At 60.8% G+C, this 57,671-nt stretch carries 46 protein-coding genes (1 of these 46 cut by a window edge); 37 read left to right on the forward strand and 9 right to left on the reverse strand.

Annotated features, from left to right (window positions below; genetic code table 11):
- Nucleotides 1-42 precede the first annotated feature (42 nt).
- Nucleotides 43-1,149, reverse strand: coding sequence for a DNA polymerase III subunit beta (gene dnaN, locus LVD12_RS12920; protein WP_237068142.1), 1,107 nt, complete (start codon nt 1,147-1,149; stop codon nt 43-45).
- A 53-nt stretch (nt 1,150-1,202) separates the two neighbouring features.
- Nucleotides 1,203-2,711: a chromosomal replication initiator protein DnaA gene (dnaA, locus tag LVD12_RS12925; RefSeq protein ID WP_237068143.1), complete on the reverse strand. Its 1,509-nt coding sequence runs from the start codon at nt 2,709-2,711 to the stop codon at nt 1,203-1,205.
- A 549-nt stretch (nt 2,712-3,260) separates the two neighbouring features.
- On the opposite strand from dnaA, the gene rpmH reads away from it, so the two are divergent.
- The 23 genes from rpmH (at nt 3,261) to LVD12_RS13040 (ending at nt 30,029) form a co-directional block, all read left to right on the forward strand.
- Complete coding sequence (gene rpmH / locus LVD12_RS12930; RefSeq protein ID WP_067084833.1) at nt 3,261-3,395, forward strand: 50S ribosomal protein L34; 135 nt, start codon at nt 3,261-3,263, stop codon at nt 3,393-3,395.
- Between the two features lie 32 nt (nt 3,396-3,427).
- A complete protein-coding gene (gene rnpA, locus LVD12_RS12935; protein WP_237068144.1) occupies nt 3,428-3,865 on the forward strand; it encodes a ribonuclease P protein component in 438 nt (145 codons plus the stop codon).
- Entirely contained in the window at nt 3,862-4,128 is a 267-nt protein-coding gene (gene yidD, locus LVD12_RS12940) for a membrane protein insertion efficiency factor YidD (protein WP_237068145.1), read from the forward strand. The genes rnpA and yidD overlap by 4 nt, the downstream gene beginning before the upstream one ends.
- Nucleotides 4,129-4,132: 4 nt before the next feature.
- Nucleotides 4,133-5,791 (forward strand): membrane protein insertase YidC, encoded by a 1,659-nt coding sequence (gene yidC, locus LVD12_RS12945; protein ID WP_237068146.1) that lies wholly within the window; start codon nt 4,133-4,135, stop codon nt 5,789-5,791.
- Nucleotides 5,792-5,866: 75 nt separating this feature from the next.
- Entirely contained in the window at nt 5,867-7,255 is a 1,389-nt protein-coding gene (gene mnmE, locus LVD12_RS12950) for a tRNA uridine-5-carboxymethylaminomethyl(34) synthesis GTPase MnmE (protein WP_237068147.1), read from the forward strand.
- Nucleotides 7,256-7,947: 692 nt separating this feature from the next.
- A complete protein-coding gene (gene mnmG / locus LVD12_RS12955; protein ID WP_237068148.1) occupies nt 7,948-9,837 on the forward strand; it encodes a tRNA uridine-5-carboxymethylaminomethyl(34) synthesis enzyme MnmG in 1,890 nt (629 codons plus the stop codon).
- Between the two features lie 21 nt (nt 9,838-9,858).
- Nucleotides 9,859-10,512, forward strand: a complete 654-nt coding sequence (gene rsmG, locus LVD12_RS12960; RefSeq protein ID WP_237068202.1) for a 16S rRNA (guanine(527)-N(7))-methyltransferase RsmG — start codon at nt 9,859-9,861, stop codon at nt 10,510-10,512.
- A 137-nt stretch (nt 10,513-10,649) separates the two neighbouring features.
- The gene (locus LVD12_RS12965; protein ID WP_237068149.1) at nt 10,650-11,456 is read left to right on the forward strand and encodes a ParA family protein; all 807 of its coding nucleotides are present in this window, start codon (nt 10,650-10,652) and stop codon (nt 11,454-11,456) included.
- Between the two features lie 14 nt (nt 11,457-11,470).
- Complete coding sequence (locus tag LVD12_RS12970) at nt 11,471-12,364, forward strand: ParB/RepB/Spo0J family partition protein (RefSeq protein ID WP_237068150.1); 894 nt, start codon at nt 11,471-11,473, stop codon at nt 12,362-12,364.
- A 210-nt stretch (nt 12,365-12,574) separates the two neighbouring features.
- Nucleotides 12,575-12,937, forward strand: a complete 363-nt coding sequence (locus tag LVD12_RS12975; protein ID WP_237068151.1) for an ATP synthase subunit I — start codon at nt 12,575-12,577, stop codon at nt 12,935-12,937.
- A 44-nt stretch (nt 12,938-12,981) separates the two neighbouring features.
- Entirely contained in the window at nt 12,982-13,908 is a 927-nt protein-coding gene (gene atpB, locus LVD12_RS12980; RefSeq protein ID WP_237068152.1) for a F0F1 ATP synthase subunit A, read from the forward strand.
- A 63-nt stretch (nt 13,909-13,971) separates the two neighbouring features.
- Nucleotides 13,972-14,220, forward strand: a complete 249-nt coding sequence (gene atpE, locus LVD12_RS12985; protein ID WP_067084854.1) for a F0F1 ATP synthase subunit C — start codon at nt 13,972-13,974, stop codon at nt 14,218-14,220.
- Between the two features lie 72 nt (nt 14,221-14,292).
- Nucleotides 14,293-14,763: a F0F1 ATP synthase subunit B gene (locus LVD12_RS12990; protein WP_237068153.1), complete on the forward strand. Its 471-nt coding sequence runs from the start codon at nt 14,293-14,295 to the stop codon at nt 14,761-14,763.
- Between the two features lie 12 nt (nt 14,764-14,775).
- Nucleotides 14,776-15,312, forward strand: coding sequence for a F0F1 ATP synthase subunit delta (locus LVD12_RS12995; RefSeq protein ID WP_237068154.1), 537 nt, complete (start codon nt 14,776-14,778; stop codon nt 15,310-15,312).
- A 38-nt stretch (nt 15,313-15,350) separates the two neighbouring features.
- Entirely contained in the window at nt 15,351-16,895 is a 1,545-nt protein-coding gene (gene atpA / locus LVD12_RS13000) for a F0F1 ATP synthase subunit alpha (protein WP_237068155.1), read from the forward strand.
- A 70-nt stretch (nt 16,896-16,965) separates the two neighbouring features.
- On the forward strand, nt 16,966-17,826 hold the full coding sequence (atpG, locus tag LVD12_RS13005) for a F0F1 ATP synthase subunit gamma (protein WP_237068156.1): 861 nt from the start codon (nt 16,966-16,968) through the stop codon (nt 17,824-17,826).
- A 34-nt stretch (nt 17,827-17,860) separates the two neighbouring features.
- On the forward strand, nt 17,861-19,261 hold the full coding sequence (gene atpD, locus LVD12_RS13010) for a F0F1 ATP synthase subunit beta (protein ID WP_237068157.1): 1,401 nt from the start codon (nt 17,861-17,863) through the stop codon (nt 19,259-19,261).
- Nucleotides 19,262-19,337: 76 nt separating this feature from the next.
- Nucleotides 19,338-19,757, forward strand: coding sequence for a F0F1 ATP synthase subunit epsilon (locus LVD12_RS13015; protein WP_237068158.1), 420 nt, complete (start codon nt 19,338-19,340; stop codon nt 19,755-19,757).
- Nucleotides 19,758-20,060: 303 nt separating this feature from the next.
- The gene (locus LVD12_RS13020) at nt 20,061-23,324 is read left to right on the forward strand and encodes a TonB-dependent receptor domain-containing protein (RefSeq protein ID WP_237068159.1); all 3,264 of its coding nucleotides are present in this window, start codon (nt 20,061-20,063) and stop codon (nt 23,322-23,324) included.
- A gap of 97 nt (nt 23,325-23,421) precedes the next feature.
- The gene (locus LVD12_RS13025) at nt 23,422-25,365 is read left to right on the forward strand and encodes an alpha/beta hydrolase family protein (protein ID WP_237068160.1); all 1,944 of its coding nucleotides are present in this window, start codon (nt 23,422-23,424) and stop codon (nt 25,363-25,365) included.
- A gap of 596 nt (nt 25,366-25,961) precedes the next feature.
- Nucleotides 25,962-26,564 (forward strand): hypothetical protein, encoded by a 603-nt coding sequence (locus LVD12_RS13030; protein WP_237068161.1) that lies wholly within the window; start codon nt 25,962-25,964, stop codon nt 26,562-26,564.
- Nucleotides 26,561-29,008: a M10 family metallopeptidase domain-containing protein gene (locus tag LVD12_RS13035; RefSeq protein ID WP_237068162.1), complete on the forward strand. Its 2,448-nt coding sequence runs from the start codon at nt 26,561-26,563 to the stop codon at nt 29,006-29,008. Before LVD12_RS13030 ends, LVD12_RS13035 begins: the two co-directional genes overlap by 4 nt.
- A 223-nt stretch (nt 29,009-29,231) precedes the next feature.
- Entirely contained in the window at nt 29,232-30,029 is a 798-nt protein-coding gene (locus LVD12_RS13040) for a formate/nitrite transporter family protein (protein ID WP_237068163.1), read from the forward strand.
- Between the two features lie 230 nt (nt 30,030-30,259).
- On the opposite strand, the gene LVD12_RS13045 is transcribed toward LVD12_RS13040, so the two are convergent.
- On the reverse strand, nt 30,260-33,622 hold the full coding sequence (locus LVD12_RS13045; RefSeq protein WP_237068164.1) for an amidohydrolase family protein: 3,363 nt from the start codon (nt 33,620-33,622) through the stop codon (nt 30,260-30,262).
- Nucleotides 33,623-33,851: 229 nt separating this feature from the next.
- Between LVD12_RS13045 and glmU the strand changes: the two genes are divergently transcribed.
- From glmU to LVD12_RS13085, 8 genes are all read left to right on the forward strand, one after another.
- Nucleotides 33,852-35,213, forward strand: coding sequence for a bifunctional UDP-N-acetylglucosamine diphosphorylase/glucosamine-1-phosphate N-acetyltransferase GlmU (glmU, locus tag LVD12_RS13050; RefSeq protein WP_237068165.1), 1,362 nt, complete (start codon nt 33,852-33,854; stop codon nt 35,211-35,213).
- A 365-nt stretch (nt 35,214-35,578) separates the two neighbouring features.
- Nucleotides 35,579-36,691, forward strand: coding sequence for a pyruvate dehydrogenase (acetyl-transferring) E1 component subunit alpha (pdhA, locus tag LVD12_RS13055; RefSeq protein ID WP_237068166.1), 1,113 nt, complete (start codon nt 35,579-35,581; stop codon nt 36,689-36,691).
- Nucleotides 36,691-37,686, forward strand: coding sequence for an alpha-ketoacid dehydrogenase subunit beta (locus LVD12_RS13060; RefSeq protein WP_237068167.1), 996 nt, complete (start codon nt 36,691-36,693; stop codon nt 37,684-37,686). Before pdhA ends, LVD12_RS13060 begins: the two co-directional genes overlap by 1 nt.
- Entirely contained in the window at nt 37,683-38,867 is a 1,185-nt protein-coding gene (locus LVD12_RS13065) for a dihydrolipoamide acetyltransferase family protein (protein WP_237068168.1), read from the forward strand. The genes LVD12_RS13060 and LVD12_RS13065 overlap by 4 nt, the downstream gene beginning before the upstream one ends.
- A gap of 72 nt (nt 38,868-38,939) precedes the next feature.
- Nucleotides 38,940-39,710: a DeoR/GlpR family DNA-binding transcription regulator gene (locus LVD12_RS13070; protein ID WP_237068169.1), complete on the forward strand. Its 771-nt coding sequence runs from the start codon at nt 38,940-38,942 to the stop codon at nt 39,708-39,710.
- An 81-nt stretch (nt 39,711-39,791) separates the two neighbouring features.
- Nucleotides 39,792-41,621 carry a glutamine--fructose-6-phosphate transaminase (isomerizing) gene (gene glmS, locus LVD12_RS13075; protein ID WP_237068170.1) on the forward strand — a complete coding sequence of 610 codons (1,830 nt, stop codon included), beginning with the start codon at nt 39,792-39,794 and terminating at the stop codon, nt 41,619-41,621.
- Nucleotides 41,622-41,717: 96 nt separating this feature from the next.
- Nucleotides 41,718-42,581 carry an alpha/beta hydrolase gene (locus LVD12_RS13080; RefSeq protein WP_237068171.1) on the forward strand — a complete coding sequence of 288 codons (864 nt, stop codon included), beginning with the start codon at nt 41,718-41,720 and terminating at the stop codon, nt 42,579-42,581.
- Between the two features lie 302 nt (nt 42,582-42,883).
- Complete coding sequence (locus LVD12_RS13085) at nt 42,884-43,648, forward strand: class II aldolase/adducin family protein (protein ID WP_439651346.1); 765 nt, start codon at nt 42,884-42,886, stop codon at nt 43,646-43,648.
- A gap of 23 nt (nt 43,649-43,671) precedes the next feature.
- On the opposite strand, the gene LVD12_RS13090 is transcribed toward LVD12_RS13085, so the two are convergent.
- From LVD12_RS13090 to LVD12_RS13100, 3 genes are all read right to left on the reverse strand, one after another.
- Nucleotides 43,672-45,531 (reverse strand): monovalent cation:proton antiporter-2 (CPA2) family protein, encoded by a 1,860-nt coding sequence (locus tag LVD12_RS13090; RefSeq protein ID WP_237068172.1) that lies wholly within the window; start codon nt 45,529-45,531, stop codon nt 43,672-43,674.
- A 39-nt stretch (nt 45,532-45,570) separates the two neighbouring features.
- Nucleotides 45,571-46,866 (reverse strand): cation:proton antiporter, encoded by a 1,296-nt coding sequence (locus LVD12_RS13095; protein ID WP_237068173.1) that lies wholly within the window; start codon nt 46,864-46,866, stop codon nt 45,571-45,573.
- Between the two features lie 113 nt (nt 46,867-46,979).
- Nucleotides 46,980-47,849, reverse strand: a complete 870-nt coding sequence (locus tag LVD12_RS13100) for a pirin family protein (protein WP_237068174.1) — start codon at nt 47,847-47,849, stop codon at nt 46,980-46,982.
- Nucleotides 47,850-48,000: 151 nt separating this feature from the next.
- On the opposite strand from LVD12_RS13100, the gene LVD12_RS13105 reads away from it, so the two are divergent.
- The 4 genes from LVD12_RS13105 (at nt 48,001) to gstA (ending at nt 51,147) form a co-directional block, all read left to right on the forward strand.
- The gene (locus tag LVD12_RS13105) at nt 48,001-48,888 is read left to right on the forward strand and encodes a LysR family transcriptional regulator (RefSeq protein ID WP_255771910.1); all 888 of its coding nucleotides are present in this window, start codon (nt 48,001-48,003) and stop codon (nt 48,886-48,888) included.
- Between the two features lie 108 nt (nt 48,889-48,996).
- Nucleotides 48,997-49,395, forward strand: a complete 399-nt coding sequence (locus LVD12_RS13110) for a DoxX family protein (protein ID WP_237068176.1) — start codon at nt 48,997-48,999, stop codon at nt 49,393-49,395.
- A 67-nt stretch (nt 49,396-49,462) separates the two neighbouring features.
- A complete protein-coding gene (locus LVD12_RS13115; RefSeq protein ID WP_237068177.1) occupies nt 49,463-50,434 on the forward strand; it encodes a glutathione S-transferase family protein in 972 nt (323 codons plus the stop codon).
- 107 nt (nt 50,435-50,541) lie between these two features.
- Nucleotides 50,542-51,147, forward strand: a complete 606-nt coding sequence (gene gstA, locus LVD12_RS13120; protein WP_237068178.1) for a glutathione transferase GstA — start codon at nt 50,542-50,544, stop codon at nt 51,145-51,147.
- Between the two features lie 4 nt (nt 51,148-51,151).
- On the opposite strand, the gene LVD12_RS13125 is transcribed toward gstA, so the two are convergent.
- Both LVD12_RS13125 and hexR read right to left on the reverse strand, forming a co-directional pair.
- Nucleotides 51,152-52,420, reverse strand: a complete 1,269-nt coding sequence (locus tag LVD12_RS13125) for a multidrug effflux MFS transporter (RefSeq protein ID WP_237068179.1) — start codon at nt 52,418-52,420, stop codon at nt 51,152-51,154.
- Between the two features lie 115 nt (nt 52,421-52,535).
- Nucleotides 52,536-53,387: a transcriptional regulator HexR gene (hexR, locus tag LVD12_RS13130; RefSeq protein ID WP_237068180.1), complete on the reverse strand. Its 852-nt coding sequence runs from the start codon at nt 53,385-53,387 to the stop codon at nt 52,536-52,538.
- A gap of 273 nt (nt 53,388-53,660) precedes the next feature.
- Here hexR and uvrD point away from each other — a divergent pair, with 273 nt between their 5' ends.
- Together uvrD and LVD12_RS13140 are read left to right on the forward strand one after the other, a co-directional pair.
- Nucleotides 53,661-55,856, forward strand: coding sequence for a DNA helicase II (uvrD, locus tag LVD12_RS13135; RefSeq protein WP_237068181.1), 2,196 nt, complete (start codon nt 53,661-53,663; stop codon nt 55,854-55,856).
- Between the two features lie 214 nt (nt 55,857-56,070).
- The gene (locus LVD12_RS13140) at nt 56,071-57,207 is read left to right on the forward strand and encodes a TRAP transporter substrate-binding protein (RefSeq protein ID WP_237068182.1); all 1,137 of its coding nucleotides are present in this window, start codon (nt 56,071-56,073) and stop codon (nt 57,205-57,207) included.
- Between the two features lie 85 nt (nt 57,208-57,292).
- Here LVD12_RS13140 and groL read toward each other — a convergent pair whose 3' ends face one another.
- A protein-coding gene (groL, locus tag LVD12_RS13145) for a chaperonin GroEL (RefSeq protein WP_237068183.1) crosses the window boundary here: on the reverse strand, nt 57,293-57,671 show its 3' end. 1,250 nt of this gene lie beyond the right edge of the window; the window shows 379 of its 1,629 coding nt (coding positions 1,251-1,629); the start codon falls outside the window, past its right edge; its stop codon occupies nt 57,293-57,295.

The following is a 57,671-nucleotide window of genomic DNA, read 5'->3' on the forward strand; positions in this document are numbered from 1 at the left end:
GATATGACGGCATCTCTTCACCCTGCGGTCCCCGCTCACCATTTACAGGCGCATGGGCATGATCACGTACAGGGCATCCCCACCCTCTGGCTGCTGCAGCAGAGCACTGCTGTTCGCATCCGCGAGACCGATGCGGATCTGATCACTGTGGATGGCTCCAGTGACATCCAGAAGGTAGCCAACGTTAAAACCGATCTCGAGCGGCTCTCCCACATAGTCGACGACCAGCTGCTCCTCCGCCTCTTCCTGCTCCGGGTTATTGGCCACGATCTGCAACAGGCCCTCGGAAACCTGCAGCCGAACACCCCGATACTTTTCGTTGGACAGGATTGCAGCGCGCGAAAACGCCTGACGCAAGGCCTGGCGCTCGGCAAAAATCTGGTTCCCCGTGGAACGCGGCAAAACACGCTCGTAATCCGGAAACTTGCCGTCCACAAGCTTGGAGGTAAAGGTAAATTGACCGCTGATCACCCGAATATGATTGTTGCCAAGGACGACCTCAGCGGACGCATCAGAGTCCTCAAGCAGTCGCCCGAGCTCCAGCACACCCTTGCGAGGAACGATAGCCTGGATTGGAGACTCCACATTCAGGCCCGGAGCGTCACGATCACAGAGGGCCAGACGGTGCCCGTCGGTTGCGACTGCGCGGAGCTGTTGCGGCCGACACTCCAACAGGAGGCCATTCAGGTAATACCGCACATCCTGCTGTGCCATGGCAAAGCCAGTGGCCTCGATCAGGCGGCGTATCTCCCGCTGGGAAATGGAGAAACGTGTCTGCGCGCTGGTCTCTTCCTGGTTCGGAAAATCTGCCGCGGGCAGAGTCGAAAGCTGGAAACGGCTGCGACCACTGCGAAGAATCAGGCGCTCCCCGTCACGCTCGAACTTGAGCTCGGCTCCATCGGGCAGGGAGCGGCAGATGTCGAGCAACTTGCGCGCGGGAACGGTCACCTCCCCTTCCATCTCAACGCCATCCACGGGCAGGCGGCCAACGATCTCCACTTCCAGATCGGTTCCCGTCAGGGACAACTCCTGCCCCTGCAACTGCATCAGTACATTGGCCAGTACGGGCAGTGTCTGCCGCTTTTCCACGACACCAGCCACCAGCTGCAAGGGCTTGAGGAGCGCATCCCGGCTAACATTGAATTTCATTGGTCTCTTCGCCTTCGTTGGTTTTATTCGCTAACGGTTGCCCGGACCACCGATCAGGTAGTCAGTGAGCGAGTCAATAACTTCACATCTTCGCGGATATCCGCGTCTGTTTCCTGCAATTCGCGGATTTTACGGCAGGCATGAAGCACAGTGGTATGGTCGCGGCCGCCAAAGGCGTCACCGATCTCTGGCAGGCTGTGATTGGTCAGCTCCTTGGCCAGGGACATGGCCACCTGCCGGGGCCGCGCAACGGATCGACTGCGGCGCTTGGACAGGAGATCCGCCACCTTGATCTTGTAGTATTCCGCCACAACCCGCTGGATGTTGTCGACACTGACCAAGCGGTCCTGAAGCGCCAGAAGATCCTTGAGCGCCTCGCGCACCAGCACGTCATCGATGGGGCGGCCCGTAAACTGGGCATTGGCAATGACCCGCCGGAGGGCTCCCTCCAGCTCCCGCACATTCGAACGAATCCGCTGAGCAATAAAGAAGGCGGAATCATGGGGTAGATCTACCCCTACCTGCTCGGCCTTTTTCATCAGGATTGCCACCCGGGTCTCAAGCTCCGGCGGCTCCACGGCTACCGTGAGTCCCCACCCAAAGCGGGACTTGAGGCGCTCCTCCAGCCCGTCGATCTCTTTCGGATAGCGGTCACAGGTCAGGATGATCTGCTGCCCCCCCTCGAGCAGGGCATTGAAGGTATGAAAAAACTCCTCCTGGGACCGCTCCTTACCCGCAAAAAACTGGATATCGTCAATCAGTAGCGCGTCGACGGACCGGTAGTAGCGCTTGAAGTCGCTGATGGCGTTCAGCTGCAGCGCCTTGACCATGTCGGCCACAAACCGCTCTGAATGCAGGTAGACAACCTTCGCATTCGGGTTGCGCTCAAGCAGCGCATTGCCCACAGCATGCATCAAGTGCGTCTTACCCAGACCGACCCCGCCATAGATGAACAGCGGGTTGTAGGCACCGCCGGGGTTGTCCGCGATCTGCTGCGCCGCGGCCAGACCAAGCTGATTCGACTTACCCTCCACAAAAGATTTGAAGGTAAAGTTACGGTTGAGGGCGCTGCCATGCTTGATCGCCCCCTCGACTTCGACACTTCTCGGTTCACTCGGTGAGCGCACCGGGGCCGGTGGCGGGACCGGCCTTACCTCTGACGGGTTGACGAAAGACGGTGGCGAGAAACCACCGAGCGACGGCGCCTGCGCCTGTTCAGGCGCTTCCGAAGCGGTCTGGGCAACTGCAGGCTGAGCACTCACCGTAGCGGGTTGCTGCGCAGCTGGCCGCACCCGCTGGAACCGGGCCGGGCGCCGCTCGGCAATCTCGAGCACGATCTCCAACGGCATATCGCCACTGAAGTGCTGCGCCAGCTCATTGATCCGCTGCAGGAACTTATCGCCGACCCAATCAAGGACGAAACGGTTAGGTGCAACCAGGCGTAACTCTCCTGCCGCAGCAGACGGACTCACCCGAAGCGGCCGGATCCAGGTATTGAACTGCTGCGACGGCAATTCATCCTGCAGACTGGCCGCACACTGGCGCCAAACGGATTCAGACAAGAAACCCCCCGAGACCCCAAACTTATATATAGAAGAGAGAAGGAAGCAGTTGTTGCGAGGCCCCTACCCAGCCACAACCGCGAAAAAAGCTGGCAGCAGTATACCGCTCAACCGCCGGGTTATCCACAGACCGCTGCGGAAAAGGCAGGGTTTGACCAATAAAAAACTCGACAATTTTCAATGGGTTGCACATCTTTTAACCAGAAGTGCTGCAACCCGGCCTTGCAGTTATCCACACCATCCTGTGGATACACTGGGGCCAACCGGTGCGCTAAAGCCGTTTTCCACGCACCATCAGTGACTTGCGCAAAGGCCGGGTCCGCAAGTGGCCGGTGAGCAGGGCTGGGGCTATTGTTTTAGTCAGCATCAGTCCACCAAAAACCATGGGAAAATCCTCCCTATGCATTGATTTAATTGGTGCCTTTCTATACAATCCGCCGCCTTCGCAGTGCACAGCTCCAACGGACCGGACTCCGGTCGCTCAGGAGCGCAGGCAGCGACCGGGTCAGACCGGGGAAATTCAGAACACAAGTCTCAGGTAGCAAGACAATGAAGCGTACTTTTCAACCCAGCAACTTGAAGCGCAAGCGCAACCACGGTTTCCGCGCTCGCATGGCAACCAAGAACGGCCGCAAAATCCTGGCCCGCCGTCGCGCCAAAGGCCGCAAAGTACTGTCTGCATAAGCGTATGCCCCACCCGGGCACGCTTCCTTTATATGCAACAGACGCGCAGCGACTTCGGCTTTCCCAAAGCGCTGCGCCTGCTTAACGCCGCACAATACCGCGCCGTGTTCAGCGGCACTGAAATCCGTGCCGCGCACCCCAACCTCCTGATCATTGCCCGCCGCAACGATCTCCCCCATCCCCGTCTCGGTCTCGTCGTCGCCAAGAAGCATGTTCGCCTGGCTACGGATCGCAACCAGGTAAAACGCGTCGTGCGCGAGAGTTTTCGCCTGCGCCAGGCCGATCTGCCCGCACTGGACGCCGTGGTTCTTGCCCGCCCGGGCACCGGGGATTTAACTAAGGAAGATCTGGCCCGCCTGCTGGACAAACTGTGGCGCAAACTCGCCCGGCGCGCCGCGGAGCCCGCCCCTGCCCACAACCCCCAGCAAGGCCGCAAGCCCGGCGGAAACCCCCGCAAGAGGAAAGCGTGACCTGGCTGGCCATCAAGCTGATCCACGCTTACCGGTACCTGCTGAGTCCGTGGGTCGGTAACCAGTGCCGCTTCTACCCTACCTGCTCCCATTATTCGGAAGAGGCATTAAAAGTTCACGGATTAGGAAAGGGGGGTTATTTAACCGTGCGGCGCCTTATAAAATGCCACCCTTGGCATCCCGGCGGCCTGGATCCGGTCCCGCCGCGAGACGAAAAACACTCCACCCCGGATGCCGACGCATCTCCGGGCGAACCTAGGTAAAAAAATGGACTGGCAACGCTATACGCTGCTGGGCGGAATCGCCGCAGTTATCCTGGCCCTCATTTTCCAGTGGAACGAATTCAAAGAACAGCGCGCCCCGGCAATCGACCGTGAAACCGTCGTGCGCTCCGATGTCCCGGAAACGATGGCACCTTCAGCGTCCGATAATACTGCCGGGGATGTCCCGACACTGCAGGGGGAGACAACCAGCCGGGAAGAAGCTACAGAGGACCGGCAGCTGATCGCAGTGGAAACCGATGTCTTCAGCCTGCTGATCGATCCGCGCGGCGGCGACATCGTCAAGGTAGCCCTGCGCAACTATTACGAAGAGCTGAATACACCGGACCGCCCCTTTATCCTGCTCAACCAGACCCGGGGCCACACCTACATCGCCCAGAGTGGCCTGATCGGACGCAATGGCACCGATAGCGCCGAAGGCCGGCCACTGTTTTCCGCCCCGGAGCGGGAATATGCCCTCAAGGCGGGGACTGACACCCTGGTGGTAGACCTGACGCTGCGCCAGCAAGACGCCAACATCACCAAGCGCTTTACCTTCAAGCGGGGCGATTATTTGGTCGAGGTCAAATATCTGGTGGACAACACCAGTGCACAGCCCTGGCGGGCCGCCATGTTCGGCCAGATCAAGCGCGACAGTGCCGAGCCCCCCGTCGACGTGGGTATCGGCATGTCTCCCTTCCTGGGGGCGGCACTTCACACCAGCGAAGAAAACTACTTCAAGCAGGATTTTGAGGAAATCGCCGAGAAACCCACCCGTGAAACCATCACTGGTGGCTGGGTGTCCATGGTCCAGCACTACTTCATCAGCGCCTGGGTGCCGCCGCAGGATGTCCGCAATACCTTCGAGCTGCGTCAGCTCTCCAGCGGGCTATTCCGTATGGGCTTCACGGCGCCACAGGTAGAGGTCCCGGCCGGCAGTCAGGGGGAGCTGAGCGCCTCATTCTATGCTGGGCCGAAAGACGTCTTTCGCCTGGAAGAAATCTCACCCTACCTGGATCTGACCGTGGATTACGGTTGGCTCTGGTGGCTGGCGAAGCCCATGTTCTGGGTACTGAACTTCATCCACGACAACATCGTCGCTAACTGGGGATGGGCGATCGTACTGCTGACCGTCTTTATCAAGGCCCTGCTCTACCCGCTGTCGGCCGCGGGCCTGAAGTCCATGGCCCGTATGCGCAAGTTCGCGCCGCAAATGAAGAAACTGCAGGAACAGTACAAGGACAACCGCCAGAAGCTCGCGGAAGAGACCATGAAGCTCTACCGTCGGGAGAAGATCAACCCCATGGGCGGCTGCCTGCCAATCCTGCTGCAGATGCCGGTTTTCATCGGCCTGTACTGGATGTTGATGGAAACCGTCGAGTTGCGCCACGCCCCCTGGATCATGTGGATTCATGATCTGTCGGCCAAGGACCCATACTTCATCCTGCCGGTGATCATGGGGCTCACCATGTGGCTGATGCAGAAACTGCAGCCCCAGCCCACTGATCCGACCCAGGCGCGGATCATGCAATTGATGCCGGTGATGATGACCTTCTTCTTCCTCTGGTTCCCGGCGGGCCTGGTACTGTACTGGATTGCCAACAACGTGCTCTCCATTGCCCAGACCTGGTATATCAACAAGCAGGTCGAGGCAGCCTCGAGCTGACGGGCACCCACCACTGACAGCATTTCAGGGCCGCTTTAGCGGCCCTGTTTCGTTTGCGTTGAGTACACTTTCCTCATGACCGAATCGAAACCCGAATCCACCACTCCCCGTGACACCATCGCCGCCGTGGCTACCGCCCCGGGGCGGGGTGGCATCGGGGTCATCCGCCTCTCCGGGCCCCGGAGCCTCGAGATCGCCCACAAAATCTGTGGTAACCGGACACTCAAACCGCGTCACGCCCACTACCGTAATTTTTCTCGTGAGGAGCAGTTGATCGATCAGGGGATCGCCCTGTTTTTCCCCGCACCCAACTCTTTCACCGGAGAGGATGTTGTGGAACTGCAGGGCCACGGCGGTCCAGTCATCCTGGATCAGTTACTGCAGGCCGCAGTCGCCCTGGGCGCCCGACAGGCTCGGCCAGGCGAGTTTTCCGAACGCGCTTTTCTCAACGACAAGATCGATCTGGCGCAAGCGGAAGCCATCGCCGACCTGATCGAGGCGGGCAGCGCCCAGGCAGCGCGCAATGCGATGCGCTCTCTCCAGGGTGCATTCTCCCAAAAAATCGAAGATTTGGTCGCCCAGCTGACTCATTTACGCATCTATGTCGAAGCATCGATCGATTTTCCAGAGGAAGAAATCGATTTCCTGGCAGACGGCAAAGTAGCCGCGGACATTGAAGCCCTGCTTGGTCATTTGACCGCCGTGGAGCACGAGGCGCGACAGGGAAGCCTGTTGAGGGAGGGAATGGAAGTGGCAATTGCCGGCCGTCCCAATGCCGGCAAGTCGAGCCTGCTGAACGCCCTGGCTGGGCGGGACGCGGCGATCGTCACTGATATTGCCGGCACCACCCGGGACATCCTGCGCGAGCAGGTGCATCTGGACGGCATGCCGCTGTTATTTGCCGACACTGCCGGGCTGAGGGATTCCCCCGACCGTGTCGAGCAGATTGGCATCCAGCGTGCCTGGGACGAGATCCGGGGGGCCGACCGTGTGCTGCTGGTGGTAGATGCGGAACAGGCCCACAGCCTGAATCCCGAGACCACCTGGCCCGAATTCACCAGCCAGCTTCCCGACCCGGAAAAGCTCACCCTGGTTCTGAACAAGATCGACCTGACTGATTACAGCGCGGGCCTGCAGGCACATACAGACGGCGTGCCCGTCATTGCCGTCAGTGCCAAAACCGGCGCCGGGCTGGATGCACTGCGTGAGCACCTCAAACACTGCATGGGTTACACGGGAGCCGCCGAGGGTACTTTCAGCGCCCGCCGCCGCCACCTGGATGCTCTGGAGCGCGCGCGTCAGTTTATCGAGCAGGGGGCCACACAACTGCATGAAAGCGGTGCCGGTGAACTACTTGCAGAAGACCTGAGACAAGCCCAGCAGGCACTGGGCGAGATTACTGGCACCGTCACCGCTGATGAGTTGCTGGGTAAAATTTTCGGCAGCTTCTGTATCGGCAAGTAGCCCCCCGCCCCCGCCCAAGCCCCCTCTATCCCGGCCTGCCACTGCCATCGCCAGAGCAGAGGCCGGGTTCAGTCGTTCATTTCCACGCCCACTGCACAGAAGTTGCCCACAGCTACCCACAGACTTATCCAGACCAGCCCGGTTACCCACAACTCTCCAGCAGCTTGTACACGGCCAGATGGGTTCAGGCCTTGTTATCAGGCCAGCTGTGGGCAAAAGCGGGGGAAAAGCCGGAGATTCCTGGGGACCGGGCCGGGCATAACTTGCCGCAATGCCAGAATGGCGAAAAGTTATCCTTTTCATCCACAGTCCCCTACCGCACTTACACCCTCGCTGGATCAGGGGTTATGGTCAACCTGGCAGGAGTTCTAACTCTATGTTTTCATTGAGTTTTTCTGCCTTACCCAGTGATATCGCCGCCCCTAATAATAACAATCAATACAAACACTCTTTCATACATGAGATATGTATAAGTTAATTAGTAAGAAGGGATATGAGTCGTTTATCTGAAAGACCCGAGATTCCAGTCGGGGCATCCACAGCCTCGCTGCACCATCCCCTTCAGAATCGCCTACCCGGGACCCTATAGTTGGCGTCATGAGGATCGTGCATTGGGTGGCGAACACCATTTGCTGCTCAGCGGCCACTGCCTATAAAATGTGCGCCCCTTTTTTGACCCTGTGGCGGTAGTGATGGACTTCCCCAAGCAATATGACGTGATCGTGATCGGTGGCGGCCATGCCGGAACCGAGGCATCCCTCGCGGCCGCGCGTATGGGGGCTTCGACGCTGCTACTGACCCACAACATCGAAACCCTCGGGCAAATGTCCTGCAACCCGGCGATTGGCGGCATCGGCAAGAGCCACCTGGTGAAAGAGGTGGACGCCCTCGGCGGCGCCATGGCAACAGCGACTGACCTGGCCGGTATCCAGTTTCGCGTGCTCAATGCGCGCAAGGGCCCGGCTGTGCGTGCCACCCGGGCACAGGCAGACCGCGCGCTCTACCGCGGTGCCATCCGCACGATTCTGGAGAGCCAGGAGAACCTGGAGATATTCCAGCAGGCCGCCGACGACCTGATCGTTGAGGGTGAGCGTGTGGTCGGCGTGGTCACCAACGCCGGCATCCGCTTCCGTGGCAAGACCGTCGTAATCACTGCCGGCACCTTTCTCGGAGGTCGCATCCATATCGGTCTGGACAGTCACTCAGGTGGCCGCGCCGGCGATCCGCCCTCGATTGCCCTGGCCGAGCGCCTGCGGGAGCTCCCTTTCCGGGTTGAGCGGCTGAAAACCGGCACGCCGCCACGGATCGATGCCCGCTCAGTGGACTTTTCCGTGATGGAAGAGCAGTGGGGCGATGCGCCGACACCGGTGATGTCCTACCTCGGCAATCGCGAACAGCACCCGCGCCAGGTCTGCTGCTGGATCACCCACACCAACAGCCGCACCCATGAGATCATCCACGGCGGTCTGGACCGCTCCCCCATGTACTCCGGGGTGATCGAGGGGGTCGGCCCGCGCTACTGTCCCTCGATCGAGGACAAGGTTCACCGCTTTGCCGACAAGGACAGCCACCAGATTTTTGTCGAACCCGAGGGTTTGACCACCAACGAGCTGTATCCGAACGGGATTTCCACCAGCCTGCCATTCGACGTGCAGGTGGCGCTGGTGCGCTCGATCCGCGGTTTCGAAAACGCCCATATCACCCGCCCGGGCTACGCCATCGAGTACGATTTCTTCGATCCCCGCGACCTGTTGCCGTCACTGGAGACGAAGTTTATTCAGGGGCTGTACTTCGCCGGCCAGATCAACGGCACCACCGGTTACGAGGAAGCTGCGGCCCAGGGGTTGCTGGCGGGCGCCAACGCCGCCCTGCGCGCCCGGGAACGCGATGCCTGGTCCCCGCGCCGCGATCAGGCCTACCTCGGGGTTCTGGTCGACGACCTGATTACCACCGGCACCAAGGAGCCGTACCGCATGTTCACCAGCCGTGCGGAATACCGGCTGTTGTTGCGGGAGGACAACGCCGACCTGCGTCTGACCGAGCGGGGGCGGGAGCTGGGCCTGGTGAGTGATGCGCGCTGGCAGGCATTCAGCGAAAAACGCGAGGCCATCGAGCGCGAGCGCCAGCGACTGCAGGAGACCTGGATTCACCCGAACACTCCCCAGGCCGCCGCCGCCGAAGCCAAGCTGCCCCAATCGCTGGCGCGGGAGTACAACCTGATGGACCTGCTGCGTCGACCGGAGCTGCGCTATGTCGACGTCGCTGGGCTCAAGGGCGAGCCTGTGGCTGACGAGCGGGTTGCCGAGCAGGTGGAGATTTCGGCCAAGTACGCCGGATACATCGACCGCCAGCGCGATGAGATCGAGCGCCTCCGCGCCTATGAGGACACGCCGATCCCCGCAGATTTCGATTACAGCGAGGTCTCCGGCCTCTCCAGCGAGGTCAAGCAGAAACTGGGCGACTCGCGCCCGGACACCCTGGCGCGGGCTTCCCGCGTGCCCGGCGTCACGCCGGCCGCCGTATCGCTGCTGCTGATCCAGCTGAAGAAACGCGGTCTGCTGACCCGCAAAAAAGTGGTCTAGGGGAGACGCGGTTTGTCACAGATGGAATCCTTCCGCCCGCGCCTGGCGGAGGCCGCCGAGCAGATGGCGGTACCACTGACGGAGGAGCAGCAGACCCAGTTACTGGAATACCTGGCCCTCTTCGCCCGCTGGAATGCCGCCTACAACCTGTCCGCGGTGCGCGACCCGGCGGAAATGCTCGAGCGCCATATCATCGACAGCCTCAGCGTGGTGAACCTCTGCGGTGAGGATGCGGAGCCGTTGCTTGATGTGGGCAGCGGCGGTGGCCTGCCCGGTATTCCCCTGGCCATTGCCCACCCGCAGCGTCAGGTCACTCTGCTGGATAGCAATGGCAAGAAAACCCGTTTCCTGTTTCAGGTGGCCAGCCAGCTACCACTGCCCAACGTGCAGGTGGTGCATACGCGACTCGAGGCTTTTACACCGCAGCAACCTTTTGCCGCCATCACTTCCAGGGCGTTTGCCACCATCGCCGACATGATCTCGAAGAGTGAGCGCTTGCTAACTCCGGGCGGTAAGTTTTACGCTATGAAGGGCAAGTTTCCACAAGATGAGTTGAGCGCACTTCCAAAAGGGATTAAGGTCGATCGGGTGCACACCCTTTCGGTACCGGGTTGCGATGCGGATCGCCACCTTATCGTTTTGAGCCGCGCCGCAGAAAGCGACGGCCTGGCGTAAATCCCGCGAACGACGATTCCTGTTTCCAAGACCTGCGCACTCCCCCGGGACACCTGCGCCCGACCTGAAACCCGCGTATAGCGGTGCCCGAGTGGCAACCGGGGAGAGCGCCTTCGGGACAACAAAGGATAAAAACCTTGAGCAAGATATTCGCAGTGGCCAATCAGAAAGGCGGGGTCGGCAAAACCACCACCTGCGTCAATCTGGCCGCTTCCCTGGTTGCCAACAAGCGCCGGGTCCTGTTGGTCGATCTCGATCCCCAGGGCAACGCCACCATGGGCAGTGGGGTCAACAAGGGCGATCTGCAGCTGTCGGTATACGACGTACTGGCGGACAGTCTTCCCGCACGTAAGGCTATCGTCCCTACGGAGAGCGGCTACGATCTGCTGCCCGCCAACGGCGACCTGTCCGCTGCTGAGGTGGAACTGCTGGACATGGAGGGCCGTGAGTCCCGCCTGCGCCGGGCCCTGCGCGAAGAGCACGATAACTACGATTACATCGTCGTCGACTGCCCCCCCTCCCTGAACATGCTGACGGTCAATGCCCTCTGTGCGGCCAGCGGTGTGCTGATCCCCATGCAGTGTGAATACTACGCGCTGGAGGGGCTGTCGGCCCTGATCGATACCATCACCCAGATTCAGCGCGCCGCCAACCCGGAGCTCAGGATCGAGGGGATCCTGCGTACCATGTACGACCCGCGCAACAGCCTGACCAGCGATGTCTCCGATCAGCTGTCCGAGTATTTCGGCGAGCGGCTCTACCGCACCTGCATCCCGCGCAATGTGCGTCTTGCCGAAGCCCCGAGTTATGGCAAGCCGGCGCTGGAGTACGATCGCCATTCCAAGGGTGCCATCGCCTATCTGGCCCTGGCAGGCGAAATGACACGTCGCCATGGTGCCGGGCGCGGCTCCAGCCAGTCGACCCCCGTCGCGCAAGCCGTTTAATCGAGGTACACACTATGGCCAGCCGGCGTAAAGGTTTGGGCAGGAACCTGTCCCATCTGATCAGTGGTGAAGCGAGCCAGGCAATTGCCATGGCGACCGGAGACAGCAGTGAGCGTGTCGATGGAGAGCTTCGCGAACTGCCCATCGAATACCTGCAGCGCGGCCGCTACCAGCCGCGCCGCGACTTCCCGCAGGAATCCCTGCAGGAACTGGCGGACTCGATCCGTGCCCAGGGCATCATGCAGCCCATTGTGGTGCGCCCCGTCGGGGAAAAGTTCGAGATCATTGCCGGGGAGCGTCGCTGGCGCGCTGCCCAGCTTGCAGAGCTGGACCGGGTTCCGGCACTGGTGCGCGATGTCCCGGATGAGGCCGCTGTAGCCATGGCCCTCATCGAGAATATCCAGCGGGAAGATCTCAATCCGGTCGAGGAAGCCACTGCCCTGAAGCGGCTACAGGATGAATTTGAGCTGACCCAGCAGCAGGTGGCCGAGGCGGTGGGCAAGTCCCGGACCGCGGTGACCAACCTGTTGCGCCTGCTGAGTCTCACCGAAGAGGTGCGCACCTTCCTCGAGCGCGGCGATCTCGAGCTGGGCCATGCCAAGGCGCTGCTCGGCCTCGGTGGTGAAACCCAGCGCGCCGCCGCCCGCCAGGTCGTTGATCGCGGGCTTACAGTGCGCCAGACTGAGGCGCTTGTTCGTCGCTTGCAGCAGCAGGCGCACAACCCGGCCCCGGCAAAACCCAAAGAGGACCCCAACATACGCCGGCTGAGCGAGCGGCTGTCTGAAAAGGTAGGGGTGCCCGTTACCATCGACTGCAACGAAAAGGGCGCCGGGCGACTGGTCCTGAAGTACAGCAGCCTGGATGAACTGCAGGGGATTCTCGGCCACCTCGGCTACAGCGAGGACTGAGCCGACAGTTGATGTGTCACCCTGCGCCAAACCGGTGCAGAGGAAAAGGTTTGTAAGCGCTCACAGTCGGCGATTTCGACCGGTAAAAACCGCCGAAATATAAACAACTTGACGGCATTTGCCGGTTGAACCGGCAATGCTGTTGCTCCTATAATTCGCTCGCCCAAAAATTGGGCGGACAGCGCTAATATTGGCCGGTTTATCCCGCCTATGTCGAAACCCCCGGTATTGAAAATTGCCGCGGTACAGCTCCTGCTGGTATCGCTGGTCGGTGCAACCTGGCACTTCCTTGGCAATCCGGTGACGGCGCTCTCGATATTTCTCGGTGGCGCCCTGTGTGCGCTGCCGAACGCATATTTTGCCCTGCGTGCCTTCCGCCACAGTGGAGCGCGTGCAGCCCCCCGGGTAGTGGAATCCTTCTACCGGGCGGAGACCGGTAAATTCGTGCTCACCCTGGTCGGGTTTGCAGCCGTCTTTGCCGCGGTCAGGCCGCTGAATGCGGCCGCACTGTTTATCAGTTACAGCCTCTGCGTGATCGTGCAGTGGCTGATGGTCGCGCGCCTGGTGCGCTGACCTAGCGACGACAGAATTCTTACTTTGACGATTGCTGAGGAACTATGGCAGGCGAAGCTCAAACCGCAACGGAGTATATCCAACACCACCTGCAGAACATGGCGTACGGCAAGCTGCCGGCAGGTTACACCCGCTATGACGGCACAGTTCTGCAGGAGAGCACCTGGACGATGGCCCACTCCCAGCAGGAGGCGGCTGACATGGGCTTCTGGGCGATTCACGTCGATACCCTCGGCTGGTCCATCGTTCTCGGCATGCTGTTCTGCTTCCTGTTTGCCCGCGGCGCCAAGAAAGCCACCAGTGGTGTGCCCTCCGGCCTGCAGAGCTTTGTGGAGATGGTGACTGAGTTTGTTGACAAGTTGGTGAAGGAAACCTTCCCGCACCGCAACAGCATGGTGGCGCCCATGGCCCTGACCATCTTCGTGTGGGTCTTCCTGATGAACCTGATGGACCTGATCCCCGTGGACTGGCTGCCGATGGCTGCTGCCGGTATTTCCGGTAACCCCCACCTGTTCTTCAAGGTGGTGCCGACCACTGACCTGAATGCCACCCTGGGCATGGCCCTGGCGGTATTTGTCCTGATGCTGTTCTTCAGTGTGAAGGAAAAGGGCCCGATCGGCTTCCTCAAGGAGCTGACACTGCACCCCTTCCATTCCGGCAAGTGGTATGTGGATATTTTCCTGATTCCGTTCAACTTCCTGCTGGAAGCGGTCTCCCTGCTGGCCAAGCCGGTCTCTCTCGGCCTGCGTCTGTTCGGTAACCTTTACGCCGGTGAGATGATCTTCATCCTGATCGCCATTGTGTTTGGCGTCGGTGTGCTCGGCTTTATCGGTGCAGGCTTCCTGCAGATGGGCTGGGCGATCTTCCACATCCTGGTAATTACCTTGCAGGCGTTCGTGTTCATGGTGCTGACTACCGTGTACATGGCCATGGCCCATGACCGGGAAGAAGAGCACAAGAACGACCACTGATTTTTCGACAGTTACGTTTCATCAACCTTTCAATCAACTCTTAACTTATAGATGGAGAATACAATGGAAGCACTTGGTCTGGTTTACATCGCGAGCGCACTGCTGATCGGTCTGGGCGCCCTGGGTACTGCGATTGGTTTCGGTACTCTGGGTGGCAAGCTGCTGGAAGGTTCTGCGCGCCAGCCGGAACAGGCTCCGGCTCTGCAGGGCAAAATGTTCCTGATGGCTGGTCTGCTCGACGCCGTTCCGATGATCGGTGTTGGTATCGCCATGTACCTGATTTTCGCGGTTGCTCCTGGTCTGGCTGGTTAATTCCATCGTTCCAATTGCCCTTAACCCCCATAGTTCTTTTTTTATAAAGAGCAAAGAGCAAGAGGTGTCGGTGTGAATATCAACCTGACTCTAATCGGCCAGTCGATTACATTTCTGGCCTTTGTGTGGTTCTGCTGGAAGTTCGTCTGGCCGCCCCTGATGGGCGTGATGAAGGAGCGCGAGCAGAAGATCGCTACCGGTCTTGAAGAAGCCGAGCGTGCTGGAAAGGATCTGGAGCTGGCCCAGCGTAAAGCTGCTGATCAGCTCAAGGAAGCCAAAGAGCAGGCGGCTGAGATCATTGATGGTGCCAATAAGCGCGCCAATCAGATCGTCGATGAGGCCAAGCAGGCCGCCCTCGCCGAGGGTGATCGCCTGAAGGCTGCCGCCAAGGCGGAGATCGAACAGGAAGTGAACCGTGCCAAGGAGCAGCTGCGCAGCCGCGTAGCCGAGCTGTCCGTGGCCGGTGCCGAGAAGATCCTGTCGATCAATATCGATGCCAAGGCGCATGACGACCTGATCGACAAACTGGCAGCCGAGCTGTAAGCGAGGAACCCCATGGCGGAACTCAGCACACTGGCCCGGCCTTACGCCAAAGCAGCCTTCGCCTATGCGCAGCAGGCCTCCGACCTCTCAGGTTGGAGCGCTGCGCTGGCAACTGCAGCCGCGGTCAGCCAAAGCGAGAAAGTGCGTGAGCTGTTGGAGAACCCACAGCTCACCAGCGAACAGCGCGCAGACAAATTCCTGTCCATCTGTTCAGATGACCTCAGTGAAGCCGGTAAGAACTTTATCCGGTTATTGGCGGAAAACCACCGCCTTTCCCTGTTGCCGGAAATTTCCGCGCTGTTCGAAGACCTGAAAGCAAAAGCGGAGTCCACGATCGAAGTGGAAGTCGTGTCCGCGCGAGCCCTCAGTGATGCCCAGGCCGAAAACCTGACGCAGGCGCTCGGCAAGAAATTCGGACGCGAAGTGCACCTGCACAGCTCAGTAGACGAGAGCCTGCTGGGAGGCGCCATCGTGCGCGCCGGTGACACTGTAATCGACGGCACGGTGCGCGGCCGACTGGCCAAACTCGCCGAGGCGATGAACTCCTAATTACTTTCCTAAGCATTTAGGAACTTGAGGAACAGAGCATGCAGCAACTGAATCCCTCTGAGATCAGTGAAATTATCAAGAGCCGCATCGAAAGTCTCGATGTGAGCACCCAGGCCCAGAACGAGGGCACCATTGTTTCCGTATCCGACGGTATCATCCGCATTCACGGCCTGGCGGACGCCATGTACGGTGAGATGATCGAGTTCGAGGGTGGTGTCTACGGTATGGCACTGAACCTGGAGCGCGACTCCGTCGGTGCCATCGTACTGGGTGACTACAAGGACCTGGCCGAAGGCCAGAAGTGCCGTTGTACCGGCCGCATCCTGGAAACCCCGGTTGGTCCCGAACTGCTGGGCCGCGTGGTCGACGCACTGGGTAACCCGATCGATGGCAAAGGCCCCCTGAACACTAAGCTCACCGACGCAGTAGAAAAAGTAGCTCCCGGTGTTATCGCCCGTCAGTCTGTAGACCAGCCGGTTCAGACTGGTCTGAAGGCCGTTGACACCATGATCCCGATCGGCCGTGGCCAGCGTGAGCTGATCATCGGTGACCGCCAGATCGGTAAGACTGCGGTGGCGATCGACGCGATCATCAACCAGAAAGGCACTGGCATTAAGTGTATCTACGTTGCCATCGGCCAGAAGCAGTCCTCCATTGCCAACGTGGTGCGCAAACTGGAAGAGCACGGCGCGATGGATCACACCATCGTGGTCGCTGCCGGCGCTGCTGACCCGGCTGCCATGCAGTTCCTGGCCCCGTATGTCGGCTGCACCATGGGCGAGTACTTCCGCGACCGCGGTGAAGACGCCCTGATCATTTACGATGACCTCACCAAGCAGGCCTGGGCCTACCGCCAGATCTCCCTGCTGCTGAAGCGCCCGCCGGGCCGTGAAGCCTACCCGGGTGACGTTTTCTACCTGCACTCCCGTCTGCTGGAGCGCGCCGCGCGTGTAAACGCCGAGTACGTAGAGAAGTTCACCAACGGTGAAGTGAAAGGCAAGACCGGCTCTTTGACCGCACTGCCGATCATTGAAACCCAGGCTGGCGACGTTTCCGCGTTCGTACCGACCAACGTAATCTCCATTACCGACGGTCAGATCTTCCTGGAAACCGACCTGTTCAACGCCGGCGTGCGTCCGGCCATCAACCCGGGTATCTCCGTATCCCGAGTCGGTGGTTCCGCTCAGACCAAGGTGATCAAGAAGCTGTCTGGTGGTATCCGTACCGCTCTGGCCCAGTACCGCGAACTGGCGGCGTTCTCCCAGTTTGCCTCCGATCTGGACGAGGCTACCAAGGCCCAGCTGGATCACGGTGAGCGCGTCACCGAGCTGATGAAGCAGAAGCAGTACTCTCCGCTGTCCATCGCGGAAATGGCTGTTTCCGTTTATGCCGCCGACAAGGGTTACCTGAACGACGTAGAAGTAGCCAAAGTGCTCGACTTCGAATCCGCCCTGCTCGCTTACATGAACAGCGAACACGCAGAGCTGATGGAGAAGGTCAACAGCACCGGTGCTTACGACAACGAAATCGAAGCGGCCTTCAAGGGCGCCATCGAGAAGTTCAAGGCTACCGGTAGCTGGTAATTCCGCCTTCCGCCCTCTCCTTCTGGCGGGGGCGGTGGTCAGGGAAAAACGAGCAAAAAGGTAAAACACTATGGCAGGCGGAAAAGAAGTACGCACGAAAATTGCCAGCATCAAGAGCACGCAGAAAATTACCTCCGCGATGGAAATGGTCGCGGCGAGTAAGATGCGCAAGGCTCAGGATCGCATGGCACTGGGGCGTCCTTACGCCCAGCGCATACGCCAGGTGATCGGCCATGTCGCCAACGCCTCGGCCGAGTACCAGCACATCTACCTGCAGGAGCGTGAAGCCAAGCGGGTGGGTTTTATTCTGGTCTCCACTGACCGTGGTCTTTGCGGCGGCCTGAACATCAACATGTTCAAGTCGGCGATTCGCGAAATGCAGGCCTGGTCCGACAAGGGTGTTGATGTTGAGGTCTGCGCAGTCGGTAACAAGGCCGCAGGTTTCTTCAGCAGTATCGGCGCCAAGGTTGTGGCGGCACTGCGCGATGTCGGTGACGCACCCCAGGCCAACAAGCTGATCGGTTCGGTCAAGGTCATGATGGATCGTTTCGCGGAAGGCGACATCGACCGTCTGTTCCTCGTGTCCAATGAATTCGTCAATACCATGTCCCAGAAGCCGCGGGTGGAGCAGTTGCTGCCCCTGCCGAGGGATGAGGACGAAGAGCTGAGTCACGAGTGGGACTACCTCTACGAGCCCGAGCCGGTGGAGCTGCTGGATGGCCTGCTGGCGCGCTATATCGAGTCGCAGGTGTACCAGGCCGTGGTCGAGAACAAGGCTTGTGAACAGGCCGCGCGAATGATCGCGATGAAGAGCGCCACAGATAACGCCGGCGAACTGATCGATGCGCTGCAGCTTGTGTACAACAAGGCGCGCCAGGCAGCGATTACCCAGGAGCTGTCCGAGATTGTGGGCGGCGCCGCAGCGGTTTAAGCGGCTGAACGAATTTTGATTTGAGGATCCGGAAATGAGTAACGGACAAATTGTGCAAGTGATCGGAGCGGTCATCGACGTGGAATTCCCGCGCGACTCCGTGCCGAAGGTATACGACGCACTCGTGGTTGAGGACAAGAACCTGACCATGGAAGTGCAGCAGCAGCTCGGCGACGGCGTTGTACGCGCTATCGCCATGGGTTCATCCGAGGGTATCTCCCGCGGTCTGCCGGTTAAGAACACCGGTGCGCCGGTTTCCGTACCGGTGGGTACCGAGACCCTGGGTCGTATCATGGACGTGCTGGGCAACCCGATCGACGAGTGTGGTCCGATCGGTGAGAAGGAACGCGCTTCCATTCACCGCGCTGCCCCCACTTATGAAGAGCAGTCCAGCTCCACCGAGCTGCTGGAGACCGGCATCAAGGTAATCGACCTGGTATGTCCGTTCGCCAAGGGCGGTAAGGTTGGCCTGTTCGGTGGTGCCGGTGTGGGCAAGACCGTCAACATGATGGAGCTGATCAACAACATCGCTACCGAGCACAGCGGTCTGTCTGTATTCGCTGGTGTTGGTGAGCGTACCCGTGAAGGTAACGACTTCTACTTTGAGATGCAGGAAGCCGGCGTTGTAAACGTCGAGAACTTCTCCGAATCCAAGGTGGCGATGGTTTACGGCCAGATGAACGAGCCGCCCGGTAACCGTCTGCGTGTAGCCCTGACCGGCCTGACCATGGCGGAGAAATTCCGTGATGAAGGTCGTGACGTACTGTTGTTCGTCGACAACATCTACCGTTACACCCTGGCCGGTACCGAAGTATCCGCTCTGCTCGGCCGTATGCCGTCTGCGGTAGGTTACCAGCCGACTCTGGCGGAAGAGATGGGCGTTCTGCAGGAGCGTATTACCTCCACCAAGACCGGCTCCATCACCTCCATCCAGGCGGTATATGTACCGGCGGACGACCTTACCGACCCGTCCCCGGCGACCACGTTTGCGCACCTGGATTCCACCGTCGTACTGAGCCGAGACATCGCCGCCAAGGGTATCTACCCGGCAGTTGATCCGCTGGACTCCACCTCCCGTCAGCTGGATCCGCTGGTGATCGGCCAGGAGCATTACGAAGTGGCCCGTGGCGTGCAGTCCGTACTGCAGCGCTACAAGGAGCTGAAGGACATCATCGCCATCCTGGGTATGGACGAGCTGTCTGAGGAAGACAAGCAGATCGTGGCCCGTGCCCGTAAGATTGAGCGCTTCCTATCCCAGCCGTTCCACGTTGCGGAAGTATTTACCGGTGCACCGGGCAAATACGTTTCCCTGAAGGAAACCATCCGCGGCTTCCAGGGTATCCTGAACGGTGACTACGACCACCTGCCGGAGCAGGCGTTCTACATGGTCGGCACCATCGACGAAGCCGTCGAGAAAGCCAACAAGGCCAAGTAAGCGCAGAGATTCGCGACCCCGTCTGCTGGCGGGGTCCGGATTTCCTCAGGCAATTACCAGAGAATGAGGTAGCCTTATGGCTATGACTGTACATTGCGACATAGTAAGCGCTGAGCAATCCCTCTTCTCCGGCCTGGTGGAGATGGTGATCGTGAGCGGTATCGAGGGTGAGCTGGGAATTTCCTACGGCCACGCCCAGCTGCTCACCGCCCTCAAGCCCGGTCCGGTGCGCATCATCAAGCCCGGTGGTGAAGAGGAAGTGCTGTTTGTCAGCGGCGGATACGCTGAGGTGCAGCCCAATATCGTCACCATCCTGGCGGATGTCGCCGAGCGCGAGATCGACGAGGAATCTGCACAGAAGGCCCGTGAAGAGGCGACCCACGCCCTGCACAAGGCGCCTTCCGAGGTGGACTACGCAAGAGTGTCTGCCCAGCTGGCCGAAGCCGAAGCCCGCCTGCGCACCCTGCAGGCCATCCGCAAGGCCGCCGGCAAGTAAGCGCCTGTCCCCAGGCGATCAGGAAAAGCAGCTTCGGCTGCTTTTTTTGTGCCTCTCGTTACTGCTGCCGTTTCCGGACACAACATTTCTCTGTGCAGTGCTACGCGAGACTGATCATTGAAGCTGCATGAGCTTGAATCGATTTTTATCTCGAATTTGAGCAGTTGGTCACAAAAATAGGTTGATCCAGCCACTCCTCCCCCTTCGTTAATTCCGGTAAGTCGTCTTTGCAACGTCATACGTCTTGGTGGCTGGTACTAGCACCTCTGGTTGTACAAATTTTAACCGAGGGGTGAAATAAGGATGATAAAAAAAGAATTGAGTAAGGGAACAGCATCTCCACTGGTGGCAAGTGTCTCCACAGCAGTGTTGGCGGCAGTATTGAGCCCCTGGGCACTGGCTCAAGAGAATGATGCCGCACTGACCGAGGAAAAAGTTGCGGCCCAGGTTGAGGCATCAGAAGCGGCCTCGGGCGAACAAGACGGGGATATGGAGCAGGTCGTCGTCACAGGTTCTCGCCTGAAACGGGATACCTTCTCAAGTATCGCCCCCCTGCAGATTATTGACACCGAGGGCGCGCGCGAAGCTGGGGCCATCGATACATCTTCCATTCTGCAGAGCAGTGGTGCAGCAACCGGCCAGCAGATTGACCTGACTTTCTCCGGCTACGTCTTGGACAACGGACCAGGGGCTTCAACTGTCGACCTTCGCGGCCTGGGTGCCGGTCGAACTCTGGTGCTGCTGAATGGCCGCCGTCTCGCGCCCGCTGGCGTTGAAGGCGCCCCCGTGGCACCCGACCTGAACCTGATTCCGGCCTCACTCGTACAGCAGTACGACCTGTTACTCGATGGTGCGTCTTCTATCTATGGTTCTGACGCCGTTGCCGGCGTAACCAACGTCATCCTGAAAAAGGATTTCGAGGGTATTGATCTTGAAGTCTTCAACTCAACACCGACTCAGCCGAATGGTGAAGCTAACACCATAAGTCTCAGCTGGGGTGAGAACTTCGACCGCGGCTTTATCGGCATGGGAATGGAATACTTCCAGCAGAACGCGGTGACGCTAGCTGACCGCGAATGGACCGACGGCTGTGCCACGAATTATGAAATTGGCACCGACGGCAAAATCTACACCCAGGATGCTTTTTACGGCGAAGTGTATGGGATGGATATGTCGGATGGCTGTGCTGTAGGTTCCCTTGCTGGCCGTGTATCCGTACCTTTTTCAGGCAGTATTTACTACACCCCCGGATCGAGCAATGGGGGCTGGAACGGGTTTTCTGAATCCAGTCTTTATGGCTTTGGTGTAGATGGTAACGGGGATGGTGTAACCGATATCAATTTCCGTGACTACGACATCAACGGGCGCGATCTGTTCGCCCACCTCCTGCCAGAGCAGGAGCGCACCAGCTTCATGGCCTACGGTGAGTACACTTTCGAAGGGGATATGAACATCACCCCCTTCTTTGAGACCATGTATGCAAAGCGCGAAAACTTTATCGATAACGGTGCCTATCAACTGTTCCCGAGTGTGCCGGGTAGCAACCCCTTCAATATCTGTAACCCGGATGGCGTGCGGGGAGTCGATTGTGGCCTGGCCTATGACCAGCTCCTGACAAATCCCAGCTTCGCAGCGCAGGTGGCAGCACTCTACGGCGGTACACCAGAGCAGTTCGGCTTGCTGGTGGGACCGATTGGTGCGGCATCAACCCTGCCGATTGTGTCTGTGCGTGGTGATCGTACCCAGGCAGATGTTGAGGTCCAGCAGATGCGACTGGTCACAGGCGTTCGCGGCGATCTGCCGATGCTGAATGTTGGCACTATGTCTGACTGGAGCTTTGAGTTGTCTGGCTCAATGACCAAATCTGATGGTAAGTCCAGCCGCTATGGTATCCGCGGTGATCGCCTGGCGCAGTCTCTGGCAACCACCGTAGAAGATCCGAATAACCCGGGCACCTTCACCTGTACCCCCCTCCCCGGTGAGACCACCTGTGTCCCCGTTGATATGTATGCAGACTCGCTCTATCAGGGTGTGATCGGCGATTTCGCTACCCAGGCTGAGCGGGACTACCTGTTCGACAGCCGTGACTTTGATACCGCGTACTATCAGACCATCTTCAGTGCTTACGCTTCTGGCACCGTAGCCAGTCTCCCGGCGGGTGATGTCATCGTGGGCGTCGGTGCAGAAACACGTAACGACCGCATCAAATCCCTGCCCGACGATATTGCCCGGGATGGTTTGTTCTTCGGTTACTTCTCCGATGGTGGTGCGACGGGTAGCAAAGACACCCATGAGGCCTTTGCGGAAATAGAACTACCAATTGTTGCGGGTAAGTTCCTCGCAGAAGAGTTGACGACCAACTTGTCAGCACGCTACACCAAGGACGAGTTCTATGGTGGTGCCTGGACCAATGCAGCGAAAATCGCTTACCGTCCAGTAGAGTCCCTGCTGCTGCGTTCTACCTATGGCACTTCCTATCGAGCACCCAACCTGCGCGAAAACTTCCTGCAAAATCAAACCGGCTTTAACAGCGTGTTTGACCCCTGTGCAATCCCCGACGCGGCATTGGATCCGCTCAATGGCGGCTATAATGCTGACCTGGATACCCGCTCACCGGAAGTGCTGGCTAACTGCCTGGCCAACGGCGTCGATCCGACAACCCTGAGTAACGACGGCTTCAATACCTACAGTGTGGAAGTTGCGCGCGGCGGCACTACAGATCTGGAGGAAGAGACCTCCGAGTCTTTCACTGCCGGCTTCTCTTATGAGCAGCCTTTCTTCGATGACTTCAGCCTGACTTTAGGTATGACGTACTACGATATCGAGATTGAAAACTCGATTATCGAGCCGTCAGCACAGTTCCTCGTTAACGATTGTTACAACAATCCAAATGGTACCAGTGCCTTCTGTTCGCTGTTGAGCCGTGATGATGAAGGTTTCCTGAACATCATTGATGCTGCGTTCGTAAACCGCGACAACGAGGTTGCGAGAGGTCTGGATTACAACCTTCGCTACCAGCAGCCGGTTACCATCTTTGGTGCACCTGTTGAACTGTCTGCAAACCTGACGTTCAACCGCGTGCTGGAAAGAACACTGACCTACCTGTCGGATGATGGTACGCCTGATGTTGAGTACTACACCGGCACCTTTGGTTATCCAAAGTGGCAGGGCCGTGGTGAATTCCGGGTTGAATATGATAACTATCGCTTTACCTGGACAAGCCGCTACCTTGGCAAGGTTGAGCAGGACGAAGAATACATCGACGAGTTCAGTGATATTTACGACTCAAACGGCACAGGTTTCTTCTCTGATACTTGTGTCGGTGCAGCGAATGGTGGCGTAGATTGTCGTGACGTAGGGTTCGCAGACAACTATGTCATTCACTCAGCTTCCCTCTACTACTACGCGGATACCTGGACCGCTGGCCTGGGTGTGAGAAATGTCTTCGACGAAGAACCGCCAGTTGTTGATGGAAATGAAGTGACCGCTATAAACAATACCCCAATTGGTTATGGCTATGATGTTATGGGTCGTAGTATGTTCCTGAATCTTCAGAAAACCTTCTGAGAAACAAAGCCTTGATAAAGCCCGCATTTATGCGGGCTTTTTTCTATGCAAGAAGGAAGGAATATATTCTTAGGGAAGTAATGATAGGGATAAAGAGATGAAGAAGCTGCTAAGTGTATTGGCAATGCTTTTTAGCGTATGCGCATTTGGAAAGAATCCAGAGCCTTATCCGCTGGATTACTGGGCATTAAGAAATGTCATCAGTAACGTTGAAATCTCTCCAGACGGCAAGCACGTTGCATTGATGAAAATTCCGACCAGGGATGGCGACCCGGTTATCGAAGTCTATCCAACATCTGATCTGAGCAAGGAACCCTTTCGTGTCAATTCAGATCCAATGGAGATAATGCAGTTTTTCTGGGTCAGTAATGACGTAATCGGAATGCGTTTGCGACAAAAAGTCCGTGATCGCATCGAAGGCTTCAATCAGGGAGTATATGAGTATCTATTGGCGTCGGTCGATATACGCAGAAATAAATTGCAAAAATATGACCAGCTGGGCGCAGAAATCGAGAATGTCCTGCCCGGGAAACAAGACCGGATCATTTTTTCCTATCTCCCGGGCGGAGATGACAGCAGATTAAATCGGGCTTTCCGGCCGCGAACATATTATGAGCTTAACCTTAAGACAGGTGCAAAAAAGCTACTGATGCGTGGCAAGCTCGATATGGGCCAGTTAGAGTTCGACGGTAATGGCAGCCCATGGTTGGCACGCGGCTTTGATATCAGTAAAGGTGAGCTTGTCTGGTATGAACGTCTGACAGACCGTAAAAGCTGGACTGAATTCTATCGCCAGGATGAAAATTCATTTGAAACGTTCGCTGTCGAGGGGTTCGATGTAGATAAGCCACACATCTTGTTTGTGACAGCCAACAATGGTCACGATAAAGTCGGCCTGTGGGAGTATGACCTCAAGGCTGGCAAGTATGGTGAGCTGGTCTATCGCCGCGATGACGTGGATGTGTCTGGCGTGCGCTACCATACCAATACTTGGGAAGAGGCCGATCGTGTTACTGGCGTGGCTTATGCGTCCGACAATGTCAAAGTGGAATATTTTGATGATGTTGAGATGGCCACGCAGAAACAACTGGAGCGGGTCGTGCCTAACGCACATTACCTGCGTATCAATAGCCGCTCACGCGATGGCAAAAGCATGACTGTTTACAATGTCGGCCCGCGTGATCCAGGTACCTACTATTTGCTCCACGAGGGCCGCTTTACCAAATTGGGAAGTCGCCAGCCGCTACTGGAGCCAGAGAATCTCGCCGATGTTCGCTACATCAAATATGAAGCACGTGATGGCCGAACCATTCCTGCATATCTGACTGTACCGAATGGCAAGCCACCCTTCCCCGCCATTGTCATGCCTCATGGTGGTCCCTTTGTCTCCGAGCTGGCCCTATATAACGAGTGGGCGCAAATGCTCGCGAATAATGGCTATCTCGTGTTGCAGCCACAATATCGTGGTTCCCGGGGCCTTGGCCTGGACCACTATAAGTCGGCCTTCATTGACGGTGGCCAGGGCGGCAAGAAAATGCAGGATGACAAAGACGACGGCATGCTCTATCTGGTTGAGCAGGGCTGGGCAGACCCCGACCGTCTCGCGATTTTCGGCTGGTCCTATGGTGGGTATGCTGCCCTGGTAGCAGCGAGCAGGGAGGAGCAGATCTACCAGTGTGCTATCGCTGGTGCCGCGGTATCTGATAACCAGATGCAGGTCAATTACTACCGCACCCGCCTCCGTGGGGCTGCCAAAACCGAACAGCTTCGAATGTGGGATGACAGTTTGTCTCCCGTAAAGGAAGTCGACAGCGTAAATATTCCGATCCTTCTTGTGCATGGTGATGTGGATCAGCGGGTACCACCGGAGCATGCAGAAAAGTATCGTAATGCCCTTCAGGCGCTTGAAAAGCCCTATGAATATGTCGAGCTCAAGGGTGCCGATCACTTCAGCAACACGCTTTTTTACGAACATCAGAAAAAGCTTTACGAGTCGATGATCAGCTACCTGAGAGAGGACTGTGGGCCGGGAGGGCTTTAACTTGGGAGGCTGCAGATTCATGAAGACGCCTGCAAGCAGATGCGCTTCGTCTGCAGCCTGAGATCCGATAGGGTATTCCCCGGGTTCATCAGGAAAAGCAGCTTCGGCTGCTTTTTTTGTGCCTGTCTGTTGCCTGCCCGTTTGCTCTCTCAGCCCGACCGCTTGTGAAAGCGGCCTTTCACGGGGGGAGCCAAGAGATTCAATTGAGAACAAGGTCGCCATCAATCTGTGACACTGTAGAAAAGTATCCCGACGAGCTCTCCTCACCCCGTTGTCGGCACCTTCAGGCCAAGCCCTCGTTTTCCATCGCAAGCACAGTCAGGCATCTTCTGTCTGGACTGTAATAGCAAAAGCAGTCGAGCTCCTTCGATTGTTCCAATCATGAACTTTCCCGCTTTTTGCACCTTTTAGGCGCAGATCAGCAGTGATTTCTGGGTGGTTTGCACTGTCACCAGGCGCTAAAAAGTTGCTCTGCGTCACTGTGACAGACTGTTACATTTGCGACGCTGGTTTTGTGATGTAGTGAGGGTGTAAAGGGTCGTGAACATGTTTTGATCACGATTGCTCATAACAATAAATCCTGTCAGGAGGTCTCCATGCCAATCGGGAAATTTTTCTCGCGCATCTTGGCGCCGCTGGCGGCCGCAGCCTTGCTGTCCGCCTCCGCGCACGCCATGAAACTCAAGAGCCAGAACCTGGAAGAGCTGGTGACAGCCTCTGAAAGCATTCTGATCGGCCAGGTCGTCAGCGTCACTGACGGTTTTCAGGACCAGGCGCCCTACACCGAAGTCACCATCCGCGTTGGCAGCGATGCCAAAGGCAAGGTGAAAGATGATACCGAATACACCTTCCGTCAGTTCGGCCTGATCAAGCCGCGTTCCATGGGTAACGGCAAGGTATACCTGGGCGTGACCCCGGAAGGTTTTGCCAAGTGGCGTGAGGGCGAACAGGTTGTGGCCTTCATGTACAAGAAAGCCAGCATCACTGGCTTCCAGACCACTGCGGGCATGGCCCAGGGCAAATTTGTCGTGACCAACGACAAGGTCATCAACGACTTCAATAACCACGGCCTGTTCGAAGGCATGGACACCTCCAACATGTCCACCGAAGAGCAGAACATGATCACCACTCCCGGAGCTGTAAACTCTGCAACTTTCATGGGCTATGTGGGCAAGCTGGTTGAGGAGAGCAAAAAATGAAAATGAATAAGCTCAGTATTGCAATAGGTCTTGCCCTGGCTTCTGCGGGCGCGCAGGCAGGTGGTCCCCTCTATATCCATGAGCCGACCATGCAGCCCTACAAGTGGGATACCTCCAAGGGTGACATTCCTGTCTACACCGACGGTGGTCCCATGACCCCGACTGCCGACGGCGGTGAGGCACCGGCGTTTACCGTCAATTACGATGGCACTGTATTCCTGACCATCGAGCAGGCCAATGCGGTCACGGCCAAAGCCGTCGCAGAGTGGTCCAACGTGGAAACCTCCACTTTGCGTATGTCCATCCAGGGCACGATTGAAGAGCAGACTGGCATTGCTGACGTCAATGAAACCAATGTTGGCGAAATCTATGCGAAGGAAAACGGCTACGGCTTCTGGGTAAATTACGATACCGACGGCCAGATCCTGGAGCAGTACTTCGGGGTACCGAAGAACCAGGTACTGGGCATCGCCTTCCCGGAGTGGGCGGACGAAGAGACCGGTGAGATTTTGGAAGCCACTGCGCTGATGAACGGTTGGTTTGTGGATGTCAGTGATACCGAAGGCGAAAAGGTTGCCGGCGTATTCACCCACGAATTTGGCCACGCCCTGAACATGTCCCACTCCCAGGCGAACGGTCATTTCAGCTACATGGCTGCCGGTTACCGCCCTTATTACGACGGTGTGCCGGGCTGTGACACCACCAATGTCTATACCGGCTTCCCCAGGCCGGCGGAGGACACCATCGAAACCATGTTCCCGTTCATCAATGTGCGTGGCGAGGCCGGCCGTCAACAGGCGACCATCAGCGTGCGCGATGACATCGTGAATATCTCGGACCTGTATCCGACGGAGGCCTACAAGACCCAGTACGGCTCCATCACCGGCAAGCTGTACCTGAAAGACGGCGTCAGTGAATACTCCGGTATCAACATGGTCGCCCGTAACATCGACAACCCGATGTACGATGTGATCACCCAGCAGTCCGGTAACCAGACCCAGGGCCTGGTCGGTCCGGATGGCACTTTCACCATCAATGGTCTGCAACCGGGTGCCCGCTACGTCCTGTATACCGACACCATCAAGGCCGGCGGCTACCCGACCGCGCCGACTGCCATTGTTTCCCAGTCCGAGTACTGGAACGATGGTGAGAGCACCAATCCCGCTGAAGATCGCGCCTGTAACTTCACGCCGATTACCGTCCAGGCTGGAGAGACCAAGCGCACGGATATGTACTTCAACGGCTACGAGGATGGCATCCAGTACACGCCGCTTGTACAGGCGTTCGTCACCGATCTGGCCAAAAATGGCAAAAAAGCCATTGGTATGGTCGGTAATGGAATCCCATTCGTCTACGACTCGGTACAGAAATCCTATTCGCTGCACCCGAATGTCGATGTACGCACTACTGGCGGACAGATGAACAAGAATGCCACGAAGGCAGTCATTACTGCTGACCTCGATGGCAATGGTATTCGCGAACCGGCCATCTGGGATCTGATCAGCAACAACCTGGACCCCATGCAGGACCTGAACGGCAACACCTGTGGTGGCAGCGGTAGCCTGGGCAAACAGGCAGCATCGGTCTGGGACATGGACGACACCGGTGAGGTGATGGTCGGCCTGGGCTACAAAGATGTCGACGGCGATGGTATTTGCCAGAAAAACGGCGCTGGCGAAATGGTCCCGGTGAAGTGGGACAAGCACGGCAATATCGAGGAACTGCCCTACGACCTGCCCGGTTATGTGCAGTGGGTTCGTGCCGACCGCGTTTCCGGTAACGGCAAGGTCATTACCGGCTCCAGTGCGGCCAATCAAGTGGCCTGGATCGATGGTGAGTTCCGCGATCTGTACCGCGAGTTCGGTGCCAAGAATGCTACGGCCATGACCCGTGATGGCAGCACCGTTGCACTGGATACCAGTACCGGTGTGAAGCTCTGGAATACCAAAACCGACGAGCTGGAGGACATTGGTGGCCTGAAATGGTGTGAAGATATGGACTTCAACCACTTCTTCCTCGGCAACCTGTGTACGCGTTACGGGGCTGAATTCGTGCAGAGCTATTTCGGCCCGATCCGGGTTATGCCGATCGATATGAGTGAGGATGGCACCGTTCTCGTTGGCCGTGCCGGTTCCTTCTTCACTGGCTTTATGGGTGCTGTGTACCTGGATGGTATCGGCTGGATCAACACCCGTGACTTCTTCAACAAGCAGGGTGTGGTCGAAGCTTCCCAGTTCCCGGCAGACAATCCGCTGGCACTGGACGGCGAGGGTTCGAACATGATGGCAAACCTTGCCGGTGCCACCATTACCTTTGACGTCGATATGGAGACCGCCTTCGTCTGTAAAGACGGTCAGGATCGAGAGGTCAGCTTCCCGAAACAGCTGATCGCGGAAGTCCAGGATGGTGCAGAGTTCGGGCGCTGTGCGCACCTGAACGACTGATCGCCCATCAGCAAAGCCTGAAGAGCCCGCCAAATGGCGGGCTTTTTTATGGCCGTTAGCAAAGAGAGTCTGCGCGAGTCCGCTAGCGAAGGTTTTGGTTTTTGGGTCGGAATCACAGGAAATGGCGATATGTGCCCGAATGATTGATCAACGGGTGATCTAAGCTCTGTGATGGAGTGGCAGTATACAGTGGCGGAACTGCCGCCTGATTTCAGAGAGTTACATGGACGAGACGGCGCCCGAACATACCAAACCAAAAAGCGACCGCCAGATCCTCCAGGAGCAGATGGAGGAGAGCCAGCACGAATATGGCAGAAAGAGCCTGTCTCTGGCGCTGTCGTCAACTGCCGCGGGACTGGAGATCGGCTTCAGTTTTTTCCTGATCGCGGTGCTCTTTACCCAATTCCACCAGCAGGTGTCCACCGCCCTGCTGCACCTGATCCTCGCCATGAGCTATCCGGTGGGTTTCATTCTCGTCATTATCGGACGCAGTGATCTCTTTACCGAACACACGACGCTGGCAATCCTGCCAGTGCTGGATCGTAAACAGAGCACTCTGGACCTGATGCGTGTGTGGGGGCTGATCTATGGCGGTAATATGCTGGGCGCCTTTCTTTTCAGCCTCATCTTTGTGCGCTTCGCAGCGCTGAGCGGGACAGTCGATAGCTACGCCTTCGAGTATTACGGAGCAAAGATGATGGCGGACGGCGGCAGGGGCCTGTTTCTGGGAGCGCTGTTCGCCGGCTGGTTGATGGGGTTGCTTGGCTGGGTTGTGGCGTCGTCGACCGATACTATCGGGCGGATCATGGTGATCAGTCTCATCACGTTTGTAATCGGTATCGGGGGGCTGGCCCACTGTATCGCCGGGGCTGTGGCCGCTTTTTGTGCCTGGCTGGGCGGCGATAACGGACTGACGGGCGGGGAAGTTTGGCGTTTTCTGGCGATTGCCACTATTGGCAACACGATCGGCGGGGCGGTCTTTGTGGGCATGTTCAAGTACGGCTACATCACCAACGACTGATCCGAATTTAGCCTCTCTCACTGACTGACGGCCTCACCAGTCTGCAGTCAAGCCACCCTACTCTCCAACTGGTCGATCTTGTGGTCGATAACACCTCATCCCGAGAGCTGCGGAGCGATCGTCCTGAACGCAGGGCAAAAGTCACCTGCCGACCAATTTCACACCGCACAAAAAAGAAAACCCGCAGCCGGAGCCGCGGGTTTTCGTGGTGGTTTACCGGTCGATGAGGATCAGTGAACCCAGTGGTGCCGCTCCATCTTTTCCTGGATCGCTTCGGCTGTGGGTGCCGGCATGGCACTGATGGGCAGGCGCTCGTGGAAGAAGGCCAGGCGCTCCTCACTGCCCAGCTCGTTCATGGTGCTGGCATCGAATACGCGACCATTGATGACGGTATAGGTGACGTTTTCGGACTGGCGCAGGTCCTCAAGCGGGTTGCCATCCACGACAATCAGGTCCGCAAGCTTGCCCGGCTCGATACTGCCGATGTCGCCATCCATGCCTAGGTAGCGGGCACCGTCGATGGTGCCGGCACGGAATGCCTCCCAGGGAGTGAAGCCGCCCTGCCCCATCATCCACAGCTCCCAGTGGGCACCGAGCCCCTCGCGCTGACCGTGGGCACCGATATGTACGGTGACACCCTTGTCCCGAAGCTGCTTGGCGTGGCGGGCCACATTGAAGTGGTTGTAGTGGCTGTCCGGTGCCGTCGGGCGGCGGATACTGCGCGGGTTGACGATGAAGTCCGGGGTGAAGGTGGTGAGGCGCTCGTTCTTCCACACTTCGGTGCGGTCGTACCAGTAGTACTCCCCGGACAGGCCGCCGTAGGCGACGACGAAGGTCGGCGTGTAGCCCACCGCAGTCTGGCCCCACAGTTGCTCCACGTCGCCATACACGTTGGCGATCGGCAGCGAGTGCTCCACGCCTGTGTGGCCATCGACGATCATGTTCATGTTGTGCTGGAACTTGCCGCCACCTTCCGGCACCACCATGATGCCCTGCTCACGGGCGGCCTGCAGAACCTGCTGGCGCTGCTCGCGGCGCGGCTGGTTGTAGCTCTTCACCGAGATCGCACCCATCTCCTTCAGGCGGCCCACATGGAACTGGGCATCCTCGAGGGAGTTGATCTTGGCTTTGTAGCCGGGTCCCTTGGCGCCGTAGAGGATGGTGCCAGTGGAGAAGATGCGCGGGCCGGTGATAAGGCCGGCTTTCTGCATCTCTGCCGCGGAAAAGATCTCGCTGCTGTCGTTGGACGGGTCGTGAATGGTGGTGACCCCGAATGCCAGGCTGGAGAACAGGTTCCAGTTCTGCTGCGGGATGATCTCCTCGCGGCCCTGGGCGCCGTGGGCATGGGCGTCGATGAGGCCGGGCAGCACGGTCTTGCCGCTGATATCGATACGCTTGGCGCCAAGCGGAATCTCCACTTCACTGGCGGGACCCACGGCAACGATACGGTTGCCGCGGAACAGCACCACGCCGTTGTCGATCACTTCCCGGGTTGTCTCGGCATCGCGCATGGTGACCACCTTGCCGCCGGTCAGGGCAATCAGCTGATCGTGATTGTCATGCTTCGCGATGAAGCTCAGGCCCATGCCCTCGGCAACCGGCTCCGGCAGGGCTTCCGGCGCACCAGCGACAAACTCGAAGGCGTTTTTCAGCTGCTGCTCGTAGAGCTTGGGCCCGTGGGACCAGCCGAGGGTGCGGCTGTCCGCTGACCAATGCAGGTGCTCGCCGGCGCGGGCAGAGACCTGCTTGACCGCCACGGCTTTGGCATTGGGGCCGATGGACTCGGACTTGCCGGTGTGCATGAACGGCGCCACAAAGGCCTTGAAATCCTGGGTGAAGGCCACCCAGCGGCCGTCTGGGGACAGGCGGAACGAGGTGATTTCAGCACCGTGCAGGTGCTCGCGTTCATCTTTGCCGTTGGCGTCCACGCTCTTCAGCACCCGCTTGCCGCCGCCCTCGTAGACGAACTCGGAGAAGTAGATCCGCTCGTCATCGGCGCCGAAATGGGGCTCGTAGCCGGACTTCACCAGCCGACGCTGCCAGTCGCCACCCGCATCGGCCAGATAAATACCGGGTTCCAGCGAGTACTCCGGGCTCAGCAGGTAGCCGCCGGTGAAGCGGCGGTAGGCGATGGTGTCGCCACTGGGGGAGAACGCCGGTTCGACGTACAGGCCCGGCTGGCTGGTGATGTTGTCACCGCGGCCGTTGCGGGCGGACACCACGCGCACGTGGCCGAGCTTTTCATCGTCCCAGGTCACGTAGGTGATCTGCTTGCCGTCGCGGGACCAGCTCGGGTAGAACTCGAAGTGATCATCCTGGCGGGTCAGGCGGCGGCGCTCACCGCTGGTCACATCCTGGATATAGATCTTGCCCAGCGCCTGGAACGCGATCTGGCGACCATCCGGAGATTTCTGTGCCCAGCGGATCATCTTCACCTGGAACTCTTCCGGGGCGACGTCGACCGGGAAGCGCACGGCATCGGCCACCTGCTTCTCGACCTGGATGTGGGCGGCGATCTCCTCGCTACCGCTGCCATCGGCGGCGATACGCTGGAATCTACCCTTGGACCACACGATCAGGGATTCCCCGTCGGGCATCCAGTCGTACTGCACATAGTTGCCGTGGGAGCCGAAGGTCTCCTGCAGGTCACGTTCCAGCTCGCTGTAAATCGGGGTCTCGAGGCCAGTCTGCAGGTCCTTCAGGAACAGGGAGGTCTTGTTGTCCTGACGGCGGATAAAAGCCAGCTGGCTGCCGTCCGGCGAGGGCATGGGCGCAATGGCGCCGCCGGGTCCGGATACGAAGGTCTCTTCCTTGCCGTCCTGCAGGTCATAGCGGTTGATGGCAAAGATCTGCTGGGTGGAGTTCTTGTTGTACTCCCACACAGTGCCTGGGGTAGTGTCGATGGAGAAATAGATATAGCGGCCATCCGGTGAGAAGACCGGATCGGCGATGTTCTTCTGCGCGATCTCGCCACCGAGGCGCTCCTTCAGCTGGCGCCCCTCGCCGCCGCCGTAGTGGTACATCCAGATCTCACCGGCGGGGATACTACGCCCGGACATAAAGCCCTTGCGCGCAACCAGGTGCTGGCCATCGGGGCTCCAGCTGGGGGAGTGCACCAGGTTTTCCTTCTCGGTGGTCAGCTGGCGCAGGTTGTTACCGTTGCGATCCATGACCCACATATTGTCGGCGCCGTCGCGGTCGCTGATAAAGACGATGGACTTGCCGTCAGGGCTGAAGCGCGGCTGCATGTTCCAGGCCAGCTCGTTGGTCAGGGCCTGTGCCTTACCCCCGGCAACCGGCACCTGGTAGATGTCACCGAGCATGTCGAACAGGATGGTGCTGCCGTCCGGGCTGATATCCAGGTTGCTCCAGGTGGTCTCGCGGGTATCCAGTGCGATCGGCTTGAATGCGTAGGGGGGCTGGTTCACGTTCCAGGCTTCGGCCTCTCCTGCATCGCTCTGCTTCTGGACGGTTTGGGACGTGCCGGTTGCGGACGTGCCGGTTTCGGCTGTGGCCCCGAGTGGCAGGAACAGTGCCGCCGCTGTGAGGCCGAGCAGGCGCTGGCGCAGTCGATTCTGTTTGATCGTTGTCATTTATTGGTCCTTTCGCTCCACCTTGTGGGCGGGCGATCTGCTGATGGTCATCAGGGAAACAAGGCGGGTTGCCTCAGGCCGGTTAAACTACCGGCATCGGACCGCGGCGGCAAACGAAACTCGCCCAACACCCCCGTGGCGCGGATAAACCGCCACGGACTTGAGCCGGCCGGGCCGAGCCGCCAAAATGGCCGACTTTTTCCAGCAATCGACCCCAGAAAGGCCCTCCATGACCATTGATGTAGTGATCCTCGCCGCCGGCAAAGGCACCCGCATGCGCTCAGACCTGCCCAAGGTGCTGCACCCGATCGGTGGCGTGCCGATGTTGGGTCGGGTCATCGAGGCCGCCAAGCAGCTGGGCGAGGTGGAAATCACCGTCGTGGTGGGCCACGGCGCCGAGCTGGTGCGGGAGCGCTTTGCTGACAGCGGGGTGAAGTTCGTCGAGCAGACCGAACAGCTGGGCACCGGCCACGCCGTCGCCCAGGCGATCCCGAATTTCCGTGCCGGCGCCACCGTGCTGGTACTGTACGGCGATGTGCCGCTGGTGAAGAGCGGCACCCTGCAGTCCCTGCTCAGCGCTTCGGACAAGGGCCCGGCCCTGCTGTCTGTGGAAATGGCCAACCCGGCCGGTTACGGCCGCATCGTGCGCGACGATGCCGGGCGGGTGCAGGCGATCGTCGAGGAAAAGGACGCTGACGCCGATACCCTCGCCATCCGCGAGGTGAACACCGGTATCCTCGCCGCCCCGGCCGATCTGCTGTGCCGCTGGCTGCCGGAATTGTCCAACGACAATGCCCAGGGCGAGTATTACCTGACCGAAGTTATCGCCCGCTCGGTGAGCGAGGAGATTGCGGTGACCGGCGTGCGCGCCAGTGATCCGCTGGAGGTGGCAGGGGTCAACAGCCGCGTGCAGCAGGCGCAGATGGAGCGCGCCCTGCAGCACAGCCGCGCACTGGCACTGATGAATGCCGGTGTCACCCTGCTGGACCCGCAGCGCATCGATATCCGCGGCAGCCTGCAGTGTGACAGCGATGTCTCCATCGATATCAACTGTGTCTTCGAGGGCGAGGTCAATCTCGGCAAGGGGGTGCAGATCGGGCCCAACTGCCTGCTGAAGAACTGCCGGCTCGCCGATGGCACCCGGGTGGAGGCCAACTCCATCATCGAGGATGCCGAGGTGGGTCAGTCCTGCACCATCGGGCCCTACGCCCGCCTGCGTCCCGGCACCCAGCTGGCCGACGGGGCCAAGATCGGTAATTTCGTCGAGACCAAGAAAGCGAAAATTGGCCGCGGCTCCAAAGTGAACCACCTCTCCTACGTGGGTGATGCCCTGGTTGGTGAAGGTGTCAATATCGGTGCGGGCACCATCACCTGTAACTACGACGGCGTGAACAAGTCCACCACCGAAATCGGCGACGGCGCCTTTATTGGCTCCAATACTGCGCTGGTGGCGCCGGTCTCCGTCGGTGCCGGTGCGACCGTGGGTGCCGGTTCCACCATCACCCGCGAAGTGGGCAGTGAGGAGCTGGCGGTGGCGCGGGGCAAGCAGCGCAATATCAGCGGCTGGCAGCGCCCAACCAAGAAATCATAAACGGCGCCAGAGAAGGCCATCACTTACTAAAGTCAGACGGGCCCAGTCACAGGTGGTGTTCCGGCAAATATTTACCGATCAGGTTTTTTGCCGGAACACCACCTGTGACTGGGCCTGCCCCCAATATTTCAATCCGCTTCGGTTGCCTCTCATCATTGGTTTGGGAGGGGCTCGGGTGCGGTCAGCCCGCCGGCAAAAAAACTGATCGTTAAATATTTGCCGCCGGACTGACCGCACCCGAGCTAGAGCCTTTCCTTCATTTGCCGCGTACTGCCACGATTGCGGCGGCAATCCCCTCTCCGCCTGCGGGGCTGTTCCGCTCCCTCCATCTACACTTGCGCTTCGGGATCATAAGGAAAAGCCCGATGCACAAGCCGCGACTGCACCCGGTTGCTTCATTTGACATTAATCACCTCCAGTACCTGGACGAGCGTGGTCAGGCCAGCCAGGCGCTGCCCGATTCCGCCACCCCGGACCTGCTCCAGTCCCTGTACCGGCAGATGAATCTTGCGCGGCTGGTGGATCAGCGCGCGGTGCAGTTGCAGCGCACCGGCCAGCTCGGCACCTATCCCTCCAGCCTGGGCCAGGAGGCCATCGGCGTCGCTGTCGGTTCAGCTATGGCCACGGAAGACGTCTACTGTCCCTACTACCGTGAGACCGGCGCCCTGCTGGAGCGCGGTGTGGAAATCGAGGAGATCCTCGCGATCTGGGGCGGCGATGAGCGCGGCCAGAATTACCAGCATGCCCCGCAAGACCTGCCGCTGTGCGTGCCTATTGCCACCCAGCTCCTGCACGCGGCCGGGGTCGCTTTCGCGCTCCAGTACCGCCAGCAGCAGATGAATGAACCGGCCCGTGTCGCTGTGACCTGCGCCGGGGACGGCGCCACCTCCAAAGGCGACTTCTACGAGGCCCTGAATCTGGCCGGTGTGTGGAAGCTGCCGGTGGTGTTTGTCATCAACAACAATCAGTGGGCCATCTCCGTCAGCCGCGGCGCCCAGACCGCGTCCAGAACCATCGCCCAGAAAGCCATTGCGGCCGGTATCCAGGGGCTGCAGGTGGATGGCAATGACGTCATCGCCGTGCGCACTGCCGTGGCCGATGCCGTGGAGCGGGCCCGCAACGGTGAGGGACCGGCCCTGATCGAGGCGCTGACCTACCGTCTGTGCGACCACACCACCGCCGACGACGCCAGCCGTTACTGTCCGCCGGAGGAACTGGAACAGGCGCGGGCGCGGGAACCCATGGAGCGGCTGGGCAGTTACCTGCGGGATCAGGGGTACTGGGATGACGGTGCCGAGAGCGAGATGCAGCGGGAGCAGGCCGAGGTCATGGAGCGCTCGCTGCAGGCCTACCGGTCGAAGTCTCCGGCCCCGCCGACGGCCATGTTCGACCACCTCTACGCGCGCCTGCCGGAGGCATTGCTGGAGCAATACCAGGAGCTGCAGGCGCGCGACAGCGCTGGGCAGGAGAGCGGCTGATGGCGGAAATTACCCTCGTCGAAGCCGTGAATCAGGCCCTGGCCCATGAACTGGGTGCGGATCCGCGGGTCATCCTGTTCGGCCAGGATATCGGTGCCAACGGCGGCGTGTTCCGGGCTACCGATGGCCTGCAGAAGCGTTTCGGCGCCGAGCGGGTGCGGGACACGCCGCTGGCGGAAAACATGATCGCCGGTATCGCCGTGGGGATGGCTGTGCAGGGACTGCGGCCGGTGGCGGAATTCCAGTTCATGGGTTTCATTTACCCCGGTCTCGACCACATCCTCAGTCACGCCGCCCGCTACCGCAACCGCACCCGCGGGCGCCTCTCCTGCCCGGTGGTTTACCGGGCACCCTATGGCGGCGGTATCCATGCGCCGGAACACCACTCCGAGAGTACCGAGGCCATCTTTGCCCATATCCCCGGCCTGCGGGTGGTGGTGCCCTCCTCGCCGGCGCGGGCCTACGGCCTGCTGCTAGCGGCAATCCGCGATCCGGACCCGGTGGTGTTCCTGGAGCCCAAACGTATCTATCGCGCGGTGCGCCAGGAGGTGCCGGACAATGGCGAGGCCCTGCCCCTGGACCGCTGCTTCCGCCTGCGCGAGGGCAGTGATATCACCCTGGTGGCCTGGGGCGCGGCACTGAAGGAAACCCTGCAGGTGGCAGAGACGCTGGCCGAAGAGGGCATCGAGGCGGAAGTGATCGACCCCGCCACCCTCAAGCCCCTCGATATCCACAGCATCATCGACTCGCTGGAAAAGACGGGCCGCTGCGTGGTGGTCCACGAGGCGGCGCGGTTTGCCGGCCTCGGGGCCGAGATCATCGCCCAGATCAACGAATATGCCTTCGACCTGTTGAAGGCACCGGTGCAAAGGGTCACGGGTTACGACACGGTGATGCCTTACTACCGGCTGGAGGACGAGTATCTTCCGGACACCGGGCGAATCCTCACCGCGGTGCGCAGCACCCTCGACTACCCGCCGGGAGGTGGCCGGTGAAGATCTTCAAGCTGCCCGACCTGGGCGAGGGCCTGCCGGATGCGGTGATCCGGGAGTGGCATGTGGCGGAGGGCGACAGTATCGCCGCCCACGAGCCGCTGGTCACGGTGGAGACCGCCAAGGCCCTGGTGGAGGTGCCGGCGCCCTGGGGCGGGCGTATCGAGAAACTGTTCGCCGCCGAGGATGAAACCGTGGATGTGGGCCAGCCGCTGGTGGGCTTTACCGATGACAGCGCCGCCCGCGAATCCGGGCCGGCCACCGAGCGGATAGAGCAGACTGAGCGGACCGGGAGCAGCGCAAAGGCTCCGGAGTCGGCCGATGCCGGCACGGTGGTGGGCAGGATCCAGGCCGGCGGCGGCAGACTCGGTGCGGAGCTGGCACCACAGCCGCTAGCGGCAAGGCGCGCGACGCCGGCGGTGCGGGCACTGGCGCGCCTGCTGCGTGTGGATCTGGCGCAGCTGACTCCGGCTGGGGAGCGATTTACGGCAGAGGAGGTGCGCGCGGCTGCCGGCAAGGCCGGCGGGCGTCGCGAAGGCCCTGCCCGGCCCGGGACTGCGCCCGGGGCGGGCACCGCTTCACCGGCACGGCGCGCCATGGCGCTGGCCATGAGTCGGGCCCGGGACCAGGTCGCGCCCATGACGCTGTTCGATGAGGTGGACGTGCACCGCTGGTGGGGCAGTGAGGCCGCCACCCTACGCCTGATCCGTGCGATCGAGGCTGCTTGCCGCGCGGAGCCCAACCTGAATGCCCTGTATCAAAACGAGCAGCTGACGCCGGCATCGGCGGTAAATATCGGCCTGGCGGTGGATTCTCCGCGCGGCCTGTTTGTGCCGGTGCTCAGGGATGTGGGCGCATCCACGGACGAAAAATTGCTGCAGCAGATCGACACTTACAAGCGCCAGGCGCGGGAGACTGGCATCAACCGCGAGGATCTGCAGGGCGCCACCATCCTGCTCTCCAACTTTGGCGCGCTGGCCGGGCGCTTCGCCACCCCGGTGGTCATGCCACCCACCGTGGCGATCGTCGGTGCGGGGCGCACCGTCGAGTCGGTGGTTCCCGTGGATGGGGAGCCCGCCGTGAGGCCGCTGCTGCCATTGTCGGTGAGTGCCGACCACCGCGCCGTGACCGGTGGCGAACTGGCGCGCTTTCTCGCCGCGCTGGGTACGGCCCTGGCGCAATGAAGGGACTTTCGGGGTGGGCGCAGGGGTTTCGCTTTGCTATATTTAAGTTTCGAAACGAAACATGATCATAATATGTCGAAACGCAACACCCAGCAGCGCCGTCACCAGATTCTCGCGGTCCTCACGGAAAATGGTGAAGCCAGTGTCGAGGATCTGGCGCGCCGATTCGAAACCTCCGAGGTTACGATTCGCAAGGACCTGACCGCCATGGAGAACCATGGCCTGCTGCTGCGCCGCCACGGTGGCGCCATCCCCGTGCCGCGGGAGCTGGTGGTGGAAGAGGCACCGTCGGAAGTGAAGCGGGCCATCGGCCGCGCCGCAGCCGCGCTGATCCCGGACCACCACCGCATCGTGATCGACTACGGCCGCACCACTGCCGCCATGATCCCGGAGCTGAACCACAAGCGCGGCCTGGTGGTGATGACCAATTCCCTGCACGTGGCCAATGCCCTGCGGGAGCTGGAGAACGAACCCACCCTGCTCATGACAGGCGGTACCTGGGATCCTCATTTCGAGGCCTTCCAGGGGCGGGTGGCGGAACAGGTACTGCGCGGCTACGACTTCGACCGCGCCTTTATCGGCGCCGATGGTATCGACCTGGACCGTGGCACCTGCACTTTCAACGAGCAGATCGGCCTGTCCCGGGTGATGGCGGAAGTGGCCCGCGAGGTGGTGGTGCTGGCGGAGTCCAGCAAGGTGGGGCGGCGTATCCCCAACCTGGAGCTGCCCTGGGAGAGCGTCTCCACCCTGGTCACCGATGCCGGCCTGGACGATGCCACGGCGGCTGCCATCGAAGCCCTCGGGGTCCACCTGATTTGTGCCGAAGTGAGTACTTACGCCTAGCGCAGGCATTGGCAGGCAAGAGTCGCAATTTTTCTTGAAGGGGCAGCCTGGAGGCGGCCCGAACGTGAAGAGGTTTTGAATATGTGCGGAATCGTCGGCGCGCTGGCCCAGCGCAACGTCACGGAAATCCTGCTGGAGGGACTGCGGCGCCTGGAGTACCGGGGGTATGACTCCGCCGGTGTGTGTCTGCTGGACAGCGATGGCCAGCTGCAGCTGCGCAAGAGTGAGGGCAAGGTCGCTGACCTGGAGGCGCGCCTCGATGCCGCGCCTGCGAACGGTCGCCTGGGTATTGCCCACACCCGTTGGGCCACCCACGGCGCGCCCTCCGACAGAAACTCCCACCCGCATGTGTCCGGGGACTTCGCCCTGGTCCACAACGGCATCATCGAGAACCACCAGAGCCTGCGTGAGGAGCTGAAAGCCCGCGGTTACCAGTTCCTGTCCGATACCGATACCGAGGTGATCGTGCACCTGATCCACTCGCTGGCGGATGAGGGGCGCGACCTGCTGGCGGCGGTCACTGCCGCCACCGAGCGCCTTCACGGGGCCTACGCGCTGGGGGTCATCAGTGCCCGCGAACCGGGCAACCTGGTCTGCGCCCGCTCCGGCAGTCCGCTGGTGATTGGCGTGGGTATCGAGGAAAACTTCATTGCCTCCGACCCCATGGCCCTGCGCCAGGTCACCGACCGTTTCGTTTTCCTCGAGGAGGGTGACGTGGCGGAAGTCACCGCGGCCGGCATTGCCGTGCGCGACAAGACCGGTGAGGAGGTCAGCCGCCCGGTGCACAAGCTGGATGGCGGCCACGATGCTGCCGACAAGGGCCGTTATCGCCACTATATGCAGAAGGAAATTTTCGAGCAGCCGGCGGTGGTTGCCGCCACCATGGCGGGTCGTATCGGCAACGAGACCGTGCTGCCGGAAGCGCTGGGCGCCCGCGCCAATGAGATCCTGCCGGAGGTCAAGCAGGTGCAGATCGTTGCCTGCGGTACCAGTTACCACGCCGGTCTGGTGGCCCGCTACTGGCTGGAGGACTGGGCCGGTATTCCCTGCTCCGTCGAGGTGGCCAGCGAGATCCGCTACCGCAAAACCGCGGTGCGCCCGGGCACCCTGTTCGTGACCATTTCCCAGTCCGGTGAGACCGCCGACACCCTGGCGGCACTGCGCCAGGCCAAGGAGCTGGGCTACCTGGCCTCCATGACCATCTGCAACGTGCCGAACAGCTCACTGGTGCGGGAATCTGAGCTGTCGCTGATGACCGAGGCCGGTCCGGAAATTGGCGTCGCCTCCACCAAGGCCTTCACCACCCAGCTGGTGGCGCTGCAGCTTTTCTGTATTGCCCTGGCCAGGGTCAATGGTCTGCCCAAAGAGCGCGAGGCAGAACTGGTGCGGGCCCTGCACCAGCTGCCGGAATTGATGGAGGCTTTCACCGGGCTCGACAAGACGGTGCAGGACACCAGCGAGGCCTTTGCCGAGAAGCACCACGCGCTGTTCCTGGGCCGGGGGGTCGAATACCCCATCGCCCTGGAGGGTGCCCTCAAGCTGAAGGAGATCTCCTACATCCATGCCGAGGCCTACCCGGCGGGCGAGCTGAAGCACGGCCCGCTGGCACTGGTAGATGCGGACATGCCGGTCGTGGTGGTGGCTCCGAACGACGAACTGCTGGAGAAGCTGAAGTCGAACCTGCAGGAAGTGCGGGCCCGCGGTGGTGAGCTGTTCGTGTTCGCCAGCCCGCAGGCGGGCTTTACCAGCGAACCGGGCATTACCGTGGTGGAGGTACCGGATGCCCCCGAGAGCCTGCAGCCGATTCTGTATACCGTGCCGCTGCAGCTGCTGTCCTACCACGTGGCCCTGCTCAAGGGCACCGACGTGGATCAGCCGCGCAACCTGGCCAAGTCCGTCACAGTGGAGTAACGTCTCGACGGATCACCGATGGCCCCGGCGCCGCAGGGATTGTTGCGGGGCTCCTGGCTATCTTTGCCGAAACCTTGAAAGGGAAAAGAAGCACTGATGCCGAGGCTTATCCTCGCCCTGCTGACTGGGCTGGCAGCGATTTTTACGTCGGCGTGTTCATCCAGTGCCTTTTTTCTGGCCAACCTGCCGGTGACATTCGGTGATCGGGAAATCCACCGGGATATCAGTTATGGCCCAGAGCCCTGGCAAAAGCTGGATATCTACCTGCCCGAAAAAGCCGATGCGCCGGCCCCGGTGCTGGTTTTTTTCTATGGTGGGCGTTGGAGTTTCGGCAACAAAGCGCAGTATGCGTTTGTCGCAAAAACATTTTCTGACGCCGGTTATGTGGTGGTTCTGCCGGATTATGCCCAATACCCACAGGTAAAGTTTCCGGACTTTGTAGAGGATGGAGCCAAAGCAGTCGCATGGACCTATGACCATATCGCTGAATACGGCGGCGATAGCGCGCGGTTCTATCTGTCGGGTCACTCGTCCGGTGCGCATATGGGGGCGCTGATCGCCGTCAATTCGCAATACCTGCAGGCCGAAGACAAGACGACCGCGATCATCACCGCCTTTGCCGGACTTGCCGGCCCCTATGACTTCATTCCCGAGGCAGAGGACCTGAAAGACATTTTTGGCCCACCTGCTAATTATCCCAATATGCAGGTGCCGACTTTTGTCGACGGCCGCCAGCCGCCGATGTTGTTACTCCACGGCGCCGACGACGAGCAAGTGATTCAACGCAACCTCAATCGCCTGCGTGACAAGATTGAGTCCACCGGCGGCATTGTTGAGGCGAGGATCTACGACGGCGTCGATCATATCGATATCATCGGCGCGCTCAGCTGGATTCTGGGAGATGCAGCCCCGGTCGAGCGGGATATGCTGACATTCTTCGAGAAGCACGCCCGAGAATAAACCATTGGTTCGCGGTGACTACCCTGGTCGATAGTGAGTGAGTAGGGCCTGGGGAATTTCACCTGACAATCCCCCAGCCTTTTCTCCTCCCTTCCCTCCTTCTTCTCTGGCTGGAAATCAGTGCCCCGGGGCAGGCGTGGTGTTATTTTTTGCGCCATCCCTCCACATCCTGTCGCCGTCAATAAAATTGTCATGCTATAACCTCCGCTCGGCAAACCATCTAATGAGGCCGGGGTATGACGACTGCAGAAGTGAAAACCGATAACAAACCAGCGGTGTCTTCCGAATCCAACGTGCCGGTGATGAATGGTGACGTCGGCATGCTGCTGGGGGAGCCTTCCCTGCCACCAGAAGCCGTGCGCGAGGAGCGCAAGCGCAAACTCGCCGCCGCCTTCCGCCTGTTCGGAAAATTCGGCTTCGATGAGGGGGTGGCCGGGCACATTACCGTGCGCGACCCGGTGGAGGAAGACCACTTCTGGGTCAACCCCATGGGGGTTTCCTTCAAGCAGATACGCCAGTCACAGCTGCTGCTGGTCAACCACGCCGGCGAAGTGGTCGAGGGCGATGGCTTCCTCAACGGCGCCGCCTTCACGATCCATTCGCAGATTCACCGTATGCGCCCGGATGTGGTGGCCGCGGCCCATGCGCATTCGCTGTATGGCAAGGCCTGGTCGTCGCTGGGCCGACTGCTGGACCCGATCACCCAGGATGCCTGCGCTTTCTACGATGATCATGCCCTGCTGGAAACGTTTTCCGGTGTGGTGCTGGAAATGGGCGAGGGTGAGGCGCTGGTAAGGGCGCTGGGTCAGAAGAAAGCACTGATCCTGCAGAACCACGGACTGCTGACTGTGGGCAGGAGCGTGGAAGAGGCGGCCTGGTGGTACATCACCATGGAGCGCAGCTGTCAGGCGCAGCTACTGGCTGAGGCCGCTGGCACACCAAAGCTGATCGAGCCGGAAGTGGCGATCCGCACCCGCGCGGTGGTGGGCACGGAACTGGCGGGCATATTCAGCTTCCAGCCGCTATACGACACCATCTGCGCCGAACAGCCTGATATGTTCGACTGAATGGGCCGCCCGCGGGCGACCGGTTACATACCCGGCTTGCTCTTCGACTCGCCCTGGTCCCAGTGGTGGTCCAGGTGCAGATCCTTGTCCCGGCGATCCTCCTTGAGGGCCTGCAGTAGCTGTTCGCGATAGATCTTGGTCTGTGCAATGTGCTGTGACTCGTCCCGCCAGTAGGGGAACAGAGACTCCAGCATGCGCTGGTCGTGCTGCTTGAACTTGCGTGTCGCGCGGCGGGCCTGCAGCGTTGACAGCCCGAGCAGGCGCAGCGCTGTCTCGCCGATCGACAGGGCGGAATCCACGGTCTCGCGGAAGATGTACTTCACCCCCGCCTCCATCAGGGCATACTGATGCATGCGGTTGCGGGCCCGGGCCAGAATCACCAGATGCGGGAAATGCTTGCGGATCTGCGCCACGATCTCCAGTGAGGCGGCCTGGTCGCTCAGGGTGAGGATCACCAGCTTGGCATTGTCGGCCCCGGCGGCGTGCAGCAGGTCCTCTCTGGACGCATCGCCGTAGTAGGCCTTGATCCCATAGCGCCGTACCAGGTCAAGCTGTTCCGCGTTGCGCTCCAGCAGTGTGGTCTCGAAGCCGCAGGCATTCAGCAGGCGGCCGGCGATCTGGCCGAAACGGCCGTAACCGATGATGATCACCGGCGAACCGTGGTCTTCAGGCGGTGCCTCGTCAAGTTCCCGGTCTGCACTGCCACCGTGCAGGTAGCGGGGCTGCACGAACTGCTCGTAGATCAATAACAGGATCGGGGTCAGCGCCATGGACAGGGCAATCACCACCACCAGCAGGTTGGCGGTGGTGCTCTCCAGCACCTGCCGCTGCGCCGCGAAGGAAATCAGCACGAAACCGAATTCCCCCGCCTGGGCCAGGGATAGCGCGAACAGCCAGTCCTCCCCTTTCGACATACGCGTGAGGCGGGCCAGGGTAAACAGCACCGCGAACTTCACCACCACCAGCAGTAACGTCAGTGCGAGCAGCAACAGCGGGTACTGGGCAATCAGGTTGAAGTTGACGCTCGCGCCCACGGCGATGAAGAACAGGCCCAGCAGCAGTCCCTTGAACGGCTGGATGTCCGCTTCCAGCTCGTGGCGGAATTCGCTTTCCGCCAGGATCACCCCGGCCATGAATGTACCCAGTGCCGGAGACAGGTCGAGCCAGATCATCACTGCGGCGGCGCTCACCACGATCAGCAGGGAAGTGACCGTGAACATCTCCCGCAACTGGCTGCCGGCCACCAGGCGCAACAGTGGCCCCAGCAGATAGCGACCCGCCAGCACGAACGCGACCATGGTACCGATCACGGCCAGCGCATAGGGCCAGCCACTGAGCCCGCCGGCCTCGATGTCCGGCATATTGCCGGCCAGCAGTGGCAGCAGGGCCAGGATGGGGATGACGGCAATATCCTGGAACAGCAGCACCGAGAAGGCACTGCGGCCGCCCTCAGTGCGCAGCAAACCCTTTTCGCTCAGGGATTGCAGGACAATCGCCGTGGAGGACAGCCCCAGAATCAGGCCGATGGCCACCGCCGGACGCCAGCTTTTCTCATAAATCAGCAGTGCCACGGCGGCGATGGCGGCCGCCGTCAGCAACAGCTGCGCGCCGCCAGTACCGAAAATCGCCCCGCGCATCCGCCACAGCTTGCGTGGCTGCAGTTCCAGGCCGATCAGGAAAAGCATCAATGCCACGCCGAATTCGGCCACGTGCATTTCCTCGGTGGCATCGCCCACCAGGCCGAGGGCGTGGGGCCCGATGGCGACACCGGCAATCAGGTAGCCGAGTACCGAGCCAAGGCCGAGTCGGGTGGCCAGCGGTACGGCAATGACGGCGGCGGCCAGGTAAATGACTGCCTGAAAAAGAAAGCTGCTGTGTTCCATGCGTCTTTGATCGGATCGTTATCGTTGGCAGCCGCGGTGTCAGCCCGCGGCTTCGGCGCCGGTGGTTTCGGGTTCGGCCACGGCGCGGCTGCGCCGGATCAGCGGCGCGATGGTCGAGCCCTGCACGACGATGGAGAAGACTACCACGCCGTAGGTCATCACCACCCACAGGTGGCGCAGGTCCTGGTCGCCGATCGCGATATGGCCGGCGGGGATCGACATGGCCAGCGCCAGAGCCAGGCCGCCGCGCAGCCCGCCCCAGATGAGGATGCGCTCGCTGTAGGGGTGGTAGCGGCGCCGGCGCTTCAGGTAGAGGAAGGGTACACCCACGGCGGTCACCCGTCCCATCAGCACGATCACGATGGCCGCAGCCATGAGGATGTAATCGATGGCGTTGAAGTCGATGGTGATCAGGAACAGCCCCACCAGCAGGAACAGCAGCCCGTTGAGGAAGTCCTCGGTAATGCTCCAGAAGTTGTCCAGCTCGTGCTGGCTCACGCGGGAGAAGCCCTCTTCGCGGGTGAAGTTGCCGATGATGATGCCGCTGACCACCATGGCCAGGGCTCCCGACACACCGAGGATATTGGCCAGGGCAAAGCCGGCGGTGGGAATCACCAGCGTCAGCAGCAGTTCCAGGCTGTGGTCGTTGGTGGCACAGATCAGGTAATGAAACAGCCCGCCGATCAGCAGGCCCAGCACCACGCCGCCAACGGCTTCGATAGCGAACAGTTCGGCCACGGCGGGTGCCGAGGGTTCCGCGCCCTCGAACGCCAGGGCGTAGATGACCGTGAACACCACCAGGCCGAAGCCATCATTGAACAGGGACTCCCCTTCCACCTGGATGGCTACCTGTTCGGGTGCCTTCAGGCTTTTCAGGATCGCCAGTACCGCGATGGGGTCGGTGGGGGAAATCAGCGCGCCGAACAGCAGGCAATAGACAAATGCCACCGGCAGGCCGAGCAGCTGCAGGAAGCCATACAGCAGCGCGCCCACCACGAAGGTGGAGATCAGCGTCCCCACCACCGCCAGCAGCCCGATCTCCAGCCGCTGGTTGCGCAGCATCAGCAGGTCGATGTGCAGGCTGCCGGCAAACAGCAGGAAGCCCAGCATGCCCTTCAGCAGCAGGTCCTCCAGGTTGAGCAGCGGCAGCAGCTGATCGGCCCAGTCGCGCAGTTCGAGAATCCCGACCTTGCCCAGGCCCGTGACCAGCAGCGACAGCGCCAGAGCACCGGCAGTGATGGCAATCGTGGTTTGTGCGCGCAGCACATACTGGTTGAGGAAGCCCAGGAACACCGAAACAGCGGCGAGAAAACAGAACGTGTAATAGGCTTCCATGTCGCGCGCGACTCCATTGCCGGGAGGTTACTGCGGCCACCGGGCGCGGTCGCGGCAGGGTGCCGGCGCAATCACTGCGCCGGTTGCGTGTCGCCGCGGGAAACCGCGGCCGGTCAGGTGGCGAGGGTGCCGTTATTGTAGTCGCGCAGTGTCTGCTCGATTTCCTCGCGGCTGTTCATCACGAAGGGCCCGTAATGCACCACTGGCTCCTTGAGTGGACGCCCGTGCAGGCACAGGAGACCGGCCTCCTCACCATCGGCGCGCAATTGTAGCGACTCCCCGCTGCCATACAACAGCATGTTGCCCCGGCCGACGGGCCCGCGCTCGGAGACCAGCCCGCCCCGGTAGATGAAGACCAGTACCGAGTGCCCTGTGGGCAGTGGCAGGGTCACCTCCGAGTCCGGCTGCAGGCGCAGGTCGGCCACGGCGGCTTCGGCCGCGGTTTCCATCAGCGGCGCCTCGTGGCTCTCACCGCCGATCTGCCACTGGCCGGCGATCAGGCGTGCCACCGAACCGCTGCTGTCCAGCGCGACCTCGGGGATGTCCCCACCCTGGATATCGCGCCAAGTGGGCGCATCCATCTTGTTGGCAGCGGCCATATTGATCCACAACTGGAAACCGTGCATGCCGCCCTCGCCCTGGGCCGGCATCTCCGAGTGGATGATGCCGCGGCCGGCGCGCATCCACTGGGCACCGCCGGTGGAGACGGCGCCGCGGTTGCCGAGATGGTCCTGATGCTCGAACTCGCCGTTCAGCATATAGGTCAGTGTCTCGATGCCCCGGTGCGGATGCGGCGGGAAGCCGGCGATATAGTCGTCGGCATTGTCGGAGCGGATTTCGTCCAGCATCAGGAACGGGCTGAAATCCGGGCTCTGGAAGCCCGCCACCCGCTGGATTTTGACCCCGGCACCGTCGGCGGAGGCCTGGCTGGCCAGCGCCCGCACCAGCGGCCGCGCACCCGGCTGAAGTGAGAGTTTGTTCATGGTTACACCTCCCCGATGGAATTTTTGTGAGTATAAAACGATGGATTCGATTGAAAATGGCAAAAAATCGCCCTATATGTTCGACTGCATCGGAAAATAACCGGGTCGCGGTGACTGCTGCCGGCCCGCCTCTCAAGAGCAGGGAGCTCAAATGCCCAAGGTCACCTTAGAGCAATGGCGAATGTTCCAGTCCGTCGTCGAGCACGGCGGCTTTTCCCAGGCTGCACAGGCGGTGCACAAGAGCCAGTCCTCCATCAACCACGCCGTGCACAAGCTGCAGGAGAGCCTGGGTATTCCCCTGCTGGAGGTGCGCGGACGCAAGGCGGAACTGACGGACGCGGGCCGCATCCTGCTGTCGCGGGCCGGTGGGCTGCTCAATGAGGCCGAGGCGCTGGAGGCCGTTGCCTCGAGCCTGGCGGTGGGCCGGGAGGCGGCGCTCACCATCGCCGTGGATGTCATCTTCGACTACGACTGCCTGTTCAATGCCATCGAGCGCTTTGCCGACGAGTTCCCCCATACCCGGCTCGAGGTGCGCGAGACCGTCTTGTCCGGTGCCGAGGAGCTGCTGCTGCAGCAGGAGGCGGATTTCATTCTGTCGGCGCGGGTGCCCCAGGGCTTTGTCGGCGAACCGGTCTCCGTGGTGCGGTTCCTGCCCGTAGCCCACCCGGACCACCCGTTGCACCGACTCGGGCGGCCGGTGGCGCGCAAGGACCTGAAAGCCAGCCGCCAGATCGTGCTGCGCGACTCCGCCAGCCGCAACCGGCAGGACTCCGGTTGGCTCGGTTCCGACCAGCGCATCACCGTCACCAATGTGCAGACCTCGATCGAACTGATCGAGCGCGGCCTCGGCTTCGCCTGGTTACCGGAGACGCGCATCCGCGAATCCCTGTCCGCGGACCGCCTGCTGCCTCTGCCGACCGAGGAGGCCTGGGAGCGCAATGTGACCGTTTACCTGGTCTACTCGGACAGCGACAAGACCGGTCCCGCGGCCCATTTCCTCATCGATGTGTTGCGCTCCGGCCTGCATATGCCGGAATGATGTTTCAATAATTCGAACAGTAGGCACGAAACTTTGCGGTTTTCACCGCGGTTTGTGGAACTACACTGTTGGCAGCTTTCGATAGGCGCTGACAGCGAGGAAAAATCCATGAACAGCGGCATCCTGTGTGATCTCACCCAACTGCTTGGCCGTGTGCTGATGTCCCTGATGTTCATCAGCGCCGGCTGGAGCAAGATCGTCGGCTATGCCGGCACCCAGGCCTACATGGAGTCCGCCGGTGTGCCCGGTGCCCTCCTGCCTCTGGTCATCATTGCCGAGCTGGGCGGGGGGCTGGCAGTCCTGTTCGGCTTCCTCACCCGCTGGGCGGCTCTGGGTCTCGCCCTGTTCTGCCTCGCCAGCGCCTGGTTGTTCCACAACGTGCCCGGTGACCAGGCGCAGATGATCAACTTTATGAAAAACGTCACCATCGCCGGCGGCTTCTTCATCCTGGCCTGTGCCGGTGCCGGCAAGCTGAGCGTGGATCACTGGCTGCGGCGTAACAAGTAACGGCAGCGCGGTTCACTGCGCCATCGCCAATCCAATTCGATGAATTTTTGCACCATGAGGAGGGGATATGGGCCTGTTGGTCAAAGGCCAGTGGCAGGACCGCTGGTACGACACAGAAAAGAGTGGCGGTGAATTCGTCCGTGAGGACGCCCAGCTGCGCAACTGGATTACCGCCGACGGCAGTCCCGGCCCCTCCGGCGAGGGCGGCTTTGCGGCAGAGAGCGGCCGCTACCATCTTTATGTTTCCCTGGCCTGCCCCTGGGCCCATCGCACGCTGATCTTCCGCAAGCTGAAGGGCCTCGAAGACCTGATCGACGTGTCCGTAGTGAGTCCTTACATGCACGAGCATGGCTGGACTTTCAACAAGGATGAAGGCAGCAGCGGCGATGCCCTGTTCCAGAGCGACTACCTGCACCAGGTGTATACCCGCAACAAGGCCGACTACACCGGCCGGGTCACAGTGCCGTTGCTGTGGGACAAGCAGCGGGGTTGTGTGGTGAGCAACGAGTCGGCGGAAATTATCCGCATGTTCAATTCTGCGTTTGACGGGCTCACCGGCAACAATGATGACTATTACCCCGAGGATCTGCGCGGCGACATCGACGCCACCAACGAGATCGTCTACGAAAACGTGAACAATGGTGTCTATCGTGCGGGTTTTGCCACCAAAAAAGACGCCTACGAACACGCCTACGAGCGGCTCTTTTCCACCCTGGAGCAACTGGAAAAGCGCCTGGCCGACAACCGTTACCTCTGCGGCGACCGCATCACCGAGGCGGACTGGCGCCTGTTCACCACCCTGGTGCGCTTCGACCCGGTCTACCACGGCCACTTCAAGTGCAACAAGCAGCGCTTGGCGGATTACCCCAACCTGTGGGGCTATGTGCGCGAGCTGTACCAGTGGCCCGGTGTGGCGGAGACGGTGGATTTCCATCACATCAAAACCCACTACTACGCCAGCCACGACACCATCAACCCGACCGGCATCGTGCCCAAGGGTCCCGAGCTGGACTATTCCGCGCCCCATCACCGGGGCTGATCGCGGCAATGTGATTGCGAGGCGCGGGCCGGCGCCAGTTGATGGTGCCGGCCCTGATGCCGCTGACTGTCCTGCCCGGGTACATCATTTCCACAGGAGGTTTCCCGATGAAGTTGTTCTACTCCCCCGGCGCCTGTTCTCTCTCGCCGCACATCGTCGCCTGTGAACTGGGGATGCCGCTCGACCTGGTGAAGGTGGACCTGAAGAACAAAACGCTGGAGGGCGGCGGCGATTTCTCTGAGATCAACCCGAAAGGCTATGTGCCGGTGCTGCAGCTGGATGGCGGTGAGCGCCTGACCGAGGGCCCGGCCATCGTGCAGTTTCTCGCCGAGCAGAAGCCGGAGGCGGCCCTGTTGCCCGAACCCGGCAACCTGAACCGCTACCGGGTGCAGGAGTGGCTGAATTACATTTCCACCGAGCTGCACAAGACCTTTGTGCCCCTGTTCTGGAACGGCTCGGACGAGCAGAAGGCCGCGGCCAGGGACAAGCTGGCCGAGCGCTTCCGTTACGTCGATAGCCAGCTCACCGGCGACTATCTACTCGGGGAGCAGTTTTCGGTCGCCGATGCCTACCTGTTTACCGTGGCCAACTGGCTGGACCGTCTGGAGATCGATACCGGCGACTGGCCGCGCCTGCAGGCATTCCAGCAGCGCATGCGGGAGCGCCCTGGCGTGCAGGAAGCACTGCGCGCCGAGGGATTGCTGGAGAGCTGAAAAGCTAGCGAGTGGGCAGCCGCGACGGCACCGGTTGCTTTGCCCCGTTCACTTCGATCGGCTCGCGGGCACGGGCCACCAGCAATACCAGGGTCATTGCGGTGACGGCACAGGCGCACATGGCGGCCGCGATCGGTACCAGGGTGCCGGTGTGCAGGCCGTTAACCAGCCCGCCGAGGATACCGCCTGTAATGAATAGCGAGGCGCCATAGAGCGCGTTGGCACTACCGCTGATGTTGGGGAAAAACTCCAGGTAACAGGCAGCCGCATTGGGGGCCGTCAGGCCGATGCAGGCCATCACCATCAGCAGTGGCAACATCCAGCGCAGCAGCGTCGGCTCGCCGACCAGGGTGCCGGCCAACAGCAGCCCACAGCCCAGCAGCTGCAGTGCTACCCCCGCCAGCAGTATCTGCCGTGGCTCGAAGCGTTTCAGCAGGCGGATGTTCACCTGCACCATGGTGATCAGGCCCACCACACAGGCGCCGAAGAACAGCGGGAAGCGCGCCGCGGGCACGGCGAAATACTCCATGAATACGAATGGCGCGGTGGTGATGTAGATGAACATCGAACCGCTCACGCAGGCCTGGGTGCCGAGAAAGCCCAGCGCGCGGCGGTTGCGAAGCACCTGGCCGTAGTTGCGCAGCAGGTGGCGCTTGGGCGCGGACTGCCGGCGCGCGCGGGTAAACCGGGACACGGTTTCCGGCAGTAGGGTGCGCACCAGCACCAGCATGGCCAGCGCATAGCCGAGCAGGAACAGGAAGATCCACTGCCAGCTGCCGACAACCACCAGCACGGAGCCGATCACCGGCGCTGCCAGCGGCGCCAGCAACATCATGGTGCTGATGATGGAGATGATTCGCGCCGCATCGCGCCCGCTATAGAGATCCCGCACGATGGCAGCGCAGATGACGGTGCCGAAGCCACCGCCCACCGCCTGGGTGAAGCGCAGGACGATCAGTTGCTCGGCGGTTCTGGTCCACAGGATCAGGAAAGTACTGGCGATAAAGACGATCAGCCCGATGGTCCCCACCGTGCGCCGCCCCCAGCGATCCGACAGGGGGCCGCCCAGCAACTGGCCCATAGCGAAACCGAGCAGGAAGCTGGAGACTGAGTGCTGTACCCGCGCCACCTCGCTGCCCAGTGACTCGGCGATGGCGGGAATGGCGGGCAGGTAGGTATCGATGGCAAAGGGGGTCAGCGCCACCAGTGCGGCGAGCCACAGGGCCAGCCAGCGTTCTGGCAATTTGTCATCGGCGGTGCTTGCGCTGCGCATAAAAGGCCCGGTACGGCGAGAGTTGCGGGTATCTCCGCTGGAAGCGGGGCGCGGCATGGTAATGGCCCCGCCCGCTCGATGCCAGGGCCGGTGTGGGGTTTCGTTCCCGTCGTCCCTAGCGTTCCTGGCGCAGGGTATGCAGGCCCTGTTTCAGTTTGAGCAGGTGTTCCTGCAGTTGCGGCCCCTTGCGCTGGGCGACACCGATGGCCAGCACGTCGATGACCACCAGATGAGCGATGCGCGACGACAGCGGGGTGTAGATCTCGATGTCTTCTTCCACATCCACTTCCAGTGGGATGGTGGCCTGGCGTGCCACTGGCGAGCCGCTGGGCGCCAGGCCGATGACGGTGCCACCCTGCTGCTTCACCATCTCCATGGAGTGCAGCAGCGCCTTGGTGCGTCCGCTCTGGGAGATGGCTACCACCACGTCACCGGGCTCCATCGACATGGCGGACATGTTCTGCATATGGTGGTCCGAGTGGGCGGCGGTGGCCAGCTGCAGACGGAAGAACTTGTGCTGGGCGTCACTGGCCACGGCACCGGAGGCGCCGAAACCGAAAAACTCGACCCGCTTGGCGGGGGCGATGGCGGCCACCGCCGCTTCGAGCGCGCGGTTGTCGATGGTATCGCGCACATTCAGCAGGGTGTCGACGGTGGAGTCGAATACCTTGCGCTTGTACTCGGCGATGGTATCCGTCTCGGTGACGGCGATCTGGCCGAAGCTGGGGCTGGAGGCCAGCTGCTGGGCCAGGTTGAGCTTGAATTCCTGGAAACCGGAACAACCCACGGCGCGGCAGAAGCGCACTACGGTGGGCTCGCTCACCTGGGCCTCGGTGGCCAGGTCGACGATGCGCATGTGGATGACTTCGTCCGGGTTGGCGAGGATGTACTCCGCCACCTTGCGCTCGGATTTGCGCATGGACGACAGCTGTTCACTGATTTTCTGCGTGACTTCCGCCGGTTTCACGGGACTTCCTTCTCTTCAACAGAGCGCGCAGTTTAGCGGCTGCTCCCGGTCGTGGCGAGCGAGCATTGTTTACCTTCGGGGCGGTCCCGATACCGGGTCTCCTTGCGGGACACGCCGTGCATACATCCCTGTAGGCTTGTCGGCCGGGTCCATCCGGCCGACAGTCCCCCAAGGCGACCCGCCACCGGGGCCTGCGCATCCGACCCTGAAATCGAGCAAAAACCTGTTTATTTACACAGGTCCAGCGCGCCAGCTCTGTTACAATCGCCGCCCATGGACGTATCTCAGATTCTAGACCCCCTGAACGACGCGCAGCGCGAAGCCGTTGCCGCTCCTGCCTGCAATCAACTGGTGCTGGCCGGTGCCGGCTCGGGCAAGACCCGCGTGCTGGTGCACCGCATCGCCTGGCTGATGCAGGTGGAGGGCGCCTCGCCCTACTCCATCCTCGCCGTGACCTTTACCAACAAGGCCGCCCGCGAGATGCGCGCCCGTATCGAGGAACTGCTGGGGGTCAATACCTTCGGCATGTGGGTGGGTACCTTCCACGGTATCGCCCATCGGCTGCTCAAGGCCCACTACAAAGAGGCCAACCTGCCGCAGAACTTCCAGATCCTCGACAGTGACGACCAGCTGCGCCTGATCAAGCGCGTACAGAACGACCTGGGACTGGACGAGAAGAAATGGCCGCCGCGGGAGACCCAGTGGTGGATCGGCGCGCAGAAAGACGAGGGCCTGCGCCCGCAGTACATCGAGGCCGGCGGTGATCCCTGGCTGCAGACCATGGTGAGGACTTACTTCGCCTACGAGGAGGCCTGCCAGCGTGGGGGGCTGGTGGACTTCGGCGAACTGCTGCTGCGCGCCCACGAGCTGTGGCTGAACAACGAATCAGTGCTGGCCCATTACCGCAACCGCTTTCCCTACATCCTGGTGGACGAGTTCCAGGACACCAACACCATCCAGTACGCCTGGCTGCGTCTGCTGGCCGGTGACCAGTGCAACATTACCGCGGTGGGGGATGACGACCAGTCCATCTACGGCTGGCGCGGCGCCAAGATCGAAAACATCCAGCATTACGCCCAGGACCTGCGCGACGTCCAGACCGTGCGCCTGGAGCAGAACTACCGCTCCACCAGCACCATCCTCAAGGCTGCCAACGCGGTCATCGAGCACAATGCCGGTCGCCTCGGCAAGGAACTGTGGACCCGCGGCGAGGAAGGCGACCCTATCTCCCTCTACGCCGCCTACAACGAGCAGGACGAGGCGCGCTTTATCGTCGAGCGCATCCAGGACTGGGTGCGCGACGGCCACCGCCGCGACAGCGTGGCCATCCTTTACCGCTCCAATGCCCAGTCGCGGGTGCTGGAAGAGGCGCTGTTGCGGGAACAGGTGCCATACCGCATCTACGGCGGCCAGCGCTTTTTCGAGCGCATGGAGATCAAGAACGCGCTGTCTTACATGCGCCTGATCAGCAACCGGGATGACGACACCGCCTTCGAGCGGGTGGTGAATACCCCCACCCGCGGCATCGGTGCGCGCACCGTGGATGCGGTGCGCAATTTCGCCCGCGAGCACGGCTGCTCCATGTGGCAGGCGGCCACGCGCATGCAGCAGCAACGGGTGCTGGCGGCGCGAGCCGGCAATGCCCTGCAGAGCTTCCTCGATCTGGTCAACCAGTTGGCCGCCAATGCCGAGGACAAGCTGCTCGGCGCCATCGCCGAGGACGTGATCGAAACCAGCGGCCTGATGGACTTCCACGGCAAGGAAAAGGGCGAGAAGGGCCAGACCCGGGTGGAGAACCTGCAGGAACTGGTGAGCGCCTGCCGCGATTTCGATGGGCTCGAGATCCCGGAGGGCGAGGAAGAGCCGCCGCTGCTGGACCAGTTCCTCGACAGCGCCGCCCTGGATGCCGGCGAGGGCCAGGCGGATGAATTCGAGGATGCGGTGCAGCTGATGACCCTGCATTCCGCCAAGGGGCTGGAGTTCCCGCTGGTGTTCCTGGCCGGGGTGGAGGAAAACCTGTTCCCGCACAAGATGTCGGCGCAGGAACCGGGCCGCATGGAGGAAGAGCGCCGCCTCTGCTACGTGGGCATCACCCGCGCCATGATGAAGCTGTACATCACCTACGCGGAAAACCGCCGCCTGTTCGGCAGCGAGACCTACAACAGCCCGTCGCGCTTTATCGGTGAGATCCCGCCCGAGCTGGTACACGAGGTGCGCCTTAAAACCGAGATCTCGCGGCCGCTGTTCAACGCGGACTATGGCAAGGTGGGGCGCCTGTCCGACCCGGCGCCGGATTTCGACGACCTGCCGCCACTGGCGCTGGGCGGTCGCGTCGACCATCCCAAGTTTGGCGAGGGCACCGTCGTGCAGTTTGAGGGCAGCGGCCCGCGGGCGCGGGTGCAGGTCAATTTCGACGATGCCGGCAGCAAGTGGCTGGTGGTGGCGATGGCGAAACTTCAGCCCCTTTGAAAAAGAAGCAGCCGCTCTGAAGACACTGTCCTGTTAAATCGCCCCACCTCAGTTCGTCAGGATCGTCATTCCGGCGCAGGCCGGAATCCAGCAAACCCGGAGCGGACACCACTCTCAGAGCTGGATCCCGGATCAAGTCCGGGATGACGCCGGTGCGCAGATTTGCCAGTATCTGCGCTCGGCGCACAAATAATTCATTCAGAACAATAAAAGCATGAAAAAGATCAACTGGTACCCCCCCATCATTCTCGGCCTGCTGGCCCTGCTGGTGATTACCTTCGGCGCGCTGGTGGTCTCGCGCGCTTCCCTCGGCCCGGCGCAGCAGTTTACCGAGGGGACCGGGCAGGAAACCTTCCAGTGGAAACTCGTCACGACCTGGCCGAAAAACTTCCCCGGCCTCGGCAGTGCGCCGGAGCGCTTTGCCAAAAAAGTCGAAGAAATGTCCGCTGGCCGGTTGAAGATCAAGGTCTACGGTGCCGGTGAGCTGGTGCCGGCGATGGGCGTATTCGGTGCAGTCTCTGAGGGGGCCGCGCAGATGGGCCACGGTGCCGCCTATTACTGGAAGGGCAAATTGCCCGCAGCGCAGTTCTTTACCGCGGTGCCCTTCGGCCTCAACGCCCAGGAGATGAACGGCTGGCTGCACCACGGCGGCGGGCTCGAATTGTGGGAAGAGATTTATGCGCCCTTCAACCTGATCCCCATGGCCGGGGGTTCCACCGGCGTGCAGATGGCGGGCTGGTTCAACAAGGAGATCAACTCGGTCGCGGACCTGCAGGGCCTCAAGATGCGTATTCCCGGCCTGGGCGGGGAGGTGCTGAACCGCGCCGGTGGCACCGCGGTGACCATCCCCGGTGGCGAACTCTACACCGCCCTGCAGACCGGCGTCATCGATGCCACTGAGTGGGTAGGGCCCTATAACGACCTCGCTTTCGGGTTTCACCAGATCGCAAAGTATTACTACTACCCCGGCTGGCACGAGCCGGGCTCAATTCTCGAATTCATCATCAACAAGAGTGCGTTCGAAAAACTGCCCGCCGACCTGCAGGCTATCGTCCGTGCCGCGGCGCGCGACGCCAACCAGGACATGCTCGACGAGTACACCGCCCGCAACAACCGGGCGCTGAAGGAACTGGTCGACAAGCACGGCGTGCAGCTGAAGCGCCTGCCGGACGAAGTGCTGGAGCACCTGAAGCAAATCAATACGCAGATCCTGGAGGAAACCGCGGCGGAAGATCCGCAGTTCGCGCGCATCTATGAGGCGTTCCGCGAGTTCGAGGCGCAGGTGATTCCCTATCACCGGATCAGTGAAGAGGCCTATTACCAGACGCGCTCCCTGGAGCTGGATCGCTGACTCGCCCGTGGTGACAAACGGCGGGGGCGGAAATAAAAAAGGGCAGAGAGGAAATCCCCTCTGCCCGAGACGCACTTACATCCGATCAGAAGTCGTAGTCTTCTGCCGGCGCCCCTGATTTGGTCTCGACCGGACGATCAGCCACCATCACCTCGGTGGTCAGCATCAGGCCCGCAATCGACGCGGCGTTCTGCAGCGCGGTACGGGTGACCTTGGTGGGGTCGATGATGCCCAGCTCGATCATGTCGCCGTAGTCGCCGGTCTGGGCGTTGTAGCCGAAGGCATCGCCAGAGCCATTGCGCACCTTGTCCAGTACCACGCTGCTGTCGACGCCGGCGTTGGCGACGATCTGGCGGAAGGGGTCCTCCATCGCGCGCAGGGCGATGTTGATGCCCACCTGCTGGTCGCTGTTGGCCCCTTTGAGTCCGGCCCTGCGCAGGGTGTCGGCCACGCGCACCAGGCTC

It is taken from the genome of Microbulbifer guangxiensis, assembly GCF_021729075.1.
GTDB classification, from domain to species: Bacteria; Pseudomonadota; Gammaproteobacteria; order Pseudomonadales; family Cellvibrionaceae; genus Microbulbifer; species Microbulbifer guangxiensis.

Coding starts and splice junctions, on each gene's coding strand:
- rnpA (WP_237068144.1), top strand. CDS start 3,428: ATGCAACAGACGCGCAGCGACTTCGGCTTTCCCAAAGCGCTGCGCCTG.
- gstA (WP_237068178.1), top strand. CDS start 50,542: ATGAAGTTGTTCTACTCCCCCGGCGCCTGTTCTCTCTCGCCGCACATC.
- LVD12_RS13040 (WP_237068163.1), top strand. CDS start 29,232: ATGGACGAGACGGCGCCCGAACATACCAAACCAAAAAGCGACCGCCAG.
- rpmH (WP_067084833.1), top strand. CDS start 3,261: ATGAAGCGTACTTTTCAACCCAGCAACTTGAAGCGCAAGCGCAACCAC.
- LVD12_RS13030 (WP_237068161.1), top strand. CDS start 25,962: ATGCCAATCGGGAAATTTTTCTCGCGCATCTTGGCGCCGCTGGCGGCC.
- atpB (WP_237068152.1), top strand. CDS start 12,982: ATGGCAGGCGAAGCTCAAACCGCAACGGAGTATATCCAACACCACCTG.
- atpE (WP_067084854.1), top strand. CDS start 13,972: ATGGAAGCACTTGGTCTGGTTTACATCGCGAGCGCACTGCTGATCGGT.
- LVD12_RS13090 (WP_237068172.1), bottom strand. CDS start 45,531: ATGGAACACAGCAGCTTTCTTTTTCAGGCAGTCATTTACCTGGCCGCC.
- uvrD (WP_237068181.1), top strand. CDS start 53,661: ATGGACGTATCTCAGATTCTAGACCCCCTGAACGACGCGCAGCGCGAA.
- LVD12_RS13060 (WP_237068167.1), top strand. CDS start 36,691: ATGGCGGAAATTACCCTCGTCGAAGCCGTGAATCAGGCCCTGGCCCAT.
- LVD12_RS13095 (WP_237068173.1), bottom strand. CDS start 46,866: ATGGAAGCCTATTACACGTTCTGTTTTCTCGCCGCTGTTTCGGTGTTC.
- LVD12_RS13070 (WP_237068169.1), top strand. CDS start 38,940: ATGTCGAAACGCAACACCCAGCAGCGCCGTCACCAGATTCTCGCGGTC.
- dnaN (WP_237068142.1), bottom strand. CDS start 1,149: ATGAAATTCAATGTTAGCCGGGATGCGCTCCTCAAGCCCTTGCAGCTG.
- LVD12_RS13140 (WP_237068182.1), top strand. CDS start 56,071: ATGAAAAAGATCAACTGGTACCCCCCCATCATTCTCGGCCTGCTGGCC.
- LVD12_RS12995 (WP_237068154.1), top strand. CDS start 14,776: ATGGCGGAACTCAGCACACTGGCCCGGCCTTACGCCAAAGCAGCCTTC.
- glmU (WP_237068165.1), top strand. CDS start 33,852: ATGACCATTGATGTAGTGATCCTCGCCGCCGGCAAAGGCACCCGCATG.
- rsmG (WP_237068202.1), top strand. CDS start 9,859: ATGGAATCCTTCCGCCCGCGCCTGGCGGAGGCCGCCGAGCAGATGGCG.
- LVD12_RS13100 (WP_237068174.1), bottom strand. CDS start 47,849: ATGAACAAACTCTCACTTCAGCCGGGTGCGCGGCCGCTGGTGCGGGCG.
- LVD12_RS13085 (WP_439651346.1), top strand. CDS start 42,884: ATGAATGGTGACGTCGGCATGCTGCTGGGGGAGCCTTCCCTGCCACCA.
- LVD12_RS12975 (WP_237068151.1), top strand. CDS start 12,575: ATGTCGAAACCCCCGGTATTGAAAATTGCCGCGGTACAGCTCCTGCTG.
- atpD (WP_237068157.1), top strand. CDS start 17,861: ATGAGTAACGGACAAATTGTGCAAGTGATCGGAGCGGTCATCGACGTG.
- mnmE (WP_237068147.1), top strand. CDS start 5,867: ATGACCGAATCGAAACCCGAATCCACCACTCCCCGTGACACCATCGCC.
- LVD12_RS13045 (WP_237068164.1), bottom strand. CDS start 33,622: ATGACAACGATCAAACAGAATCGACTGCGCCAGCGCCTGCTCGGCCTC.
- yidC (WP_237068146.1), top strand. CDS start 4,133: ATGGACTGGCAACGCTATACGCTGCTGGGCGGAATCGCCGCAGTTATC.
- atpA (WP_237068155.1), top strand. CDS start 15,351: ATGCAGCAACTGAATCCCTCTGAGATCAGTGAAATTATCAAGAGCCGC.
- LVD12_RS13035 (WP_237068162.1), top strand. CDS start 26,561: ATGAAAATGAATAAGCTCAGTATTGCAATAGGTCTTGCCCTGGCTTCT.
- pdhA (WP_237068166.1), top strand. CDS start 35,579: ATGCACAAGCCGCGACTGCACCCGGTTGCTTCATTTGACATTAATCAC.
- LVD12_RS13020 (WP_237068159.1), top strand. CDS start 20,061: ATGATAAAAAAAGAATTGAGTAAGGGAACAGCATCTCCACTGGTGGCA.
- LVD12_RS12970 (WP_237068150.1), top strand. CDS start 11,471: ATGGCCAGCCGGCGTAAAGGTTTGGGCAGGAACCTGTCCCATCTGATC.
- LVD12_RS13105 (WP_255771910.1), top strand. CDS start 48,001: ATGCCCAAGGTCACCTTAGAGCAATGGCGAATGTTCCAGTCCGTCGTC.
- LVD12_RS13125 (WP_237068179.1), bottom strand. CDS start 52,420: ATGCGCAGCGCAAGCACCGCCGATGACAAATTGCCAGAACGCTGGCTG.
- LVD12_RS13025 (WP_237068160.1), top strand. CDS start 23,422: ATGAAGAAGCTGCTAAGTGTATTGGCAATGCTTTTTAGCGTATGCGCA.
- atpG (WP_237068156.1), top strand. CDS start 16,966: ATGGCAGGCGGAAAAGAAGTACGCACGAAAATTGCCAGCATCAAGAGC.
- glmS (WP_237068170.1), top strand. CDS start 39,792: ATGTGCGGAATCGTCGGCGCGCTGGCCCAGCGCAACGTCACGGAAATC.
- LVD12_RS13080 (WP_237068171.1), top strand. CDS start 41,718: ATGCCGAGGCTTATCCTCGCCCTGCTGACTGGGCTGGCAGCGATTTTT.
- mnmG (WP_237068148.1), top strand. CDS start 7,948: ATGGACTTCCCCAAGCAATATGACGTGATCGTGATCGGTGGCGGCCAT.
- LVD12_RS13115 (WP_237068177.1), top strand. CDS start 49,463: ATGGGCCTGTTGGTCAAAGGCCAGTGGCAGGACCGCTGGTACGACACA.
- LVD12_RS13015 (WP_237068158.1), top strand. CDS start 19,338: ATGGCTATGACTGTACATTGCGACATAGTAAGCGCTGAGCAATCCCTC.
- LVD12_RS13110 (WP_237068176.1), top strand. CDS start 48,997: ATGAACAGCGGCATCCTGTGTGATCTCACCCAACTGCTTGGCCGTGTG.